Source organism: Mesobacillus boroniphilus JCM 21738 (genome assembly GCF_000517385.1).
Classification (GTDB): domain Bacteria; phylum Bacillota; class Bacilli; order Bacillales; family Cytobacillaceae; genus Mesobacillus; species Mesobacillus boroniphilus.
In genome coordinates this window covers 115344-164540 of the sequence record NZ_BAUW01000001.1, presented here as the reverse complement: position 1 = coordinate 164540, position 49197 = coordinate 115344, and the positions used below count along the sequence as shown (strand labels likewise).

At 41.7% G+C, this 49197-nt stretch carries 46 protein-coding genes, 1 other RNA gene, 11 pseudogenes and 1 other annotated feature (1 of these 59 cut by a window edge); of the genes and pseudogenes, 22 read left to right on the top strand and 36 right to left on the bottom strand.

The window, feature by feature from the left end:
- Positions 1-156: 156 nt before the first annotated feature.
- The 6 genes and pseudogenes from mntR to JCM21738_RS00870 all read right to left on the bottom strand — a co-directional run bounded on the left by mntR (position 157) and on the right by JCM21738_RS00870 (position 4331).
- Positions 157-578 (bottom strand): annotated as a pseudogene (gene mntR, locus JCM21738_RS00885) (transcriptional regulator MntR).
- Between the two features lie 70 nt (positions 579-648).
- A complete protein-coding gene (locus JCM21738_RS24970) occupies positions 649-906 on the bottom strand; it encodes a topoisomerase C-terminal repeat-containing protein (RefSeq protein ID WP_243462825.1) in 258 nt (85 codons plus the stop codon).
- Positions 900-2297, bottom strand: a pseudogene (locus tag JCM21738_RS24965) (DNA topoisomerase). The gene JCM21738_RS24970 and the pseudogene JCM21738_RS24965 overlap by 7 nt, the downstream one beginning before the upstream one ends.
- 176 nt (positions 2298-2473) lie before the next feature.
- The gene (locus JCM21738_RS24960; RefSeq protein ID WP_243462824.1) at positions 2474-2821 is read right to left on the bottom strand and encodes a toprim domain-containing protein; all 348 of its coding nucleotides are present in this window, start codon (positions 2819-2821) and stop codon (positions 2474-2476) included.
- Positions 2822-2995: 174 nt separating this feature from the next.
- Positions 2996-3283, bottom strand: coding sequence for a hypothetical protein (locus JCM21738_RS00875; RefSeq protein WP_023627630.1), 288 nt, complete (start codon positions 3281-3283; stop codon positions 2996-2998).
- 61 nt (positions 3284-3344) lie between these two features.
- Complete coding sequence (locus tag JCM21738_RS00870; protein WP_023627629.1) at positions 3345-4331, bottom strand: HD-GYP domain-containing protein; 987 nt, start codon at positions 4329-4331, stop codon at positions 3345-3347.
- Positions 4332-4683: 352 nt separating this feature from the next.
- Here JCM21738_RS00870 and cspD point away from each other — a divergent pair, with 352 nt between their 5' ends.
- Positions 4684-4884 carry a cold-shock protein CspD gene (gene cspD / locus JCM21738_RS00865; protein WP_023627628.1) on the top strand — a complete coding sequence of 67 codons (201 nt, stop codon included), beginning with the start codon at positions 4684-4686 and terminating at the stop codon, positions 4882-4884.
- A 143-nt stretch (positions 4885-5027) separates the two neighbouring features.
- On the opposite strand, the gene JCM21738_RS22910 is transcribed toward cspD, so the two are convergent.
- Together JCM21738_RS22910 and JCM21738_RS00860 are read right to left on the bottom strand one after the other, a co-directional pair.
- A complete protein-coding gene (locus JCM21738_RS22910) occupies positions 5028-5201 on the bottom strand; it encodes a zinc-finger domain-containing protein (RefSeq protein WP_023627626.1) in 174 nt (57 codons plus the stop codon).
- A 24-nt stretch (positions 5202-5225) separates the two neighbouring features.
- Positions 5226-5882, bottom strand: coding sequence for a reverse transcriptase-like protein (locus JCM21738_RS00860; RefSeq protein WP_031308465.1), 657 nt, complete (start codon positions 5880-5882; stop codon positions 5226-5228).
- A gap of 197 nt (positions 5883-6079) precedes the next feature.
- On the opposite strand from JCM21738_RS00860, the gene JCM21738_RS00855 reads away from it, so the two are divergent.
- A complete protein-coding gene (locus JCM21738_RS00855; protein WP_023627624.1) occupies positions 6080-6487 on the top strand; it encodes a reverse transcriptase-like protein in 408 nt (135 codons plus the stop codon).
- 1 nt (position 6488) lies between these two features.
- A complete protein-coding gene (locus tag JCM21738_RS00850) occupies positions 6489-7427 on the top strand; it encodes a DMT family transporter (RefSeq protein WP_023627623.1) in 939 nt (312 codons plus the stop codon).
- Positions 7428-7448: 21 nt separating this feature from the next.
- On the opposite strand, the gene JCM21738_RS00845 is transcribed toward JCM21738_RS00850, so the two are convergent.
- Both JCM21738_RS00845 and JCM21738_RS00840 read right to left on the bottom strand, forming a co-directional pair.
- The gene (locus JCM21738_RS00845) at positions 7449-7730 is read right to left on the bottom strand and encodes a DUF6123 family protein (protein ID WP_031308462.1); all 282 of its coding nucleotides are present in this window, start codon (positions 7728-7730) and stop codon (positions 7449-7451) included.
- A gap of 67 nt (positions 7731-7797) precedes the next feature.
- The gene (locus JCM21738_RS00840) at positions 7798-8244 is read right to left on the bottom strand and encodes a divergent PAP2 family protein (protein ID WP_081742001.1); all 447 of its coding nucleotides are present in this window, start codon (positions 8242-8244) and stop codon (positions 7798-7800) included.
- Positions 8245-8398: 154 nt separating this feature from the next.
- Between JCM21738_RS00840 and sspL the strand changes: the two genes are divergently transcribed.
- Positions 8399-8530, top strand: coding sequence for a small, acid-soluble spore protein L (gene sspL, locus JCM21738_RS00835; protein ID WP_023627620.1), 132 nt, complete (start codon positions 8399-8401; stop codon positions 8528-8530).
- On the opposite strand, the gene JCM21738_RS00830 is transcribed toward sspL, so the two are convergent.
- The 6 genes and pseudogenes from JCM21738_RS00830 to JCM21738_RS00800 all read right to left on the bottom strand — a co-directional run bounded on the left by JCM21738_RS00830 (position 8508) and on the right by JCM21738_RS00800 (position 17464).
- Positions 8508-9455, bottom strand: a complete 948-nt coding sequence (locus tag JCM21738_RS00830; protein WP_439645981.1) for a 5'-3' exonuclease — start codon at positions 9453-9455, stop codon at positions 8508-8510. The two genes, sspL and JCM21738_RS00830, sit on opposite strands and share 23 nt — an antisense overlap.
- 176 nt (positions 9456-9631) lie before the next feature.
- Positions 9632-10468 (bottom strand): sulfurtransferase, encoded by an 837-nt coding sequence (locus JCM21738_RS00825; protein WP_023627618.1) that lies wholly within the window; start codon positions 10466-10468, stop codon positions 9632-9634.
- Positions 10469-10675: 207 nt separating this feature from the next.
- Positions 10676-14326 carry a dynamin family protein gene (locus JCM21738_RS00815; RefSeq protein ID WP_023627616.1) on the bottom strand — a complete coding sequence of 1217 codons (3651 nt, stop codon included), beginning with the start codon at positions 14324-14326 and terminating at the stop codon, positions 10676-10678.
- Between the two features lie 387 nt (positions 14327-14713).
- Entirely contained in the window at positions 14714-15283 is a 570-nt protein-coding gene (locus tag JCM21738_RS00810; RefSeq protein ID WP_023627615.1) for an isoprenylcysteine carboxyl methyltransferase family protein, read from the bottom strand.
- 1 nt (position 15284) lies between these two features.
- On the bottom strand, positions 15285-16370 hold the full coding sequence (locus tag JCM21738_RS00805) for a type III polyketide synthase (protein ID WP_023627614.1): 1086 nt from the start codon (positions 16368-16370) through the stop codon (positions 15285-15287).
- 321 nt (positions 16371-16691) lie between these two features.
- Positions 16692-17464 (bottom strand): annotated as a pseudogene (locus tag JCM21738_RS00800) (SDR family NAD(P)-dependent oxidoreductase).
- Positions 17465-18067: 603 nt separating this feature from the next.
- On the opposite strand from JCM21738_RS00800, the gene JCM21738_RS00795 reads away from it, so the two are divergent.
- The 3 genes and pseudogenes from JCM21738_RS00795 (at position 18068) to JCM21738_RS00785 (ending at position 20359) form a co-directional block, all read left to right on the top strand.
- Entirely contained in the window at positions 18068-18202 is a 135-nt protein-coding gene (locus tag JCM21738_RS00795) for a hypothetical protein (RefSeq protein WP_035208693.1), read from the top strand.
- A 27-nt stretch (positions 18203-18229) separates the two neighbouring features.
- Positions 18230-18705: pseudogene (locus JCM21738_RS00790) on the top strand (cytochrome c oxidase subunit II).
- A pseudogene (locus JCM21738_RS00785) lies at positions 18705-20359 on the top strand (b(o/a)3-type cytochrome-c oxidase subunit 1). Before JCM21738_RS00790 ends, JCM21738_RS00785 begins: the two co-directional pseudogenes overlap by 1 nt.
- 167 nt (positions 20360-20526) lie before the next feature.
- Here the strand turns inward: JCM21738_RS00785 and asnS are convergent.
- From asnS to JCM21738_RS00765, 4 genes and pseudogenes are all read right to left on the bottom strand, one after another.
- On the bottom strand, positions 20527-21918 hold the full coding sequence (asnS, locus tag JCM21738_RS00780) for an asparagine--tRNA ligase (RefSeq protein ID WP_023627608.1): 1392 nt from the start codon (positions 21916-21918) through the stop codon (positions 20527-20529).
- Positions 21919-21972: 54 nt separating this feature from the next.
- Positions 21973-22206: a binding site (T-box leader), on the bottom strand.
- Positions 22207-22477: 271 nt separating this feature from the next.
- Positions 22478-23359, bottom strand: coding sequence for an EamA family transporter (locus JCM21738_RS00775; protein ID WP_023627607.1), 882 nt, complete (start codon positions 23357-23359; stop codon positions 22478-22480).
- 96 nt (positions 23360-23455) lie between these two features.
- Positions 23456-24963 (bottom strand): annotated as a pseudogene (locus JCM21738_RS00770) (carboxypeptidase M32).
- Positions 24964-25089: 126 nt separating this feature from the next.
- Positions 25090-25323 (bottom strand): DUF2249 domain-containing protein, encoded by a 234-nt coding sequence (locus tag JCM21738_RS00765; RefSeq protein WP_023627605.1) that lies wholly within the window; start codon positions 25321-25323, stop codon positions 25090-25092.
- A 196-nt stretch (positions 25324-25519) separates the two neighbouring features.
- Between JCM21738_RS00765 and JCM21738_RS26460 the strand changes: the two genes are divergently transcribed.
- On the top strand, positions 25520-25654 hold the full coding sequence (locus tag JCM21738_RS26460; protein ID WP_023627604.1) for a hypothetical protein: 135 nt from the start codon (positions 25520-25522) through the stop codon (positions 25652-25654).
- Positions 25655-25692: 38 nt separating this feature from the next.
- On the opposite strand, the gene JCM21738_RS00760 is transcribed toward JCM21738_RS26460, so the two are convergent.
- Entirely contained in the window at positions 25693-28056 is a 2364-nt protein-coding gene (locus tag JCM21738_RS00760) for a nitric-oxide reductase large subunit (RefSeq protein WP_023627603.1), read from the bottom strand.
- 221 nt (positions 28057-28277) lie between these two features.
- Between JCM21738_RS00760 and JCM21738_RS00755 the strand changes: the two are divergent.
- From JCM21738_RS00755 to JCM21738_RS00735, 7 genes and pseudogenes are all read left to right on the top strand, one after another.
- Positions 28278-28966, top strand: a pseudogene (locus tag JCM21738_RS00755) (Crp/Fnr family transcriptional regulator).
- Between the two features lie 124 nt (positions 28967-29090).
- Positions 29091-29330 (top strand): DUF2249 domain-containing protein, encoded by a 240-nt coding sequence (locus JCM21738_RS00750; protein WP_023627601.1) that lies wholly within the window; start codon positions 29091-29093, stop codon positions 29328-29330.
- Between the two features lies 1 nt (position 29331).
- Complete coding sequence (locus JCM21738_RS00745) at positions 29332-29547, top strand: DUF2249 domain-containing protein (RefSeq protein WP_023627600.1); 216 nt, start codon at positions 29332-29334, stop codon at positions 29545-29547.
- Positions 29548-29552: 5 nt separating this feature from the next.
- Positions 29553-29741, top strand: a complete 189-nt coding sequence (locus JCM21738_RS26955) for a hypothetical protein (protein WP_369385585.1) — start codon at positions 29553-29555, stop codon at positions 29739-29741.
- Positions 29741-30142, top strand: a complete 402-nt coding sequence (locus JCM21738_RS26950) for a hypothetical protein (protein ID WP_369385584.1) — start codon at positions 29741-29743, stop codon at positions 30140-30142. The genes JCM21738_RS26955 and JCM21738_RS26950 overlap by 1 nt, the downstream gene beginning before the upstream one ends.
- Positions 30139-30795 carry a hypothetical protein gene (locus JCM21738_RS26945; protein WP_369385583.1) on the top strand — a complete coding sequence of 219 codons (657 nt, stop codon included), beginning with the start codon at positions 30139-30141 and terminating at the stop codon, positions 30793-30795. The genes JCM21738_RS26950 and JCM21738_RS26945 overlap by 4 nt, the downstream gene beginning before the upstream one ends.
- 13 nt (positions 30796-30808) lie before the next feature.
- On the top strand, positions 30809-31114 hold the full coding sequence (locus JCM21738_RS00735) for a metal-sulfur cluster assembly factor (RefSeq protein ID WP_023627598.1): 306 nt from the start codon (positions 30809-30811) through the stop codon (positions 31112-31114).
- Between the two features lie 96 nt (positions 31115-31210).
- On the opposite strand, the gene JCM21738_RS24095 is transcribed toward JCM21738_RS00735, so the two are convergent.
- The 8 genes and pseudogenes from JCM21738_RS24095 to JCM21738_RS00710 form a co-directional block, all read right to left on the bottom strand.
- Positions 31211-31378, bottom strand: coding sequence for a hypothetical protein (locus JCM21738_RS24095; RefSeq protein WP_023627597.1), 168 nt, complete (start codon positions 31376-31378; stop codon positions 31211-31213).
- A gap of 131 nt (positions 31379-31509) precedes the next feature.
- Positions 31510-32670 carry a THUMP domain-containing class I SAM-dependent RNA methyltransferase gene (locus JCM21738_RS00730; protein ID WP_035208681.1) on the bottom strand — a complete coding sequence of 387 codons (1161 nt, stop codon included), beginning with the start codon at positions 32668-32670 and terminating at the stop codon, positions 31510-31512.
- Positions 32671-32802: 132 nt separating this feature from the next.
- An RNA gene (gene rnpB, locus JCM21738_RS22905) (RNase P RNA component class B) lies at positions 32803-33191 on the bottom strand.
- 83 nt (positions 33192-33274) lie between these two features.
- Positions 33275-33574 (bottom strand): cell division regulator GpsB, encoded by a 300-nt coding sequence (gene gpsB / locus JCM21738_RS00725; protein ID WP_023627594.1) that lies wholly within the window; start codon positions 33572-33574, stop codon positions 33275-33277.
- A gap of 114 nt (positions 33575-33688) precedes the next feature.
- On the bottom strand, positions 33689-34249 hold the full coding sequence (locus JCM21738_RS00720) for an SLOG family protein (protein WP_023627593.1): 561 nt from the start codon (positions 34247-34249) through the stop codon (positions 33689-33691).
- Between the two features lie 125 nt (positions 34250-34374).
- On the bottom strand, positions 34375-34677 hold the full coding sequence (locus JCM21738_RS22900; protein ID WP_081741998.1) for a CotD family spore coat protein: 303 nt from the start codon (positions 34675-34677) through the stop codon (positions 34375-34377).
- A 358-nt stretch (positions 34678-35035) separates the two neighbouring features.
- Positions 35036-36343, bottom strand: coding sequence for a ribonuclease H-like domain-containing protein (locus tag JCM21738_RS00715; RefSeq protein ID WP_035208679.1), 1308 nt, complete (start codon positions 36341-36343; stop codon positions 35036-35038).
- Between the two features lie 15 nt (positions 36344-36358).
- Positions 36359-38636 (bottom strand): annotated as a pseudogene (locus JCM21738_RS00710) (DEAD/DEAH box helicase).
- Positions 38637-38833: 197 nt separating this feature from the next.
- Between JCM21738_RS00710 and JCM21738_RS00705 the strand changes: the two are divergent.
- Positions 38834-39525 (top strand): annotated as a pseudogene (locus JCM21738_RS00705) (Crp/Fnr family transcriptional regulator).
- 153 nt (positions 39526-39678) lie between these two features.
- Here the strand turns inward: JCM21738_RS00705 and hcp are convergent.
- The gene (hcp, locus tag JCM21738_RS00700; RefSeq protein ID WP_023627588.1) at positions 39679-40980 is read right to left on the bottom strand and encodes a hydroxylamine reductase; all 1302 of its coding nucleotides are present in this window, start codon (positions 40978-40980) and stop codon (positions 39679-39681) included.
- 223 nt (positions 40981-41203) lie between these two features.
- Between hcp and JCM21738_RS00695 the strand changes: the two genes are divergently transcribed.
- Positions 41204-41677, top strand: coding sequence for an Hsp20/alpha crystallin family protein (locus JCM21738_RS00695; protein ID WP_023627587.1), 474 nt, complete (start codon positions 41204-41206; stop codon positions 41675-41677).
- A 314-nt stretch (positions 41678-41991) separates the two neighbouring features.
- On the opposite strand, the gene JCM21738_RS24950 is transcribed toward JCM21738_RS00695, so the two are convergent.
- Positions 41992-42372 (bottom strand): YppG family protein, encoded by a 381-nt coding sequence (locus JCM21738_RS24950; protein ID WP_052019526.1) that lies wholly within the window; start codon positions 42370-42372, stop codon positions 41992-41994.
- 388 nt (positions 42373-42760) lie between these two features.
- Between JCM21738_RS24950 and JCM21738_RS00685 the strand changes: the two genes are divergently transcribed.
- Positions 42761-42958: a YppF family protein gene (locus tag JCM21738_RS00685; RefSeq protein WP_023627585.1), complete on the top strand. Its 198-nt coding sequence runs from the start codon at positions 42761-42763 to the stop codon at positions 42956-42958.
- Between the two features lie 45 nt (positions 42959-43003).
- Here the strand turns inward: JCM21738_RS00685 and JCM21738_RS00680 are convergent, their stop codons facing one another.
- Together JCM21738_RS00680 and JCM21738_RS00675 are read right to left on the bottom strand one after the other, a co-directional pair.
- Positions 43004-43369 (bottom strand): YppE family protein, encoded by a 366-nt coding sequence (locus tag JCM21738_RS00680; RefSeq protein ID WP_031308454.1) that lies wholly within the window; start codon positions 43367-43369, stop codon positions 43004-43006.
- 114 nt (positions 43370-43483) lie between these two features.
- Positions 43484-43738, bottom strand: a complete 255-nt coding sequence (locus JCM21738_RS00675) for a hypothetical protein (RefSeq protein WP_023627583.1) — start codon at positions 43736-43738, stop codon at positions 43484-43486.
- Positions 43739-44211: 473 nt separating this feature from the next.
- Between JCM21738_RS00675 and JCM21738_RS26455 the strand changes: the two genes are divergently transcribed.
- Positions 44212-44334: a hypothetical protein gene (locus JCM21738_RS26455; protein ID WP_256360154.1), complete on the top strand. Its 123-nt coding sequence runs from the start codon at positions 44212-44214 to the stop codon at positions 44332-44334.
- 110 nt (positions 44335-44444) lie between these two features.
- Here JCM21738_RS26455 and JCM21738_RS00670 read toward each other — a convergent pair.
- Positions 44445-45313 (bottom strand): annotated as a pseudogene (locus tag JCM21738_RS00670) (DUF2515 family protein); the annotation flags it as partial.
- 117 nt (positions 45314-45430) lie between these two features.
- On the opposite strand from JCM21738_RS00670, the gene recU reads away from it, so the two are divergent.
- The 3 genes and pseudogenes from recU (at position 45431) to JCM21738_RS27825 (ending at position 48632) form a co-directional block, all read left to right on the top strand.
- Positions 45431-46048 carry a Holliday junction resolvase RecU gene (gene recU, locus JCM21738_RS00665; RefSeq protein ID WP_023627580.1) on the top strand — a complete coding sequence of 206 codons (618 nt, stop codon included), beginning with the start codon at positions 45431-45433 and terminating at the stop codon, positions 46046-46048.
- Between the two features lie 32 nt (positions 46049-46080).
- Positions 46081-48120: pseudogene (locus JCM21738_RS00660) on the top strand (penicillin-binding transpeptidase domain-containing protein); the annotation flags it as partial.
- A 95-nt stretch (positions 48121-48215) separates the two neighbouring features.
- Complete coding sequence (locus tag JCM21738_RS27825; protein WP_500778538.1) at positions 48216-48632, top strand: hypothetical protein; 417 nt, start codon at positions 48216-48218, stop codon at positions 48630-48632.
- A gap of 47 nt (positions 48633-48679) precedes the next feature.
- Here the strand turns inward: JCM21738_RS27825 and JCM21738_RS00655 are convergent, their stop codons facing one another.
- Complete coding sequence (locus JCM21738_RS00655; protein ID WP_052019525.1) at positions 48680-49060, bottom strand: YpoC family protein; 381 nt, start codon at positions 49058-49060, stop codon at positions 48680-48682.
- Positions 49057-49197, bottom strand: partial view of an endonuclease III gene (nth, locus tag JCM21738_RS00650; protein WP_023627577.1) — the final stretch only. It continues 510 nt past the right edge of the window; the window shows 141 of its 651 coding nt (coding positions 511-651); the start codon falls outside the window, past its right edge — the gene reads right to left on this strand; the stop codon is at positions 49057-49059. The genes JCM21738_RS00655 and nth overlap by 4 nt, the downstream gene beginning before the upstream one ends.

Below are 49197 nucleotides of genomic sequence, written 5' to 3'. Positions count from 1 at the left end.
AGGGGAGCCTTCTATAAGGGTACATTTCATCGGTCATAATAACATTCAGGATATATCTACTTCCGTCATTAACTCTGCCTAAAAAAGTAGACAAGCTCCGTTTTCAAAGAGCTTGTCTACAGTCTCAACAACTGACAGCATGGTCAGTTGCTTAAATTATTCTTCGTCATTCTTTTTTTGAATTGCTCTTAATTCTTGTACACGGGATTGATCTTCTTCAAAGAACTGGACAAGGTCTCCAATCCTGTCGATTGCATCCCGGCTTAAATGATGTTCGATACCTTCTACATCATTATAGATATTTTCCTCTTTTACGCCGATCACCTTGAGCAATTGCTCAAGTAATTCATGCGGTCTACCAGCCTTTTGCCAGTTTTGTATCCTTTTGGAGTCAGTACAAGCCCACGATATTTCTCGTAAACCACGAACTGGTCTTTATCAAGCTTCTGAACCATTTTAGTTACTGAGGAGGGATGCACTGATAATGCCTCTGCGATATCCACTACTCGGGCATATCCTTTTTGTTCTATTAAAATAAATATTTGTTCTATATAATCTTCCATACTAGGTGTTGGCATCCCATGACCTCCAATGCTTAAACAATAGCCATATTAAAGTTTACTACAGAAGGACAGGGGTGACAAGGCGCTATCCACCTTGATTGACTGGCTGTCCAGCTATATCAAACTTCAGCTTATTTTCTTCTCCATCCCAATATAGCTTCGCGTTGAAGGTTTTTTCCTTGCTCTGGAAGCCTTCTATCACATCCGTGCTTCCATCAGTCAGCAGCTTCTTGATATTCTTTTGCGTTACTGTCTTTCCAAGGATTTGTTTGGAGAGAGTGAAATTGCATTTTGTTTTCTGGTAGTTTGAACAGCCATAGAACGTTCCTTTGTCTATCACCATGCCATCGCACTTTTTACATTTACCAAGGTTTGTACTCCGTCTTGAACGCCCGCCCTTTTTCCCTGGCACGAAGGCGTTCGTAATTTCTTCGGAAAAAGTCCAGCCTGAAGAGCTTCGGAGGTTTCAGACACAAGATGTTTAATCATTTTTGAAGTTTGCTCGATGAACTGCTTGGGCGAAGCTTCTCCCTGCCCTATTTGGTGCAGCCTCTGCTCCCATTTGGCTGTCATTTCCGGTGATGCAAGGACTTGTCCACCAACAGCTGTGACGAGTATTTTTGCTTTGGCTGTCGCATATACGAGGTTTTTGCGGACTTCAATATATGCTCTGTCCTTGAGCATCGTAATGATGCCTGCTCTTGTCGCTTCAGTTCCAAGACCTTCAGCTTTCATCAGAACCTTTTCAAGTTCCTTGTCTTCAATATGCTTCCCTGCTGTTTTCATTAAGGTGATCAACTGACCTTCAGTCAGTCTTTTGGGCGGCTGGGTCTTGCTTTCTTTTACTTCGGACTTCAAGACTGTTCCGGTTTCACCCTGCTGGACAGCAGGAAGTTCAGATTCCTTGTCTGAGTCATTTTGTGGGAGCACCTTTTTCCAGCCTTCATCCAGCTGGACTTTACCCTTTGATATAAACTCCGCTCTTCCCTCCACGACTGTCTTGATCGTTGTATATTCCGCGATGTATGGTCCGTAATGGGCAGCAATCAATGTCCTTGCCAGCAAGTCGTATAATTTCAACTCATCTCCAGACAGCCTGCTTAGGTTTGGAACTTGCTCAGTCGGGATGATTGCGTAGTGATCTGTGACTTTTTTTTTCATTCACATAGCGTTTATTGTTTTTAATCGATGAATTGGGTAATGGAAAAGTGGCTGATAATCAGGATTAGAATGAAGTTTATTCAAAATGGCAGAAAAGCCTTCTGCTTCCCCCGGGGTTACATACCTGGAATCAGAACGCGGGTAGGATACAATTCCCCGTTGATATAATCCTTGTAAAATGTCCAGCGTCTTTTTGGGCGACATTTTAAAACGTCGATTTGCTTCTGCCTGCATTGCAGACAAATTATAAAATAACGGCGGCAGGAATTCTTTTTTCTCAGAAATAACTTCTGCGGCTTCTGCAGGTTTCCCATCGCAAAAAGCAGCAATTTTCTCGGCCATTTCCTTCGTTTTGATCCGCGAATCATCTTTTTCCCATTTGCCGCTGTACTTTTTGCCATTAATATTAAATTTTGCGAGCACTTCCCAAAATGGTTCCGATACGAAATTTTCGATTTCCAGCTCTCTTTTCACAATCAAAGCCAGAGTAGGAGTCTGTACCCTTCCGACAGAAAACACATCTGAATAGCCTTTCTTCTGAAGCAGAAGCGTGTACAGCCTGGATGCATTCATGCCGACAACCCAGTCAGCACAAGCGCGGGTATATGCTTCAAAGTACAAATTTTTTGTATCCGAATCATTCAAAAGGTTTTGAAAGCCCTCTTTAATCGCTTTAGGCGTCAGCGAGGATATCCACAGTCTCTTCATCGGCTTCATACAGTTGGCAAGGCGGAGGATGTTCCTGATGATCAGTTCACCTTCACGCCCGGCATCGCTGCATGGATTATTTCAGAGACCTGCGGATCGGTAGCAAGCTTTTTTATGATTTGGAATTGCTTTGCTTTGGATTTGACGACTTCATACTTGAAATCTTCCGGTATGATCGGCAATGTATCCAGCGACCATTTTTTCCAGCTCGGATTGTATTGCTCGGGTGCTGACAATTCTGTTAAATGGCCGATTGCCCATGAAACGTAAGCACCTTTAGGGAATATTTCATTGGGAAAGATTTCGATGAATCCATCCCTTTTTTTCATTTTAAATACGGAGGCCAGCGTTCTGCCCTGGTCAGGCTTTTCCGCAACAATCAATTTCATAAGTTCCCCCTGAAAAACTTTTATATGAGCGTACTTTTTAAACCTCGCATTCTATTTTATCTTTTTTTCGACAATAGCGTAAAGGACTTTTATTGCCGCTTCTTAAACCAATCAATATTAAGCCCCCGTAAAAAATCAAACAGGCAGCTGAATTGACCAGCTGCCTTAAAAATATTATTCCTCAAATGGCTCAACTATGTTGTTGTCATTGATGTACCAACGATTCCTGTTAACGACTGCCGAAACGGTTAAAATCAGCGAAGGAACCTTTTCGATCCGCACCACGATTGCCCCCGCCAGCTGCTGAAAAATCACGAATGACTCCCCATGGCTAAATGCTGCCCACTGGGGACCCATGGTGGCAATGGAACGGATGATTTCTTCCTTTTCTGCTTTCTCAAGAGAAAGATGTTGAGAAAAAATGATTATCCAATCCTCATCACCTATCGAAAAGCGGTACATGCCCCTCACCCTTTTAATTCATCATCATTGACTATTAAAAGATATGAACGGCGTCTGCAGATTATACCCCTACGATTGAATCATTTATGACTCTCGAAATCCTCAGTCCGCGATTCAGCCGCAAATCAACAAGTGTATCCCCTGTTTTAATTAATGCCCTTAACGGCTCGAATGGGTCAACCATCAAGATTGTCCCTTCTTCACCATCGCTAAGGAGAACACGCCTTCCCACAAGGCTGTCCATGATTCTATACAGGAAGACGAGCATGATTTTGGGATCAAACTTTCCGAAAACATCGTTTTGCATCTGGGATATGACAATATGGAAAGGCTCTGCCTGGTGATAGACCCTTGAAGAAGACATGGCATGGTATACGTCACCTATTGCGACAATTTTTGCAAGCTCGTCTATCTTTTCGCTGCGCAGGCTAAATGGATAGCCTCCGCCGTCCTCACGCTCATGGTGTTGAAGTGCAATCAGGGCGACTCTTTCATTTAGTTCCGGGATATCCTTTAACATCCGGTATCCGTATACTGTGTGACGTTTCATTTCGATGTATTCTTCCTGTGTCAGCCTGCCTGGCTTGTTCAGGATGTTGGCTGGGATACGAGCCTTCCCGATATCATGGAGTGTCGCTCCCAGAGTAAGATCATTCAATTCAGATTGATCCAAGTTAAGCCATTTTCCAATCAAGGTAGAGATGATTCCAACACAGACCGTATGCCTGTAGGTATACTCATCTTGCGCCTTCAGCTCATAAAACAAGTGATAGATATGGGGAATTTCCGCCGCATGCCTGATTACAGGCAGGATCTCATTCTTGATTTCACTAATAGGAACAACTCCTGTCTTTGCAACAATATCGAATATCTCTTCCATTTGCCTGGAAGCATCATCGATTTTCTTTGAAATATCAACAAGCTTTTCATTTACTGCTATCTGAGGTGTGTGGTCCTGAATGGCATTGCCATTCCTGATTGTATCCAATAATGCATCAATTTGATGGTCAGTTAAGGACGTAAACGCGGATGGAGTGGTCTTCTTCATTAGTACCCTCCTCTGAGCTTTAATAGACTTGCAGATTTTTATTTTTCTTCTCTATTTACGTTAAAAGAAAAAGTAAATAGAACATTTATAAGAAAATAATAACAAATTTTTCCGAAAATAGGAACAATAGAAGAATGAATTTCAATTTATTTAAAATTAACTAAATTTTAAGATTATTGAGATTGTAATACGCTTACATTCTTGACTGAGTGAATCATAATATTGTATATTTAAGACATCATTTAAAAGAATATATTTGCCATATCAAACACTGCAGGTGTATCGATTAGATGATAATATTCAACTTTGGCACAAATTTTGTGTCGCGAAAGACATGGGAGGAAAGTTTAACATGCAAAACGGTAAAGTGAAATGGTTCAACAATGAAAAAGGTTTCGGTTTCATCGAAGTAGAAGGCGGAGACGATGTATTCGTTCACTTCTCAGCAATTCAGGGCGACGGCTATAAGTCGCTAGAAGAAGGTCAAGAAGTTTCTTTTGAAATCGTCGAAGGAAACCGTGGACCACAAGCTGCTAACGTAGTAAAACTATAATTTAAAAAAGTTGAAGGCTGGCGCCTGACGCCAGCCTTTTTTAAATTTTTCTGCTTTTCTCGTAAAATTATCAATTTGATTTTGCTTTTTGGACATTTCGGCTTCACTCATCCTCCGAATTGTTCATTAAATAGCATTAACCACTAAAGTTTTTGTCCGCACTTTTTTATTTTTTCGCCAACGGTGCATTCATTGATGCAGAACCGGTGGGCAGCTCTTTTTCCATGTTCTTGCCGATGATGCTTTTTCAGGAAGCATTCATTGCAATATGTATTTAGCAATGTCTCTACCTCGGCAAGGATTTTAATACGCGTCAATCTATTCCCGCCTTTCCCTCCTGGTTATAATATTTGCATCTTACTGTTGATCATTTTACCCTGCAATGCCTGTGTGGCCAGTTTATCCGCTTCTTTATTTTCTTTTCTTCCTACTGGATTGTACTTAGGATACAAGCCAAGTTCCTTGATCTTATTCTCAATTCTGTCGAGCCAGCGGTTAAGTTTTTCTTCATAGCAAGGCCACTCCCCTTCGAGCTGCTTCAATACAACCTGGGAATCTCCTTTGATGTCACACGTCATGTTCCGGACACCCATTTCTTCAAGGATGGTAAGGGCAAAATAAAGAGCAGCATATTCTGCTTCATTATTCGTTTCAAGTTCATCGAAAACTTCATTGGCACGCAATCTGTACTTCTTTTTTCCCTGTTTGAAGTAGATTATGGTTCCAAGTCCTGCTTTATGATTATAGTTATCAAAACCACCGTCAAAATAAACGGTAAGATCGTGAGGTTCTTCTTCTACTTCTTCAAGTAGCTTGCGCATTTCCTTTAATGTCCACGAAGTTCCGATTTCATCTATGAAAGAGATTTCTCCAGCTCTACCCGATTTTTCTAGTTCTTCACCAGCCTGGAGTGCATGCTCGCCATCAAGAGAATCAGAGCTGAATAGGATGGGATCTATTCCTTTAGTTTTGTATTCCCACTCCAATTTATATTTCATGACTTCTCCCCCGCTTTCTGATCTGTTTTTCATTCCGCCAAATGGGTTATTTTTAGTTATCTTACCCATTTTACGAGCACGTTACAATGGAAAAGGGACGATGAAAATGAAATGGTCCTTGTATATTTTAATAAATTTTCACTGCTATTATGATACACTAACTATTATCTGTACAAACCAACTGGGAGTGATCATTGTTGTTTGAAGTGTATATTGATGGTGCAAGTGCTGGCAACCCTGGTCCAAGCGGTGCTGGCATTTTTATTAAAGGTGAAGGGGAAGTTTTTAGATATTCCATTCCTCTTGGTGTCATGTCCAATCATGAAGCTGAATATCATGCATTTATAAAAGCATTGGAAATCTGCGTGGATAAAGGTTTTAAAGTTGTCTCCTTCAGAACCGATTCACAGCTTATCAATGCTGCGGTTGAGAAAGAGTTTGTCAAAAATAAACTTTATGCCCCCCTTTTGGAAAAAGCATTAATGCTTGCCGGTCAATTCGACCTCTTCTTCATGAAATGGATTCCATCGAGTGAAAATAAAACTGCTGACGATCTGGCCCGAAAAGCGGTAAGGGACAACAACATGAAAGGAACCGAAAATTAACATGAAAGCATCAACCTTCGCGGATTTAAGCTTACTATTCGTAGCCCTCATCTGGGGCGCAACTTTTGTTCTTGTGCAAAATGCAATTTCTTTTCTTGAGCCACAAGCCTTCAACGCTGTTCGCTTCACCCTGGCAGCAATCCTATTAGGGCTTTGGCTTATGTTTTTTGAAAAAGATCAGCTGAAAAAGATCGATCGAAAATTAATTTTATCTGGAATATTGCTGGGCTTTTTTCTGTTCATTGGCTATGCATTCCAAACATTAGGCCTGTTGTATACAACCTCATCCAAGGCCGGCTTTATAACTGGTTTAAGTGTAGTCCTGGTACCATTGCTGATGATTGGGATCTTAAAACAGCGGCCAAGCATCAACTCTATAGCGGGTGTCTCTGCAGCAACTGCAGGTCTTTATCTTTTAACAATGTCAGATGTTTCAAGCCTTAACATCGGAGACGGCTTTGTCCTCATATGTGCAGCCGGTTTTGCTTTGCACATTGTTTTCACTGGCAAGTTCAGCAGCAGTTATCCAACACTTCTTTTGACGACAGTTCAAATCTCAACTGTTGCTGCCCTATCTGCAGTATCTTCTGTCATATTCGAGGATTGGAAAAGGGCATTCAACCCTGAGGTCATTTTTTCTGCGAATGTCATGATTGCCCTGTTGGTTACATCTATACTTGCCACTGCACTCGCCTTTTTCATCCAGACCAATTTTCAGAAACATACAACGGCTACTCGAGTTGCTTTGATTTTTGCAATGGAACCAGTTTTTGCGGCTATCACTGCCTACTTCTGGGCCGATGAACGTCTACCGTACGGTGCTCTGGTAGGCTGTGCGCTCATTTTTACCGGGATGGTTTTCGCGGAATTGCCATCTGGCAAATTCGAAAGCTTTATTCGTAAGGTCTTCCCAAAAAAAGAGGCTGATTTCAAAGCATAACGCTTTGAAACCAGCCTTTTTTTATACGGCTAAAAGCTCGATTTTTTTTACGTACTGTAATGCTGCTTTGCGGGAATAGATTTTATTAGAAGCAAAGGTTTCCAGCAACGAAATATAAAAGCTTCCATCAAAACCTTTTTGAGCTTTTAAGGTTATCTCAATAGCTGTATTGGTAAGTTCATCGGTAGAATTTGTATATTGCTGGCCAAAGTAAATAAAGCCGATGGCGTCCTCACGCAACTGGAACCCTTTGCTCTTCAAATGAAGCAGGTAATCTTCAACTGTCCGCACTGACTGAATCAATCCTCTCTTCAATCACTCTCCAGTAAAATTTTACCGCAAAATTCGTGCATTTTCTACCGTTTTTTCGTTAAAAGATATCCAGCAAAGCCAATCCCCATGCCAAAAAGGCTCCGCCAAGCACTTCTTTTGGATGATGTCCTAGCATTTCCTTTAATGGATCTGGAGACTTTTCTTCAAACTCTACTGGGTCATCCTCATGGATCTTATCAATTAATTCATCAAGATCATTAACTTTTAAAGTCAGTTCTCCTGTCTGTCTCCTTATCCCCTGTGCATCATACATGACAATTATGCCATACACGAGTGACAATGCGAAGTCAATCGAGCGTACACCTTTTGTAAGAGCAACATATGTTGTTAAGGATGACACACCAGCTGAATGGGAGCTGGGCATTCCGCCGCTGGCCAAAAATAAATCTGGTTTCCACTCCTGTGTCTTTGCGTAATGAAACGGTATTTTCAAGGCCTGAGCAAGGCCAATACTTGAAATAGCAATAACTGCGCCTTTATTCATTATCCGTCACCTCCATGTTATTTTGAAGAAAAATGATTGCTTTTATTCTTGCCCGTTCATAATAAGGATTAAGCTGTAATAAGCAGACAACCTATAAAGGTTATTTCACTTTTAAGATCATTTTTAAACAAATTTTTTGAAGGGATGGATGATTATGAGCAAAAAGGGAAACAGAGGAACAAAGGCACCCGGGGTAAATCCGCAAGGCTACGGACAGGATGCTGAATTTGCTGAAGAACCAAAGTCAAAGCTGGAAAATGCCGCTAAAAAGAAGAATACAAAGTAAGCAAAAAACGGCTGGTACAGTACCAGCCGTTTCCCTTAAGCGTATATTGAGTCATTTTCAAACAGACGGTGTAGCCCCTGAGTTCAACTTCATTGAACTTGGCGAGGAGCTTATCACGGTCAATTTTGAATAAGGCGTCGTCGATCTTGCATTCAACAGGTACATCACATTTGATTTCAGCTAGCTGTCTGCTTAAATGAAGCATTTCAAGGTCTGCCTCAATTTTTGCTCGCTGCGATTTTGTCAGTTGATGCAGATTCGCGATGACACCTTCTACATCCCCATGCTCCTGAAGCAGCTTAATCGCCGTCTTTTCACCGATCCCGCGGACACCAGGATAGTTATCACTAGGGTCTCCCATAAATGCTTTCAAATCAATCATCTGTTCAGGCCAGATCCCCTTTTCAGCATACAAGGTATTGCGGTCGTGTACCAGGTAATTGCCATAGCCCTTCTGCAGCAGGATGACAGAAACCCGGTCGTCAATCAGTTGGAGAATATCTTTATCCCCTGTAAGAATCGTAACCGAGTCTACTTCCTTAACCGTCCTGGCAATCGTCCCGATACAGTCATCAGCTTCATAGCCCCGCAGGCCAATGTTTGGTACATCTAAAGCTTCCACTACCTCTTTGACAAGGTCAAACTGTGGCAGAAGCTCAACAGGTGCCTCAGGTCTATTCGCTTTATAATTGTCGAACATTTCTGTACGGAAGGTTTTACTGCCCATATCCCAGCATACAGCAGTGTGGGTAGGCTTGAAATTTGCAACTGCAGTCGCAAAGTGTTTTATGAAACCGTGGATCGCATTTGTCGGGACCCCTTTGGAATTTATCATGAACTGTCCGGAAACAGCTGTTGCATAGAATGCTCTGAACAACAAAGCCATCCCATCAACTAGCATTAGAGAAGTTTTATTATTTTCCAAGTTGGTACCTCCATCGTTAATATGAGCCATGGCTCTATTTTAAAAGCATAATGCCTTACTTTAAAAGTCAACTTTGATATTATAACATAACTCCCGGAGTTTCCTTTTATATTCCGAAAATAACCATTCTTCAATCATTGGACTAGCTGAGTCGAAAAAAGACTTTCTCCAATGAATCATTCACCTTTGGATACGGGATTTTCATGATAAGAAACCCAATCGCTGTAGCTTCCGGCATAAAGCCTGACATTCTTGAATCCTGCTTCTTTTAGAGCGATAAAATTCGGCGTAGCTGTCACTCCAGATCCGCAGTAAACAATGATAGGCTGATTAGGATCGAGTTCTGCAAATCTCTTTTCCTGTTCAGCACCAGGCTTAAAAGAACCATTTTCATAGCCTTCCATCCAAGGCTTATTGATCGCTGTTGGAATATGGCCTGGAACACGATCGATTGGCTCCTCGATCCCCATGTACCTTTTACTTTCCCGTGAATCAATAAGGACCGCACTTCCCGTCCCTTTTAGTGCGATATCTTTCACCTCTTCATAGGAAGCCAGCATATCATGATTTTCAGCAACGGTGTATTTTGCAGTCTCATAATGCGGTACGGAATGATCAGTCGGATAGCCAGACTTCTCCCATGCATCGAAGCCTCCGTTCAGGATATAGACTTGTTCATGCCCAACGTATTTAAGAAGCCACCATAACCTTGAGGCGAATGCTCCTTCCTTTCCGTCGTATACAATAACTCTTGTTTTATTATCAATCCCGGCATCCTGCAGCCTTTCTTTGAACTGAGTTATATCCGGGAGCGGATGTCTGCCTCCATGTTCCCTGACTGTACCAGACAGGTGTTTTTCGAGATCGAAATATACCGCACCAGGAATATGACTGCGTATATATAGAAGCCTGCCCTCGTCAGGACTCCCAAGCTTGAAACGGCAATCGACAACTCTTGTATTCCCGTCTCCAAGATGGTCATTAAGCCATTCAGAATCTACATGATTTTGCAAGGAAAACACTCCTCAGATAGTTTTTTTGGACATCAGTTTTTTTACGTGTTCTTTAGGATCCCAGCAGGAAAATTTATAATCGCTCTTCGTTTCATAGCCAATCCTGCCACAATGGTAGTTCATTTTGCCGTTCACCTTTTCTGCTTGAAAATTAACACAAGTAGCTCATGCATGAAATCTATTACTGGTCATCCTTGCACTCAACCTTTATTGAAAGTTTTTAATATTTTCCAGTGCCCTTTTAACAGTATCGATAGAGAAATTATCTTCAAGTGCAGACGTAATCCCTTCAAAATACTCGGTGATCTGCTCTGAAAAATCCTCCTGGACTTTTACAAACTCACGGACCAATTCTGGCTGATAATGATCTTTCAGCCTGGCATTCTCTTCTTCAAGATACTCACCTGCGGGTCCATGTAAAAGCTTTTCAAGTTCATCCGCCATTAATTTCTTTTCATTCTTCTCAAAGAAGGATTTAGGATTCTTAAATAAACCAAGGGTTTTTCTAAACTTGGTACGGTCAATGTTATGATATGCTGTTTCAAATTCCATGCCGATAAGTGGACCATTATCTGTTGCAGAAATCGAAACCGAAGAGTTGATTTTCAATAGTTCACTTAGCAGTGCCTCCTGGAACTCTTTCAAGATCCGGATGATAAACGCTTCGGTCCTTAAAGACGTTGCTCTCATCTCCTGAGCCAGGTCATATCCAATGCTTTCAATCAACTCATCTAGCGCAGTTTCAAGGGCCTTCTTCATATTGCGTCCATCATCCTTCAATAGCGCAGGATTGAATGCCTCCCTGAAGAAGTCACCGAAACGGATGAAGACACGCTGACGAATGTAATAAGTCAATTCATCGGCCGCGAGGTTCAAGCGTTCCTCAAGTACTGCTGATTTCTTTTGTGATAAAATACTCAGCATTTCTTCCTTTTCAGATAAAAGTTTTCGTCGTTTATCAGCCCTTGCTGCCTTGTCTTCTTCTGCTGAGCTGATCATTTCCTCGATCGTACCTACAGCCTGGCGCCATTTTGCCTCAGCGGCCTCGACAGCCATATTCATCAGGTCATTGGCGATGAATGTGTAAAACGCCTTTTCAAATTGATTAAATAGCTGGTCTCCGCCAGACTCATTTTCCAGCTTTGCATTAAGGCCCTTTAAACTGGAAACAGGGAATAGATGCGGCTTCCTGATGCCGTAATGAACAAGCTGGCTTTCAACATACTCTAAAACTGCTTCCTGTTCTTCCTCGGAATTCGCTAAATCGACGGCATTGACAATGAAGAACATTTTATCAAGCTCGAAGGTGTCCTTGACCCTGCCAAGCTGAATCAGGAACTCCCTATCTGCTTTTGAAAACGCATGGTTATAGTAGGTTACGAATAATATAGCATCCGAATTCTTGATATAATCGAAGGCTACCCCAGTATGGCGGGCATTTATTGAATCAGCACCTGGTGTATCAACAAGGGTTATCCCATCTCTCGTAAGCTCACAATCATAATAAACTTCAATCCACTCAACAAAACAGGATTTCTCCTCTTCTGCAACATAGCCTCGGAATGATTCAAGATCCACAGACAGCTTTTCTCCGAAGCTGTTTTTAAAATCGCTAAACCCCTTGGCAAAAGCCTGCAGGAATGAGTAATGCGTTTTTTCTGCCACACTGTACCTGCTATCCTCAAATTGAAGAGTATTGATTTGATCGATCGCTCGCTCGAAATCAGATGTGTGCTTGCCGAATAATCCTAGAGATCGTTCCAGTTCTTTCAGCAATTCGTCAGCACTTTTGATTTTGACTATTACCGTCCCATGAGGATGCTCAGTTGTGACCGGTTTAATTTTATTAATGGCAGCAGTTGTCGGATTTGGTGATACCGGCAAAATCCGTTCCCCTACCAGAGCGTTCGCGAATGAGGATTTACCTGCACTGAATGCTCCAAACAAGGCTACAGTGAATTCTCTTTCTTTTAACCGTGCAGCTTTATCCCTCAATTCACGGGCGATTTTCTTCAAGCCGGGTATACCTTCAATCTGTTCAGATGTAAAATACATTTTCCCGACCAGCTGCTGTTGTTTTTCGTGAAATCGTTCTATACCATTCCCGTTTTGCTCGACAGGAGCTTCTACTGATGGAACGGCCTTTTCTCTAGTGGTGCTTGCGGAAGTAAAGTCATTCTTTAAAATCACTTCCGGCTCGTCTTCGGCAGCTTTAAAAATAAGGAAGTCTTCCTCTTTATATTCTGCCGGTTCGCCATAGAGAATTTCTGATACATGTCTTCGTTGCTGGGCAAGGTTTTCCTGAATCGAACTCAATGCTTTCCACGATGATAAAAGCTCCCCGAGGTTTTTTTCTTTTTTGAGAAGTTCATCTAGCTCTTCATCATCCTGGCCTTTCACATAGTCGATGAACAGTTCCTTAATTGGCTCTAGCTTTCTTCTTGCAAGATTTTTCAATGCCTCAGCGACATCATTTGTATAATTAAGGACATAGTCCCCTGATAGTCTCGCACCAGGTTTAATGGCTTCTGGGAGCAGTTCTTTTTGGAACTCAATCTTGAAACCATTTGCTGCTGCCTGCAGCTCGGTCTGGGAAAGATTATGCTTCTTGAAAAGCTTTGATAAAAAGTCCTTGATATGCCAATCGAGCTGGGATTGTACTTTATCCTCCAGATCTCGATAGAAATTGTCCAACCTAGCTGAGCGTTCCTGTTCGGTTTTTTGTTTTGAGAATAACAAGCCCACTTTAAAGTCTGGCTGCCTTGACTGCAGATAAGCCTCTGCCAACTCCCTGGTCTGGAAAGGCATTAAATAGGCGTTCTTTAAGATATCATTGAGTCCAGCACGAAACTCCTGTTCAGGGTCTCGCTCAATCTGATTTTTTTCAATATGCTTTCTTATGTTATCAAGTTCAACTGAAAGATGTTGACGCTCACTGTCAGAGATTCCTTCCAGGATTGTCTCAAATTCCTCTATTTCTTCAGAAACATCCTGATGAAGACTCGCCAAATGATCCTCCGACAGCTTTTCCAATGACTTAAAAATTGAAACTGGCAGTATTTCTTTTCTATTGCCCTTTCGATCCATGATAAATGAACGAAGCTCTTGAAACTGATTATGTGGTGATTCAGGGTATTTCAACGATGTATAAAAAATCCCTGCATGCTTTACTCCCCAGCCAGCAAAAGAATCTTCAACACTTTCCTTAAATTGATTAAAGGACAATTCTGCATCCTGATGTTTATCGACCTGGTTGATAATCAAGTAAAGTTCTTTTCCGGCGTCCGTTAATTCCTTTGTAAAAAGGAAATTCAGTTCAGATTGAACATGGTTATAATCCATCATATAAAAGACGATGTCTGACAGATGGAGCGCAGATTCAGTCGCGATGCGGTGGGCATCATCTGTAGAATCAATTCCCGGTGTATCCATGATGACTTCCTGTTCAAGGAACTCAGCACCATTATGGCTGATTTCAATAGCCTGGATTTGTTCGCCATCCTTGCAGTACGTCTTGACGGTATCATAATCATACGGAGCTGGATACAAGCGTGAACCGCCGTCCTTGAAGATGACCTTTGCATATTCTGAACCTGATTTAATCCGCACCAAATTCGCACTGGTTGGAATCGGGCTTGACGGCAGGATGTTGTCGCCTATCAGCTTGTTGATCATACTCGACTTACCCGCTGAAAAATGGCCGCAAAAAGCGATTGAAAATTCTTCTTCAACTGCTTTCCTACCCAATTCCTTAACTTTTCCAGCTGTATCTTCATCGTGATTTGTATTCATTAAGTTATATAGTGATAAAATCTTTCCAAGAAGCTTTTGATCTTGCTGTGCAATAGTCTGGCCCATTCCTCTAACCCCTTGTGACAAAATTGTGAATAACTTTATTTTATATGATTTTTCGGTCTTTTCCTATAATTTCATTTTCGTCCCTTAGAAAAAGTAAAGCATAACTACCTTAATCGGTCCAGAAAGGCACAGAAGATGGACAAAAAGAAAAAGCCCGGACATCGTAAGTCCGAGCTTTAATTCTAAATGAGAATATCATTTATTAATGGGGTTTTAGTACATTGCTCAATACATATTTCATAAGTAAGGAATAAGCAGCTACGGTCGAAACAACTAACATGGAAACCATTGGTACCACACCATCCTTAAGGTTCTTTTTTAACTGAGAATAATTTTCATCTTAAGAAAAGTGTAGCACTATTGATTATCATTTTCAATGGAATGAGATTAATTGTCACACTTATTTAACAAATTTGGGACGAAACGACCCTGGTTGGTAAATTCAGTTTCATACTTTGTCAGCTCACTCAATGCCTTCTCCTCTGCAGGAATCCTGATTGATAAAATGAGGATATTCAACAAAGTAAAGACCGCCATTGTGATATAGGCATTGAACATCAATGGAATCACAATCAACTCTATCGCAACAATTAAATAGTTTGGATGCTTGATGATTTTATAGGGACCTTTCTTTACCACATTAGCCCCGGGAAGAATGATGATCTTTGTATTCCAGAACCTGCCCAATGAAGTTAGTGCCCAAACTCTCATTGCCTGTGTAAAAATAAACAGAGCAAGCAAGACCGGCCAATAATCTGAAAGGTTTTTACCCAATAGAATCACTTCCAGGATGAAAGATATGAAAAAAGCTGTATGGATCGATACCATCGCAGGATAATGGCCCTGACCGAATTCTATTGCTCCTTGATCTTTCATCCAGACCTCATTTTTTCTCGCGATGACTAGTTCTGTTATCCGCTGAAAGATTATTAAACCTACAAATACGAGGAATACCATGTTATTCCCACCTCATCAATAACAATTCCGAGCTAAAACCTGGGCCGAGTGCAGCACCAAGTCCTAGATCGCCTGCCTCCGCAGTCTCCATGAACCTTTTTAATACATATAGTATGGTCGCTGAAGACATATTCCCATATTCTTTTAAGACGTTCAGGGAAGTCTCGGTCATTTTTCCAGGGAATTTCATAGCTGAAACGTAGGCTTCCAATACTTTCTTACCTCCTGGATGCGCAATAAAATGATCAAGATCTGTAACGTCAAGACCATTGGTATTTAAAAACCTTAAGACATTTGGCTGAAGCCAGTTTTCAATTATCGTCGGTATATCCTTCGAAAACACAACATACAGTCCCTCATTTTTCACTTCCCATCCCATAACATCTTCAGAGTCAGGCATCGTGGTGGACTGTGTGCCGATAATATTAGGTGCAGAATCTTTTTTCATTATATTTCCATAGCCAGAATCATCACCACAGACCAGGGCGCAGGCAACCCCGTCCGCAAACAATGAAGTTCCAATCAGATTGCTTTTTGATCGATCGTTCCGCTGGAAGGTTAAACTGCATAATTCGATTGATAGTACAAGAACTTTTGCCTGCGGGTAGGCCAGGCAGTACTCATATGCACGTGAGAGCCCTGAAGCACCACCTGCACAACCGAGGCCCCAAATGGGAATCCTTTTAGTATATTGAGATGATGGCAGGATATTCATAATTCTCGCATCAATGCTAGGAGTCGACACACCTGTGCTGCTGATAGTAAAAATAGCATCGATCTCTTCAAGATGGACTTCGTCTTTTAAAAATACATCACTCTTAAGGCAATTCAAGATCGCTTTTGACCCAAGATCCACAGCTGCCTCGATATAGGCATTGTTCTTCTCTTCAAAAGTATGGTCCTTTACGAACCAATCAAGGTCTTTTGCAAAATGGCGTTTCTCGATTTGGCCGTTCTGGAAAACGGTGAGCAGCCTGTTTATATCCTTGAAGGATTCCTTGAATAACTTTTCTGCGAAATCCATTACCTTTTCTTGTTCTATTTTAAATGGCGGCAATGCTTCTGCAATGGATATGACTCTTGGCATGTTATACTCTCCTCACATCTATGTACGGTTACTTTTTCCATTTACCCAGAGAGTATACAGTCAAACTCTCTTAGACTAAAACAAAAAAAAGCTTTCCCCAGAGCAGGGGAAAGCCTAACGTTTTGAAGGAGTTGCTGTGCAAGTTCATTATACAATGCTCTCTTGCCTTATACATTATAAAATCTTTACCAGTTGACTATCGATTGGTCTTCGACAGATTCATGTCAGTGACCTTTTTCGGGGGTAAAAGCAGCATCCTTCCCTTATACCGTCTAATTAAGAGCCTCCTTTTCAATTGCGAAAAATTCTACCTTCTCTTAATCAGAATCCGTGAATCGTCATGCCTCCGTCGACGAATAAAGTTTGGCCAGTCACATAGTTTCCTGCGTCAGAACTTAGGAAGACAACTGGTCCTATGAGCTCAGGCAATTCTCCAATTCTCTTTAACGGCGTTACTGCAAGGATGTCTTCTACATACGCTTCATCTGCCAGTAGCTTTTCAGTCATGGGTGTTTTGAAATACCACGGACCAATTGAATTCACGTTGATACCGTATTGTCCCCATTCCATCGCTAGCACTTTTGTCATCTGCATTAAGGCTGCCTTAGTTGTTGCATAGACAACACCGGTCCTGAGGGCTACTTGCCCTGCTACAGATGCGATATTGATGATTTTGCCTCCTGATTGCTGTTCCTTCATGACTTTTCCGGCTTCCTGGGACATCATGAAGCTGATTTTAAATTGGTATCCATGATTGTTTGCCATTCTTCATCCGTCGCCTCTAATGCCTTTGAACGGATGTTCATGCCCGCATTGTTTACCAGGATATCGATCTTTCCCCATTCAGTGCGTACTGCTGAAATTGATTTATGTACTTGATCCCTATTTGTTACATCTGTTGGGAGCACGAGAGTCTTATGCCCTAATTTTTCAATTACCGATGAAGTTTCCTTAAGATCTTCCTCCGTTCGTGCAAGTAAGGCAACATCTGCTCCAGCCTCAGCAAACCCGATTGCAATCGCCCTGCCAATCCCTCTTCCCGCACCCGTCACTACCGCTGTTTTACCCTTCAAATCAAAAGATGGCAAAAACATTCACATCATCCTCCTGCTCTAAAGTGACTTAATTTTAACATAATACGCAGGAAAATCAGGTTTACTCGCCTGGTAAAAGAAAAAGCACCAAACCAGGTGCTATTTTTCATTGGACTGCTTTTGTACCTCAATCCAAATTTGTTTTTCCGCCGCTCGGCCACATTTTTTACATAAGCGCATTTCATCATAAATGAGACGGCAATGTTCACAATAATACTTTTGCATATATACCACTTCCTGAAAGATCCATTTTTTATTAGTTTATTAGCTCCATGCTGAATGGTGATTCCTGTTTTTTTATTACTTTTTTAAAAATGTCAAGTCGATCTATCACATCCCAATCTGTTAGCTTGTGATTTTGCTCACTGTTTCACATGTTTGTTTTCACAGATTATTCACAATTACCCCTCGTTCCATGTGACTTAAATCACTGTATTGACGCGTTTTCACCATTAACATAGTAAATATATCAGGTATGAACAATTTGTGAACTGTTTGAAACCGTATTTACGTTTCCAAATTGTTTTGTATTATGAGAATGTACTTATCATTTATAAACGAACATTTTATACGAAGGGAGTGGACCGGAATGGCTCAGCTGGAATCGGGAAGAAAACACATACGAAGGTGGAAGACCAATCTTCCTTGAAAGGAACACTTGCATCCGTTTTCTTGTTAGGATTCTTTTTAATTGTCACTTGGGTAGGCGTTTATTTCTTATTTGTAGATCGTTTTTAAGAGAGACTAAAAGGGGAGAAAGATGTTATGCACATTCATAAATTTGAAAAAATCTGGCTAATATTCGGAATTACGACCTTGATCGTATTCCTAAGTGTAATTGGAGTCAGTGCCTTTTATTTAGGCAACCAGCTCCAAGCTGTCTCGCAACAATCAATCCTGAAAAAGTAGACACTACTGCACCGTTCAACGAGCCGGGACTGAAGAAGGTTGAAGGAAAAGAGTGGGATTACGAACTCGTTTTCGTAGCATCAGCATTTGCCTACAACCCTGGACAGGTAGAAGTTCCATTAGGAGCTAAAGTGAAAGTGATCGCGACTACGAAGGATGTCATTCACGGCTTTCAGGTTGCGGGCACTAATATTAACATGATGCTTGAGCCTGGCTACATCAGTGAGTATGTCACAACGTTTGATAAAGCTGGCGATTACCTGATTGTTTGTAATGAGTATTGTGGTGTCGGCCACCACATGATGTCGTCTAAAATCGAGGTGGTAGAATAATGGATACAAAATCAGTAAAAACAGTTGTTGACCGCCGAGACGGCAAATTGGCAATGGCCCACTTTTATGTCGCTTTCATCGCTCTTGCAATCGGCGGTCTTGCAGGTTTGCTCCAGACACTTGTCCGTTCAGGAAAATTCGAATTGCCTTCATGGACTGGATATTACCAGATCCTTACGATCCATGGTGTCGTACTTGGACTGGTTCTAACAACATTTTTCATTATGGGATTCCAGCTCTCTCTAGTGAGCAAAACATCCGGAACATTAACTGATAAACAGCGTAAGACTGGCTGGATTGGTTTCTGGACGATGACGATCGGTACTGTAATGGCTGCTGTCATGATCCTGACGAACCAAGCTTCTGTCCTTTATACATTCTACGCACCATTGCAGGCACACGCACTCTTTTACTTAGGACTTACGCTTGTTATCGTCGGAAGCTGGATTGACGGAGCCGCAATCATCATGGCTTACTCTTCATGGAGAAAAGCTAATCCTGGAAAGCCTAGCCCGCTGCTGACTTTCATGTCACTTGTCAATACGCTTATGTGGATTGTAGCGACGATTGGTGTCGCTGCTACAGTATTATTCCAGCTGCTTCCTTGGTCACTTGGCCTTGTAGAGCGTGTAGATGTGTTGGTCAGCCGTACATTATTCTGGTATTTCGGCCACCCTCTTGTGTATTTCTGGCTATTGCCAGCATATATGGCCTGGTACGCAATCGTGCCAAAAATCATTGGCGGAAAGATATTCTCTGATTCATTAGCAAGGATGTCGTTCATCCTGTTCCTGTTGTTCTCGATTCCAGTAGGTTTCCACCACCAGTTGATGGAACCAGGTATTGACCCAGCTTGGAAATTCCTTCAGGTTATTTTAACATTCCTTGTTGTTATCCCATCATTGATGACCGCATTCTCATTGTTTGCGACATTTGAAATGTTTGGACGTTCAAAAGGATCTACCGGCTTATTTGGATGGGTGAAAAAGCTTCCTTGGGGAGATGCCCGTTTCGCAGTGCCGTTCATCGGAATGCTTGCATTCATCCCTGCTGGTGCTGGCGGACTTATCAACGCTTCCCACCAGTTGAACCAGGTAGTACACAACACAATCTGGGTTACAGGACATTTCCATTTGACTCTTGCGACTTCTGTTATCCTGACTTTCTTCGGGATTTCTTATTGGCTTGTCCCTCACCTGACTGGAAGGGTACTTACAAAAGCCATGAATAAACTTGCGATTATCCAGGGTATTGTTTGGGCAATCGGTATGACATTCATGTCTGGCGCAATGCACGCAGCCGGCCTGCTTGGAGCCCCACGCCGTTCTTCATTCTCAACATACGGCGGTTCAGAGCAAGCTGCTGAGTGGATCCCATATCAGGTTGCACAGGCAGTTGGCGGATCGATCCTTTTCCTTGGAATCATCCTGATGCTTTACATTTTCATCAACCTTGCTTTCTTCGCACCTAAAGGGGAAGAAGAATTCCCTGTTGGAGAAGTTGCTGATGCAGCCGAGAAAACTCCAATGGTATTCGAAAACTGGAAGCTATGGCTCGGTATCACGGTTCTTTTGATTCTATTCGCTTACACGATACCATTCATCGATATGATCGAAAATGCACCGATTGGTCGAAGGGATATAAATTCTTCTAAAAAATCACTAACAGGTCCTCTTTTGAGTATAAAAGCAAAAAATTAACCAAAACAGGGTATGAAGTTACAAAAAACTTCATACCCTGTTTTTTAGTGTTATAACAGCATTTACAAAAAAAATAGAATGCATCAGCATCCTATTCTTCTTATTTTTTACAATTATTTAATTAAAATTCTGCATTACCTGGTGTACGAGGGAATGGGATGACATCGCGAATGTTCTTCATTCCGGTTAGATACATAACAAGTCGTTCGAATCCAATTCCATAGCCAGAATGCTTTGTGCTGCCGTATTTTCTAAGCTCGAGATACCACCAGTAATCTTCTTCCGACATACCAAGTTCTTTAATTCGATTAGCAAGGACTTCTTCTCTTTCCTCACGCTGGCTTCCGCCGATTAACTCGCCAATTCCGGGAACCAAAAGGTCGGTCGCGGCAACTGTCTTGCCATCCTCATTCGCTCTCATATAAAATGCCTTGATTTCTTTCGGATAGTCTGTTACGAAGACAGGACGTTTGTAAATTTCCTCACTAAGATAACGTTCATGTTCGGTTTGCAAATCCGTACCCCATTCAACAGGGTATTCAAATTCCTTACCTGAATTCTTCAATAATTCAACTGCTTCGCTATAAGTAACCCTTCCGAAATCGGATTCCAATGCATTCTGCAGTCTTTCAATAAGCGTCTTATCAATAAAGCTGTTAAAGAAAGCCATTTCTTCTGGTGCATGTTCAAAAACATAATCAATGACATACTTGACCATTTCTTCTCCAAGGTCCATGATATCTGGTAATTCTGCGAAGGCAACCTCCGGCTCGATCATCCAGAATTCTGAGGCATGTCTTGATGTATTTGAATTTTCTGCTCTGAAGGTCGGTCCAAAAGTATACACATTACGGAAAGCAAGAGCAAAGCTTTCAACGTTTAATTGACCGCTAACGGTTAAGTTGGTTTCTTTCCCGAAGAAATCTGCACTGTCATCCACTTTTCCATCTTCTGTTTTCGGAAGCTTGTTCAGGTCCATTGATGTCACACGGAACATCTCCCCGGCTCCTTCTGTATCGCTTCCGGTAATGATCGGTGTATGTACATAAACAAACCCTTTGTCCTGAAAGAATTTGTGAAGGGCATAGGATGCAAGAGATCTTACTCTGAAAACCGCTGAGAAGGCGTTGGCTCTCGGGCGTAAATGAGCGATTGTTCTCAAATATTCAAGGGTATGTCTCTTTTTTTGTATAGGATAATCTGTATCCGACAATCCCTCGACGACAATTTTTGTCGCTTTAATTTCAAATGGCTGTTTCATTTCAGGGGTAGGAACAAATTCACCTTCTACTAAAACTGAAGAGCTGATAGGCAACTTCGTAATTTCTTTGAAGTTATCAAGGGTATCCTCGAAAACAACTTGTACACTCTTAAAGAATGTTCCATCGTTCAACTCCATAAATCCAATGGTTTTGGAATCACGAAGAGTACGGATCCATCCTGTAATTTGAACAGTTTGGTCCTTAAAATCTTCTTGATTTCTGTATAAATCTTTTACTACAGTCTTAATCATAAAGAGCCTCCTCATGGTAATTTTTCGCAATAAAAAAAGCCTTCTATCCCTAAAAAAAGGGACGAAAGGCTGAACTTCCGCGGTACCACCCAAATTGTCATAAAATGACCAACTTTACTATTGCATAACCCAGTCTATAACGTGCTGGTAACGTCTAATCCTACTAAGTAATCCCTTTTCGGTTAGAACTCAAAGGTGTTCTTCATTTATGCTTCATCACCAGGCTTCCACCGCCCCCGGCTCGCTATCGAATATAGCAAAAACTACTTTCCTTTTCATCGATTTAAAAATATGTAGTTTTAAAAAGGATTTTCACTGTAATAATTTATCACAAAACATAATCTTTTGTCTAGTTGCCCCCTGATTTATCTGCTTTTTTCCCTAAAAATCATTTTTAAACAAGGTGTACATTCTACAGAGGAACAATTTACAAAACTACAAAATGCTTTAGTTTGGACAGTAAAAAGGAGCTTGGGTTTGAATTAGGCTCCTTTCTCTGTTAATTGGTACGTTTACTATTCGCTATTTTTTTTCAATCTCCACGTCAAAAGGGATTGAATCACACTGTGAAGTTCTTTTTTTGCTTCCTCATGGGAATTGAGATATTGATAGATATTACAGATATGATAATCAACGCGGATCCGAGTATCTGAAGACCGCCAAGCCTGTCACCATACACCAATATTCCCAGCATGGTGGCAATGACGGGTTCCAGCGTTGCAACTACTGCAGCAGTACTGCTTTCCGTCCTTTCAAGGCCCCAGGAGTATGCAAAATATGCAACCACAGTCGGAAAAATCCCTAACCCTATTGCATAAAGCCACACATCTCCAGAAAAAAGGACAACCGCCTTGCTGACTATACCAGTTGTCGGAACCAGGGCAGCCGAAGCCACAAGGAATGTATACAAAGTTACCGTAAAAGGATGGTACCGTCTTAATGCAATCTTGCCAAAAATACTGTAAAGAGCGTACCCGAACCCTGCCCCTAGGCCAATAAGGATACTTGAGACAGAAAAGGACGTTCCACCATGTCCTGTAATGCCTGCGGCAAGTGTACAGCCGATGACTGTCATGACAATCGCCAACAGCTTCCTCCTGTTAATGGTTTCTTTCAGGAAAAGAAATGATAAAACCGCAACAAAAGCAGGAGAAGTATACAGTAAAGCTACAGCAATCGGGATGTTCATCAGGTTGATTGCCGTGAAATAAGACCAATTAAAAAACACAATGCTTAAAATCCCTGTCCCCACAAAAAGATACAAGTCTTTCAACCTGATTTTCAAATGACTTCGGTAAAAAGCAATGCCCACCAAAATCAAAATAATGGCTGCGGTCGACACACGTATGGCCACAATCTCCATGGCACTGAACCCGGCATTATTCAGGCCTTTAACAAAAAAGCCAATCAGCCCCCACATTGCGGCCGCAAATGCAATCATTATATAAGGCAATTTCCTGGACAATAGGTTTCACCACACAGAAAAGATGGCAGAAATACTGCATCTTATTTTACTAAGCCCTTAAAAATATTTATCTTAGACTAATTGATATACCTTATTGTATTTTTCGTATAAGTAATCTACCAGGTATTGGGCGTTGAGTCCCTCACCTGTTACATCTGTCAAAATCTCAAGGGGTTTTTTCATTTTTCCATGTTTATGGACGTTCTCCGTCATCCATTCTTTAACCGGCTGAAGATTTCCTTGTTCTAACAATTCCTCATAATTCGGTAGATCTTTCAGCATTGCATGCTTGAACTGTGCGGCATACATGTAGCCTAAAGCATATGAAGGGAAATAGCCGAAGCTGCCTCCTGCCCAGTGGACATCCTGCAGGACTCCCTCTGCATCATTTCCAGGCCTGATTCCTAGATACTGCTCATATTTATCATTCCAGATCTGCGGAAGATCCTTTACTTCTATTTCATCATTGAACAAGCCTTTTTCAATCTCATATCGCACCATTACATGCAAAGGATAGGTTAGCTCATCTGCCTCAATCCGGATCAAGCTTGGTTTGGACTCATTGACTGCACGATAGAAATCCTCTACTTCCACTCCGGAAAACTGACCATCTGAATGCTCCTGCAGCAAGCTGTAGTTGTGCTTCCAGAAAGAGTAATTGCGCCCAACAAAGTCTCATAGAAGAGCGACTGTGATTCATGGATTCCCATGGAAGTGCCTGAACTCAAAGGAGTCCCGACTAGCTCTTCAGAAATGTTTTGTTCATAAAGAGCGTGTCCGCCTTCATGAATTGTACCGAAAACAGCTGTCCGGAAATCTAATTCATCATATTTCGTTGTAACCCTTACATCTCCAGGGTTAAGTCCCATAGCAAAAGGATGGACCGTTTCATCAAGACGTCCAGCATCAAAGTCATATCCCATTTGTTTCAGGATTTCGAGGCTGAATCCACGCTGCTTGTCTTTTGGAAAGTGCTTGAACAAGAATCCTGTTTCAGGCTTAGCTGTTGAACTGGAGATTTGCTGTACGAGCGGGACAATTTTTTCACGAAGGTCCCCAAATACCTGGTCCAGGACCTCGACAGTGACACCGGGCTCATACATATCTAGCAGAGTATTATATTTATTGCCCTCATATCCCCAGTAACCAATGAATCTCTTAGTAGTCTTCACTAGTTTTTCAAGGTATGGTCTGAACATATCAAAATCGGACTCAGCCTTGGCTTCTTCCCAAACCGTTTCTGCCTTTGATTGAAGAATCACAAAATCACGATATTCATCTGCAGGAATTTTTTTATTACGGTCATAATCCTTCCTGCACTCATCCAGCGTTTTACGGATAATTTCAGATAAACTTTGTTCATTTGATAGTCGTGCTATGTATGATGCCATTTCTTCTGAAGTTGACATGTTAAACAGCTCGGAAGAAAGTACACCGATCACTTCAGAACGCTGCTCTGCTCCTTTTTTCGGAGCACCTGTCCTTAAATCCCAATAAATTAATGAAAGCGCCTCACCATAGGCAGCCATTTTTTTGACATAATCCAAAAATTTCTTTTCCGTCTGCTTTACATCACTCATCAATTTCACCCCATATTTTTCATTCTAATTTATCTTATCATACTTTTCTGAAATTTAGGTTTGCGAAAAATAAAAAACAACAGGCGAACCTGTTGTTTCAGAATCAGAGGATGTTTTTTATATATGTTACTTCGTTTTACCTATTGCCACTCGCCATGTTTCTGGGCCTTCTTCAAGATACTCCCATGAAAATGCTTCTGGACGCTCCATCATGAATTGGTACTGCAGCGGTCTAGGGTCATGATCATTGACGATTTGCATAAATTCTCCCTTTTTCAGAGAATCAAAGTTTTGGAATATTGTAGGGTGTTTTTCCCGTGGTGCATAGTCAGGTACATTGATAATTACGTTGAAAGTCATTATCCTCTCTCCTTTATTTCCTGATTTTCTTTACATTTTCATTATAAAACTACGATTTTTCCTTTGTAGTGAGCGCGGTCACAGTTTGACTATGACTTCTTTCATTCATGAGGATATGTATATTTAAGTATTCATCAGTTTAAAAAGAGGAACTTATATAATTAGATAGAACTCTAAAATGAGGGAGGGAATTATTATGAAAGAGTTAGTAGGCAGCTGCGATCGTTGTGGAAAAGAGATTTTTTGCCTGGATGGTTTTTTGAATGGTGTACATAAAAATGGTAAAGTGCTTTGTTTTGAGTGTGAAAAAGAAGAGGAAAACAAAGCATAATTAAAACCGCAAAGCGATGGCGCTTTGCGGTTTTCCTATTAATCTTCATCTACAGCCAAATCATTTACTGGCAGCTGTTCTTCTTCTTTATGTGTCACTTTACGGAGGTTGAATAGTGCTTTTACGCTAAAAATCGCCAGCGCAGCCACACCAATCAAGAAGATTGTATCAGGGATCGCTCTCAGCGTCAGCAGCATTTCAACACTTTCCTGCTGTAAGAACTGAGATGAACGTGAAGCTGCATAACCGTTGAAGTATGCCTCTTTTAACTGCAGGTACCCCACTGGCAGCAAGGACAGGAATACCATGCCAGCCAAGCCTACGTTCAGCATGATGACGATGAATTTCACCCACCTGTCGCTCCACTTTTCAGGCTTCACGATATTGCGTAATGAGTATATCAATACTGCACCTGCGAACATGCCATACACACCCATCATCGCCGCGTGGCCGTGGGCCGGTGTCAGGAATTGACCGTGTTCAAGGAAGCTTACTGCAGGCAGGTTGATGAGGAACCCCAGTACCCCAGCACCTACCAGGTTCCAGATTGCTACAGAAATCAAGAACCAGAAAGTACCTTTGTAAGGGAAATCAACTCCTCCATCTCTCATCATTTTGTATTGCTCATATGCTTCCAAGATGAGCAAGGTCAATGGAATGACTTCAAGAGCAGAGAATACTGAACCGAGTGCAATCCAAACTTCGGAAGAACCATTGTAGTAATAATGGTGGCCGATACCGATAACACCTGCTCCCATCAGCAGGATCAACTGGAAGTATAACGCCTTTATTGTTGATTTTTTCGTGACAAGCTTCATCTGGACCATCAAGAAACCAATAACTACGACTGCAAAAACCTCGAAAATACCTTCAACCCAGAGATGGATGATCCACCAGCGCCAGTAGTCAGCAAAGGTATAATGTGTCCCTGGATTGATCATGAAAGCAAAGAAGTAAAATGCGGGAACAGCGATTGCTGAGTAGAACAATAGGTGAATCAGACCGCCTTTGTCGGATTCCCTCTTCAAACCACTCTTGATGCCACGGAATACGATGAACAGCCAGATCAGCATTCCGCTCGCAAGAATGAACTGCCATATGCGTCCTAACTCAAGGTATTCCCAGCCCTGGTGGCCCAGCAGGAACCAATTGTTTCCAAGGTAACCGTTAGCGCCGAGCCATTGGCCAATCATGCTGCCAGCTACAAGCACAACCAATGCCCAGAAAAGGATATCAACTAGTAACCCCTGGCGCTTTGGTTCATGCCCGCCAACCAGCGGTGCGATAAAGATGCCCATCCCTAGCCATGCTGTCGCAATCCAGAAAATTGCAAGCTGCAAGTGGAAGCCTTTTGTAATGTTGAACGGCAGGATATCATGGACCCATTTCATTCCAAAGAAACTGTCAGGCTCGATATAATAGTGCGCAAGCAGCGCTCCGAACATTGCCTGGACAAAGAACAGCACAGATACAACAGCGAAATATTTACCTGTCTTCAATTGTGAAGAAGTAAGCGGAAGATTCCTCAAATCGATCTTAGGGAAGTTCCCAGCTGTATAAGCCTCTTGCATTCCCAGGTGATAGCGATAAAAGACAAACAGGATCAAGCCTACAAACAAGATCAATATAGTCACGCTCGCCCCGCTCCACCAGATTGCCGAAAATGACATCGTGTTTCCTGCGTCCTCATAATATGGCCAGTTATTTGTATAAGTGATATCATCGTTGGGCCTTTCTGTACTTGATAGCCAAGCTGTCCAGAAAAAGAAATCAGCGATTTGTTTAATCTGATCACCCTTCGAAACCCAGGCGCGCTCACCGTCCGGCATATGCTTTTCCTGAATTAAGCCTGGTTTAAGACCCCACTGGTCACCTTCAGTAAAAATAGTATGATAGAATTCCCTTACCTTTTCGTGTCCATATATTTGTGCATCTGTCAGCACCAGCTTATCAGTATCGGGCACATAACGGTTTTCACGCATTTCCTTCATGACATTGTCACGGATGATTGTTTGTTCATCTCCGGATAGCTCTTTGAAATCTTTACTATATTTTTCTTGTGCCTTGAAGTCATGCATTCCATCAGTATAAATCTTCAGTGCCTCTGCCGTATAATCAGGCCCCATATAGGAACCATGCCCTAATACAGTTCCATAATCCATCAAACCATATTTCTGGAAGACAGCCTGCCCTCCCATGATACTCTCTTTTGTTAAGATGACCTCTCCCTTTTCGCCTGTGACTTCAAACGGTCTCGGAGCCATATCTTTAAAGATCCAGTAACCTCCTGTCAGGAGTACTGTAAAGCTAAGTAATAATGTAATGATGAGTACGGATTTCAACAGTGAGTTTCTATTTTTCTTGACCACTGCCTTTGTGGATGTCCCATGCTGGATTTCCATCGACCATACATCCCCTTCCTTGTTTGATTTACAACCTAAGCATAAAGGGAAGCAGATGTTGAGTTTGTGAAGTTCCTCATTTGTTGGGTGTGATATTTCACACAGTGTTGATAATTATTTTCATAAAAACGTCAAAATATGATTCAGGTCACTTAGCCCTCCTGGATAGCTTGGTAAAATTCATGGTAGATTATAAATCCTGTATAGAGGAGCAGATTGATATGCATATATCCCAGATCAGGCAGCAATTAAAAGAGGTTCCTATTTTCAAAGAATTATCACCAGAAGAGCTGGATCCGATTGTTGAAATCGTCCAGCCAAGATTCTTCAAAAATAAAATGTATGCTTTCATGCAGGGAGATCCGCTTGACCGGGTTTTCTTCATATATTCGGGCAAGGTGAAAATTTATAAAACAGATTCATCAGGCAGGGAACAAATCGTTTCCGTCCTTGAGACTGGTGAAATGTTTCCTCACGCTGGTTTCTTCAGGAAAGGGCAATATCCTGCTCACGCCGAAATAATGGAAGACACACAGATGATCATCGTACCGATCTCAAAATTTGAAGAAATCCTGGTTGCCTACCCCGAACTTTCTATTAAGTTAATCCGGTACTTGGCGAGAAAATCGTCGACCTGCAAGCAAGACTCGAGGAGCAGATTCTTCATAATACGTACGAACAGATCATCATGCTGCTGCTACGTCTTTGCAAGACTAATGGAGAAAAAAGAGAACATGGATTTAAACTAACGACCCATTTTACCAACAAAGAATTCGCCAACATGATCGGTACCTCCAGAGAATCCGTCAGCAGAACCATCAACCATTTAAAAAAGAAAGATTACTTAAGCTTGGATCCTGAGGGCTTCTATTTGATAGACCATGAAAAATTGCATCAGGAATTGTTTTAACAGGAAGCCACAGGTTCTTGAAGAAAACTTTTTTTTGCTCTTAAGTGATGCGTATCACGGAAGAAATGAATGAAAATGATTATCATTTAATCATACCAACTATAGTGTCGAGGAGCTGAATGATATGGAACACAGAACGATTGAATTGGATGTGCGTGAGGATATCAATAACAAGCTGGAGCCTTTCCAAAAAATCATGGAAGCCATTAGTGATTTGGGATTGAATGACAAGCTGGTTCTCCATGCTCCTTTCAAGCCAGTCCCCTTGTATGGCGTTTTAAAAGCAAAGGGATTTGAATACGAAGTCGAAAAAATCGAGGCAAAACATTATAAAATCACTTTTACCAAAAAGGGAGGGAAATAAGATGATACTGGACAATAGAGGTCTAGAACCGCCACAGCCAATGATGAGGACGCTGGCAAAGCTTGAAAATCTTGAGGCAGGACAGACGCTTATCATCATCAATGACCGCCGGCCGATGTTTCTGTTCGAGCAGCTGGATGAACTTGGGTTTTTATATTTGACCGAACAGCAAGAAGATGGCAGCTATCGCGTGACTATTTCCCGAAAAGCGGGGTGATTCAATTGTTTCAGCAAAGAAGTGGTAACGAAACAAACATAAAGCTTCCTTTTTCATTCATCGGCTTCAGCATGGTGGCATTAATCCTTTCACAGCTGCTGATCCTGCTGAACGGTGACCTTCTTGTTTCCGGCGTGTTCCGATTGCCGGCAATCTGGTCCGCTGCACACCTTTTCGTGCTCGGCTGGGCCTGATGGTCGCTATGGGTGCGATGTACCAGCTGGTGCCTGTCGCTTTCCTGACACCGATTTGGAACGAGAAATTTGGCTTTTGGCAATTGGCGGTAACGGCTGCAGGCATCGTAACTTTCGCTGCGGCACTGTACCTTCGCCCACAGGATGCCTTGGTTCCAGGGATCCTGACATTGCTCGGAATTTTGATGTTCATTTTTCAGATGTTCATGACGCTTAACAGCCAGGCAAAACCAAATATCCTAACTTTGTTCGTCGGTACTGCACTTGTTTCTCTCCTGGCTACAATTACACTCGGTATCACACTGGTCCTGAGTATGAAGACAGGATTTGCTTCGGAATATTATCAATCCATTTTTAAAACCCATATCCTGCTGGGTACGGTGGCTGGTTTTCATTCTTGATCTTTGGCTTTTCATATAAGATGGTTCCGATGTTCTCACTTTCACATGGTTATTCCATGAAACCTGCACCTTATGTATTCGGTGTTTATGTTGTTGGGATTATCATTTTGATTTCTTCTTTCTTAACGGGCAGCCATCTGTTCGAAGTGTGGGGAACTCTCATGCTATTTGCCGGGTTCATGATTTTCACCTGGCATGTGAAAATGATCATTGATAAGCGTGTGAAGAAGAAGCTTGACCGGCCATTCATGTTCGCCTTATTTGCGATTGGCTGCGGGGCTTTAATCCACTTTGCCGCTTTTGCTGGAAGTGCCGCGAATTTTCTTTCAAAAATGGCAGGGCCGATTATTTTATTATATTTAGTCGCCTGGATTGCATTCAGTATCATTGGTTATCTATATAAGATCGTTCCATTCCTCTGGTGGACTCATAAATACAGCAAGGAGATCGGTAAAAAGAAGGTACCTGCGTTAAAAGACATGATGGATGAGAAGCTGGCACTGCCGCTTTTCATCATGTTCACTGCCGGCACGATCCTTCTAATACTTTCATTCATTGTCAAGCTTATGCCGGTCTTTTATGTCGGCCAGGGCTTGATTGTTATCGGAGCTGTCCTGTTCAGCTATATTATCGCCAAAGTGATAACTATTTAAGGAGGAGTTAGAAATGACTGAATTAAAGGGAAAAATCAGGGAAAATTTAAAAACTGTGATAGACCCAGAATTGAATATTAATGTTGTAGATTTAGGATTGATATATGAAATAGACGTCCCAGAACCTCGAACTGCAAGAATTCTAATGACACTTACGACTCCAGGCTGCCCTCTTCATGACAGCATCGCCAGCGGCATTAAATATTGCGTACAAGGCATGGAAGAAATTGACCATGCAGACGTGCAATTAGTGTGGGAGCCAGCTTGGACTCCAGACCTGATGACCGAAGATGGAAAAAGACTGCTTCAGGGATTTTAATGTGAACACCCACCTGCAGTAAAATATGAAGTATTCATATACAATGGCAAAATAAAAAGAAACGCTTGAGATTCAAGCGTTTCTTTGCATGATTGTTTATTTAGCATTTGAAAGGCCAAATGACAATGCCTGACGAAAGTTGTTTTCTGCTTCCTGCAATTCTGCCAGCTGGAGTTCATCTGCCTGGAATTCATTACGCAAAGCCTCATTACTAGTTGAAAGAGCTTTTGAGATTCGTTGGAAGTCGATAAAAGAATAATTCATTGCCATCCCTCCAATCCATAAAAAATGGAAGTATAAATGTATTTTATTCCCCTGCATCCTTATTTATTCCAGGAAAATAATTGGTCGTTATTTTTCAAACATGTGCCTAAAAACAACCAAAAGCCCCCTGTTCAACAGGAGGCTTTGTCTTTATTTATCAACTCTTGGAGGCGTTTGCCCCAATACTGGTAGTAATCTGTGCGGATGAAGCCATTGAACAGCTTTCGTTTCTTTGTTGCCGGTTTTCCGTATACTTGTTCAAAGTCCTCATTGGATGTCAGGATATAGATGGACCAAGTGTCAAGTGGAGCAAAGGCTTCGCCCATCTGGCTGTACATTTCTTCAACAGCTTTCTTTTCACCCAATCTCTCGCCGTATGGAGGGTTTCCTACAATGACGCCATACTCTTTTTTTGTCGTAAAGTCCTGGACTCGCATTTGCTTGAAGGAAATCAAATCACCAAGTCCTGCTTCAAATGCATTCTCTTCTGCGATTTTCACCATCCGGTGGTCAATATCCATCCCGCTTATATCTAACGGCTGATCATAATTTGCAAGGTCCTCTGCTTCCATTCTCACCTCGTCCCAAACTGAATCGGGAAAAATGGGCCAGGCTTCTGAAACAAATTCTCTGTTAAAACCTGGTGCGATATTTTGTCCGATTAACGCAGCTTCGATCGGGATTGTTCCAGAACCGCAAAACGGATCAACGAATGGTTTGTCCGGATGCCAATTTGTCAGCTTGATCAGGGCAGCTGCAAGTGTCTCCTTCAAAGGAGCCTCCCCCTGGCCGGATCTGTATCCACGCTTATGCAGGCCGCTTCCACTGGTGTCGATTGTCAAAGTCACGACATCCTTTAGAAGGGCAACCTCTATTTTGAACAATGGCCCGTTCTCTTCAAACCATGTAGTCTTTTTATAAGACTTTCTCATTCGTTCAACAATTGCTTTCTTGACGATTGCCTGGCAGTCAGATACACTGAAAAGCTTGGATTTTACTGACTTGCCCGAAACAGGAAATTCAGCATTTTCCGGTAAAAATTCTTCCCATGGGAGGGCTTTCGTTTTTTCGAATAATTCGTCAAATGTATAGGATTTGAATTCGCCAATCTTGATTTTGATTCTGTCTGCCGTACGGAGCCACATATTGCTTCTGGCTACAGCCCTGACATCACCTTTATAAGTGATCTTTCCATTTTCTACTTGGCATTCATATCCAAGGTCACGGACTTCCTTTGCGACGATTGCTTCAAGACCCATCGCAGAGGTCGCGATTATATCAAAATTCTTCATCGTTTCACCCTTTATATCCAATATCTTATGTATTTCATATTAAGTTGCCCAATAACACTTAATATATATAAAAAAAGCTCTCCTGGCAAAAGGAGAGCTTTAGTAAACACTCATACAAATCCATTAATAACGTTCTGTAAGCCATGTTTTGTACCTTTGTACTGCAAACGACCAAAAGTCTCGTACTCAGGCGGTAATCATCTATCTACAGATGAAAACTCATCTGTCCTTCCCTTTGTTCAATTCCTCCAGGAAGATGCCCCTACCATCGTTTGGGTTTCTCGCTCGTGGGGTTTACCTCGTTCCACCCTTCCGATTTCTCGAAAGGCTCCGTCACTGTGGCACTTTTATAGGTATTCATGCCATATCGTTGCCGACTTAGGCATTTTCCCGGCCGTCAGCCGAGCGTGAGCCCGACTGCCCTGGCTTATGAATTGGCCAGGCACGAACACTACAGGCATCTCAGCCTGTGCGAGCATGGACTTTCCTCTGCAGCAAAACTGCAGCGATTACCCGAACGTTATTAACAGCTACAAGAAACATTATATGAAATATAGGTTTGAAAAGCAATGGTAATACATTTCAAAAACTAGCAGGTAATGGATTAATCGTAAAGTTTATCCCCAAAAACATGCTTTTCCAGATTAGACAGCCTCTTAAGGATATCGAAATTCGTTGTACCAGCTGCCTGTGTGCTTGGCCGGCGCGAAGCTTCATCGAGCTGCTTTTTAAGACGAAGATTGTCCTGTTGAAGCTCTTCAATCTCCTGCTGCATCACTTCATAATCCTTGATAATCATATCAAGGAATTTATCAACATCTTCTGGTTTGTAACCACGCATTGCTGTTTTGAATTCTTTTTCCAAAATATCTTTTGCAGTTAACTGTATTTTATCGGATAGCATTCCATTCACCTCAATATACGCCAATCGTCACATTTATTTTTTCAAAAACAAGGCGATTTGTCAATTTTTCTTTTATTAAGCTTGTTTATGTGCACCTGCAGGCATTATCCATGGTTAAAAACCCTGCTGTTTCAATTGTTCCTCTTCCACAGCCATCTGTAAATCGTACAATGTAATTAATCTTATATCATAATCGTTAGCTTCTTGATACTTTTTTGCTGTTTCATATATAAATTTTGGGCTGCCTTCTTTTTCAGGATCATAAAGCAGGACCAACAGGTCGCTTTTCTCTATAAAAAATTGGTTCTTCAACCTGAATTGCCACGGTTTTTCATAAGGCTTTTTAGTGATGGAATCAACATGGTCAGCTCCAGCAAGCACTGATTCATACCACTCCTTATTGGCATCTTTCCAAGTTTCCTCCTGATTCAGAAAAGGAGTGAATACTGAAAGTTTAAGTTCGGGATATTCTTCCTGCAGTTCGAACACCGCCTCACCAGCCCATAATTCAACACCTAGCTGTCCGCTTATCATTACCCATTCCAGGCCTTCCTCAATTAAAGGAATCAAGCTTTTTTTTATCGCAATCTTTATGTATTCTGCTGACGGATGATTATGCTGGAACACGCCAAGTTCAAAAGGTTTATAACCAGATATCGCAGCTACTTTTACCATATAATCTCCTTTGAATCTTTTATTTATCAGAACTACATATTGAAGGTATTCCCTATATTCAGTTTTTATTACCCCATAAAATCTTAAAAAAACAAGGGCTGCAGGAGCCCTTGTTTAAAGTCATTTTATCGACCAAATCCTGGACCTCCAAATCCTGGACCGCCAAATCCCGGGCGCGGTCTCGGGCCAATTGGAGCCACTCCGCCTGGTACCGGACCAGGTCCGCCATAATGATTCTGGTGTGTCACCTGATTAACCGTGGACTGTGTCTGCGGGAAATAATGGACATGATCGTAATTGATGTGGTTTACGTTTGTAGTGTGTGTTGGATGAACATGCGGAACCACATTGTTTATAAAGTTATGGTTTGTACAGCACTTTGTAGGATGAACTACAGTTGGCAATACATGTGTCGGTTTGCAGTGCATAGTGCATAACTCCTTTCACTTAGACTTATTGTTTACATTATCAGCCTATGAAGAAGTGATGCGTCTTGTACTAATGAAAACACCTATTTTTCAAGAGAAATTGCAGTGCAACCGCTTGGTGAAATTCTTAGAGGAATGTGTAAAAGTTGTCCTTCAATCCGCTGAAAATAACAGCGATGAGGGTAATCACAACAAAATAGAGAACTAAAACCGCTTTATACATCAAACCAGCCCCGTAAAATTATATTGTATTTAAAACACTATACAATTTTACATTTTACAACGTCTAAACTATACATACAACAGGATATTACAGGTTTTAAGGGATAAATGTTAAAATTTTGTTACAATACAAAATTTATTGACGAAATCTAGCATAAAACCAGTTTATTTTAGCGAATTTTGCGCTTGCCCGGGAAATTCTTTTCGTGAAATCCTGTGAATTCTTTTTTCGAGCTCCTGGATAAAAATCATGTCTTTTTTTGTTGCACTTTTTTTCTTCCTGATGAAGTTCTTGAGCAAGCTGACAATACTTCAGAGCCAATTCAAGCTTTTTTTCACGATGTTCGAAATGTTTGGCCAGCTCGATACATGCTTCTTTACGCTGCGTTTTTGTCCCTTTGGCTGCACTTTCTTCCCACAGGGCAACCGCCTTATGCCATTCTTTATTCTTTTTATGCTCAAAAGCTAGTGCATGCTTAGCTGAAACCGCTTCTTCATTTCGACCTTCCAGCAGTCCAGTGAATGCTTCCTTCGCTTTGTCTGACTCACCAAGGTAGGAAAACCAGCGTCCCACTTCGTAAGTTTCCCGCGATGTTTGGGTCTTGTTCCTACCGAGAATCTGGAAGGTTAAATGTGTATATAGAGTCAATAAAGAAAGGATATCCGTTTCATTATGCTTAATGACCCCCAGCAATCCCTCAGGGTTCTTCCTCTCCAGGAAGTCAAAATAAATCATTGGTGCCAAAAAGCCAGGAATGTCATCCTTCCTTTCAAGACCCAAGATCTCCTGTTCCACTATGCTTAATTTCATCCGCTCAATCTTATGCTTCCATAATCTTCTCGCTGCATGGTACAAATCAAAGTGGCCAAAGGAAGGCAGCTTCGGCACATGGTCTCGGACAAGGGTGTGCCTCGTTTTGACTTGCGGCCAATCGAAAGCCTTCCCATTGTAGGTAACCAATGTCGTGTAATCGGCATTCATCAAAAAACTCTGGTAAAGAGCCACTTCTGCTCCGGGATTTGGCAGGATATGCTGTTTCAGCCTAACCGAATCACTCGATATGGATGCATGGCCAAGCAGGAAGATGGTGTTGCCTGTCCCTCCCCCTAGTCCGGTTGTTTCGGTATCAAAAAACACCAGGTCTGCAGGACTGTGGCCGACTGCAGATAGCGGATGGTTGGTTTGTTCGTTGTTCCAGAGTGAAACAGCCTCGAGCAAATCGCCGAATTTATAATGCCCATGCTGGTGATCAAGCGGATAACTCACTTCCCTGACTAGACAATATTGTCCATCAAAATAGAAGGGGGAAACCTGTTCCTGCTCCCAAACGTCAAGAAACGGGATTTCTGGTGTTTGTTCAGCTTTGACCGGTTCGGCCTTTGGCTTATCAATCCCGCTTTTTATATGGGGTTTCAGCCTGTTCAGTTTATTCTTGAGACTCATATTCCCCCTCCTTTCCTAAACAGCGGCTTTAAGAAATAAATCCAGTAATTTTACAACATCATTTTTAGAATGGATGGATGCAGTATCCGTTCCGATGCAAGACGGGCACCCATCGGAACACTGGCAATTCTTGACCATTTGTTTTGTTTGCTTCAGTATTTCTTCTATTCCAGAGTATATTTTCTCGCTGAGTCCTATTCCTCCAGGATAGCGATCATAAAAGAAAATGGTTGGCTTTTCATTGTGGGCAGCCTTGACATGAGGGACTACATAAACGTCAGAAGGGTCACACATAACAAATAAAGGCGCAATATGCTTCAATGCCTGAGATGTCCCAATCAACCCTTCCTCAAGACGGTCATGACCAAATTCTGACAACTCTTTGTTCAATGATATCCATGCTGAACTTGTGTGAAGCTCCTCTTCCGGAAGATAAATCGGTCCAGAACCGATATTCTCATGTGTTTCAAACCTGATCTTCTTGAAAATCGTTGCCATTGCTCGTACGCTGACATCTCCATAGCCGATTTCTGTTTCATCATTACCCCTTACCTTATCTTCCTCAAGAACGCTCAACTGAACAGCGAGATTGGCATCGGTAAAATAATCAACATCGACTTCACGAACATACGCCTTTTTTTTCCTCCCAATCAAGCTCTTCCACCTGGAATTGGATTCCCTGATGCAGATAAATCGCTTCTTCGTGCAGCAGCGTCATGGCTGAAAAAGTATCCATTTCACCAATCACCCTGACATTGGCTACATCTGACTGGTCGATGATCACCACGTTTTCCTGTGATGCTGAACGGAGGCTGATATTGTGCGCCGGGAATGCATCATTCATCCAGAACCATTTGTCTCCGTTTTGGTGCAGGATACGCTCTTCCGTCAAATATTCAAGTATCTCTTCAATTTCTGCAACACCAAAAGTGTCGCCCTTTTTAAATGGCAATTCATAGGAAGCACATTTGATATGGTCAATCAGAATAATCAAATTATCCGGATTGATCCTTGCCGTTTCCGGACTGCGGTTGAAGAAGTAATCAGGATTCTGGATCACGTACTGATCCAGCGGACTGGAGCTGGCCACCATGATGACAACTGACTCCCCATGGCGGCGTCCTGCCCGGCCTGCCTGCTGCCAGGCACTTGCAATCGTTCCCGGGTAACCGTTCATGATACATACCTGAAGCTGTCCGATATCGACACCAAGTTCAAGCGCATTCGTGCTGACAACCCCGTATATATCACCTGAGCGGAGTCCCTTTTCGATTTCGCGCCTTTCTGTCGGAAGGTAACCGCCCCGGTATCCCCTGATCGCCTTTGGGCCAAGATTGTGTTTGACCAACTCCTGTAGATAAGTAAGCAGTATCTCGACCCGGACTCTGCTTCTGGCAAACACAATTGTCTGGATCCTATTTTTCAAAAATTCACCTGCGAGCCTTCTGGTTTCAAGCGTTGCACTTCTGCGTACATTTAGCGGGATATTGACAACTGGAGGATTATAAAATAAAAAGTGCTTCCTCCCTGAAGGAGCTCCATTATTATCAATCAGTACCATATCCTTTTCAGTCAGCCCCTCAGCCAATTCCAAAGGGTTCGCAATCGTTGCTGAAGTACAGATGAAAACAGGATTGCTGCCGTAATAATTGCAAATCCTCTTCAGTCTTCTGATGACATTTGCCACATGGCTGCCGAAGACTCCCCTGTAAATATGCAATTCGTCAATGACGACATACTTCAGATTCTCAAACAGGGAAACCCATTTTGTATGGTGCGGCAGGATCGCAGAATGGAGCATGTCCGGATTTGTAATAACGATATGCCCTGCCCTCCTGACCTTCTGACGGATATTGGAAGGAGTGTCCCCGTCATATGTATAGCTATTGATCGCCAGCTCCGCCTCCTGGATCAGCTCGTTAATTTCACTCTTTTGGTCCTGGGCCAGTGCTTTTGTAGGGAACATATACAGAGCTCTGGCATTCGGATCATTTATGATAGATTGAAGCACTGGCAGGTTATAGCATAGTGTCTTTCCCGAAGCAGTCGGCGTGACGGCCACAATGCTCTGCCCCTTCATGATTTGATCATATGAAGACTTTTGATGTGTATACAAGCGAGAAATTCCGCGTCTTTCTAATGCTATTTTCAGAATTTCGCTTAATTCCTCTGGCATTTCTTCAGTTAGGGCTTCTTTCTCTTCAATCGTATGCCAGTGGACAATATTACTCTTTACCGATTCACTAACCTTTAATTCTTGCAAAACCTCTTGCATGCTTTTCCGGATCTTCATAGCGTTCACCTCGTTGTTCTTATTTTAGCGAATAAACGTTCGTTGCAAAAGATAAAAGTTCAATAAATCAAATTGCTATTTTTTGGCATTCAACTTTAAAATTCGCATTTCTATCACTCTCGGATCAATCAGTTATGTCATTTAATACAACCTTTTGCTAAAATAGAAAGGACAGACAGCTAATTGAGGTGTTTCTTTTGGATAAAAATGAAATCAAAAGTGTCCTGGCCCGATTTTCTTTGTTCAGGGACCTTGATGACCAGGAACTTGAAAAGATTATAGATATATCAATTTCACGAGAATGGAAGAAAAACAGCCATATTTTCATGCAGGGCGATCCGCTTGAAAATGTGTATTTCATTCATGAAGGAAAAGTGAAGATCTATAAAAGTGATGCCAATGGCCGGGAACAAATAGTGGCTATTCTGAAAAAAGGAGAAATGTTCCGCACGTGGGGTTTTTCAGAAAAGGCGGATATCCAGGCTATTCCGAAGTATTGGAGCGGGCAAGTCTTGTTGTCGTACCGATATCACAATTCGAGAAAGTTTTGGTTGATAACCCTCATTTAAGCATCAAGGTATTCAAGGTACTTGGAGAAAAAATCGTTGACCTTCAAGAAAGGCTTGAGGCACAAATCCTGAACAACACATACGAACAAATCATAAAGCTTTTGATCAGGCTGGGTGAACTTCATGGAGAAAAACAGGAAGATGGCACAGTTTTGTTAAAGGCTGATTTCACAAACAAAGACTTGGCCAATATGATTGGAACGACTAGGGAAACGGTTAGCAGAACGCTGACCAAAATGAAAAAGGACGAATTGATCACTACTGATTCTAATGGGAACATGATATTAGTCCCAGACGTATTGATGGATGAGCTTGTTTAATTTTCGTAGACTCTGTAATTAACTCAGACAATTATCAGGTAATCTCGGCAAAAGCCCTAAAGACTATGAAAACCAGATTTTATCAAACAATAATCAATTCGAAAACAACCATAATAAAACCCCCGGAGCATAATGCTTCGGGCGTTCATAATATTATTCAGTTTTGCTTAATCCCATCATTGTTTCCAAATCTTCCTGAGCGGTTGTGATCAACTTCAGGTTGAATGTTTCCTGAAGAACTTCCATCACTCCATCAGAAATGAATTCTGGCGGCTTAGGCCCAATGCGAATATCCTGGATTCCAAGACTGAACAATCCAAGCAGGATCGCTACAGCCTTTTGCTCGAACCAAGAAAGAACGATACTTACAGGCAGCTCATTAACATCACAATCAAACGCATCAGCTAATGCCTTCGCGATTTTTACAGTGGATACAGAGTTATTGCACTGTCCAAGATCCAAATATCGAGGGATGTTCGTTCCAGGAACCACACCATAATCCACATCATTGAAACGGAATTTCCCACATGAAGTTGTCAGGATAACAGCTTCTGGAGGAAGCGATGTTGCAAGCTCCCGGTAGTATTCTCCGCCTTTGCCAGGTGCGTCACAGCCAGCAATAACGAAGAAGCGCTTGATTTTACCAGATTTCACTGCATCGATAACCTCTGGCGCAAGGCCGATCACTGTTTCATGGTGGAAGCCTGTCACTAATGTTTCTTCAGATTCCATATTTGCTTCAGGAAGCTCCAACGCTTTTTCAATTAGCATTGAGAAATCATCATTTTCTATTTTCTTTACATTCTCAAGGCCTGTAACCTCATAAGTGAACATACGGTCTGCATATGAACCTTTGATTGGCATTACACAGTTTGTCGTAGCCAGGATTGCCCCTGGGAAGTTTTCAAACAGGCGGCGCTGGTCGAACCAGGCTTTTCCGATATTCCCTTTAAGGTGAGGGTACTTTTTCAATGCCGGATAGCCATGGGCAGGAAGCATCTCTGAATGAGTGTAAATGTTGATGCCTTTTCCTTCTGTTTGTTTAAGCAATTCTTCAAGCGCGAACAGATTATGTCCTGTAACGACGATGCATTTTCCTTCAATCTTATTTTGGCTGACCTTTACCGGCTGAGGGATACCAAGGCGGCTCGTATGCGCTTCATCCAGAAGCTCCATCACGCGAACTGCTGATTGGCCAACCTTCATAGCCATATCGATATGTTCTTGTACATTAAAGTTTGAGTTAGTTAATGTCATATATAATGCTTCGTGGGTTGTTGCGTCAACAAATGGATCAGTAAAACCAAGCTGGTTGGCATGCGTTCTATATGCGGCGATCCCCTTTAAAGCAAAAATCATTGTGTCCTGCAGACTTGCGATTGTTTCATCTTTTCCGCATACACCAACAACTGTGCATCCTCCTGTTGGCGTTTGTTCACATTGGTAACAAAACATATGTGTATTCCCCTCTTCTGCGTTATTTACTGTATCAGCATACCGAGGAAGAAAATCTCTTTATGTGACCTAAATCACACTAAAGGCATTTTTCACAAAGTGTTCAAAAAGGTAAGGCGAAGTAATGAAGTCTCACCAAGGTAAAAGTATCTCAATCTTGAACAGGGACATTCTTCTCTACATAACCTATTATAAGAAATTCTGCAGAGGAGGATGTGTATCGATGGCAACCAACCATCCTGATCGCCCGAAAAAACATGAAGCCCTTGAACAATGGTTTAAATCCATGAATCAGCTAATGCAGGAGAAGCCGGTAAAAGGCATACTGCAAAGCATTGATGATTTTTTCAGACACCCATTTCCCCATGCACCCTTCAATGTTGGGGTGCATGAAACAGAACAGGAATATATTGTGACAGCAGAATTGCCAGGGGTTAAAAGAGACCAGATATCCATAAATATAATTAATAACTCCCTGACAATATTAGTCAATCAGACGGATGTCACTTCGGAGATCAATGATGTCGCCAAGACGGAGAAGCACATGGCTTCTGCGCGGCGTTTGAGCAGGACGATTCCCTTTTCTGTTCCTGTCAATGAAAGGAAGACCCGAGCTTCCTATCGTGACGGGCTGCTAGAGGTCAAGATTGCGAAAAAACCAGGCAAGAAGATTGATATTTTAGATCAGGAAGAATGAAATGAAAAACATCGTATCCTTATAGCAGACGGAGCCCTCGCATAAGGATACGATTACACCTTTATCGTACCCTTATAGCAGACGGAACCCTCGCATAAGGATACGATTACACCTTTATCGTACCCTTATAGCAAGAGCGGAACCTCGCATAAGGATACGATTACACCTTTATCGTACCCTTATAGCAAAGCGGAACCTCGCATAAGGACATTCAATCAGAAAACAAGCAGGCCAATGACCTGCTTGTTTTTTGTTCCTATAGCTTTCGATTCTCATGATAGCATTTCGGGAAATCAAAGCGCTCCCCATCCCACCTAAACTTTGAACATCCCGCCAAGACCTTTAACCAGCGAAGAAACCTGGGTCACGGCATTCATCATCTGTCCTGCAGTATCTACCATTTTGTTGACATCCAAATTGCCATCCTGGCTTTTGAAAGAGTTCATGATAGACTGCAGGCCAGAGGGCTGCTTAGGCATGAACGCATATTGTGGATATGGATTGAAGTTCTGATAATCTGCCTGGGGGTTATAGTACCCGTAGATCGGGTCACCCTCAGGTTCAAGCGGGTTTTGAAAAAGCATCTTAGAGTAGTCATTCTTGCTGCCAACCATCGGATTAGGCTGATTCCAATAAGGATTCCCTTGTTGCATATATGGATTCATCGGGTTGCCCTGCTGCATATATGGATTCACGGGATTCTCCTGCTGTATATATTGATTTTGCCAATTTACTGGCATCGCATTCCAATATGGAGTGTTATACTGTTGAGGGAGCGGTTGCTGCCGGTTCAAACCTTGGTTATTCCCATAAAAAAATTCTGATCGTGATTATATTGATATTCCCACCATTGTGGATGATTGGTATTGGTCTTATTTCTGCGGCCAAACATCGCGAACATCCTCCTCCAAGTTTTCATTGCGATATTATATGTCATTGCCGCCCAGTTGGTGATAAGGCTGGAAGGTACTTCCGATTTTGTCTAATGATGAAATATGTTGTCGGAAGTTTCAATTTTTGAAAAATAGATGACAATTCGATTTTCATGATACGATTATTTCAAATGATGGAGGAGGATGAAATATGAACGTTCACGAACTAAAAAATCTATTTGCCGAGACAAAAGAATACACTCCGGAACATGTAAATGAGTTGCTCGATTTTACTAAAAAATCGTACATTCAGAAAGAAATTACCATTGTAGAATACCGGAACCTGGTTCGTGAACTGGAATTGCAAGGAGCTTTCATTCCCGAGGATCAGAAAGAAATATCCATATAAAAAGATGGAAGCACCAAAGTCGCGCCCTCTGGTGCTTCTTTATATTCACTGCCTTGCTTTCTCGACGGCAATGATCATGCTGTTCAATATGAATTCAACTGATTGAATCTGATCCAGGAATCTTTTCTTGCTTGTTTCAGGAAAAAAAGCCTGGACAGAAATGACTTCCAAATAGTCGGCCGCTGTTTCAATTTGATTAGCATGAAGATTCTTCGGATTATTCTCCCTAATCCATTGGCCTGCAGATTTTCTCCATGCATCTGCAGAAAGTTTAACTTCATCAGCAAAAGGCTTTACTTCAGAATGAAAGTCACCCCTTGCTCCCTCTTCCTTTGAATGTTGAAATCGTTTATGAGCCGTCTCCAAATCAACCAGCAGTTTTTTGGATAATATAAGAATGTTATTCTCCATTTCCACTTTAATCACACTTTCTTTAAACATATTTTAATGTTTTTACTATACAAAAAAAGCAGCCTTCTGTTAAGAAAGCTACTTAAAGATGATATGATTCCATTCTAATATAAATTAAAAACTTAATTCAAGTTTTAGAGAGGAATGCTCTGACTTTGCTTGTAATTCAGATTTTATAAACTTAGGCAGCTTGCCTTCCATTCCATCTAAAAAAATGCCTGTTTCTGATAACTGTGATGAATGTTTCAGGCACATCGTTTCCCGTATTTCCATTAAAGATTCATGCAGGTTGATATCCGTCTCTTCAAGATTATGGGCCATATCAGTCAACATCCCTAAAATCTCTTCTTTCTCAATTCCTGGTCTCATCGATCAATCTCTCCCAACTAAAGTTATTTTAAGGTCTGGCAGTATGCACCCTGCTGAACGATAACGAATCCTTTATTATGAAATATAGGAACTTAACTTGTAAATTCTACTTCTTGCTTAAACATCCTTCACGGTTGACAAAACTAGAAGCAATTCGCCAAACAAAGTGCTTTTCAGCGTCAATTTTTACAGCCTTCGACAATCAATTACCGAATGAAAAAACAGCAAATGAACAAACTAATCTCGGGAGGTGTTCACATGAATAAAAAACAACAGAAAACTGCGCAGCAGCCTAATAAAACGGCTGAGAAGAAAACAGGATATGGCGACAAAAAGCTTGAAGGTACAAACCGTCCAGCAGAGTGAACCATAAAGCGGAAGCGACTCGATCAGCCCGACTTGCGCTGCCCGCCTAAAACGCCACATCGTGTGGCTGTCGGGTTTGCACGTCGTGTGCCTTAGAGGGCCGACCGGTGAAGTCGGTGTTTGACTTCATTGGGCGGACCGAAGCGACTCGAGGGGCTAGGCGCTGGAGCTGGATTAAGACAAAAAGCAAGGAGCTCCCTTGCTTTTTTGTTTGTATCAATTTGAAGTGAATAATTCCTTTACCGATATCATGGCATGTAATTGTTTTTGCTTTTTTTTTGTACCATTCCGTTAAGTGAACAGGATGTCTGTGGTTGAGTTCCTGGCTAAACCACTTTTTGTGAAATTTCCTTTCCTTATACCAGTCACCTTGTTGGTGAAAATGATGCTGAATGATTGGATAGGTACAGCGAAGAAATGGCGTATCTCTTTTTTTATCATAAGGAAAGTACTGTTCATAATCATGTCTTGAAGCTGTATGTTCTGTTTGGAGCGCGAATTCCAGAAATAACGGATAATACCTGCTGTCAAATAAAATTGACGCAAGCCGCTTCCCAAGATTTATTCTTTTGCTCACGGATTTGAATCCATTCACACTTGCCCCGTAGAGTTCTCCCTCACACGTTGGAAAAAGGACCGTACTGAAATGCAGATAATCTTCAAAGGAAAACATCATTGTGTTAAATACTCTCTTTTTATATACCGGATGTCTAATAACAGGATTATGGATCACATTTTGTTCATTGATGATCAAAGCAGTCATTAGCCTTTTTTATCTCCACGATCCCAAAATACCTGCCATTCTTTTTCCATAAAACTTGAAACATCCAGGTATTTCAGCAAGTGAAACATTGGTGAGCTTTTTTTCGTCGAATAAGAGTATAAAAGGAGCTGCGAAAAGGCATCACGGAAAATCAGCCAGTTGGCTCTTTCATATGTGAGAAACAACCGCTGGCGTATAGGAGGAGCCAGCATTTTTGGGTACCAGTCTCCCTCAAGGTCGCACATATTATAGCCGCCATTCCTTGAAACCATGCTGGCCAGGAATGCCCAAATCATTTCGGGATACTCCAGATAAAAATCAAGATACGCTCTAGTTCTTGAGATATTGTCCAAATTTAGGTCATCAGTTTCCAGCCTTATCTTTTGTATGATCTCCGCTTCATGGTCAGGCAGCTGATGAAATTGAGGATTTTGGGTTATTGACACACCTTTTCTCTTCCTTTTCTATAGGTTCTTTATAGGGTGATGTGAAATGAGGCTTTTTATTCAACCAAATACCGTTGATATTTGGTATGATATAGAGTAGTCTGCGAGGTGGTCAGCTTGATATTCAATTATCCAAATGGTAAGAAATATTCACCAAATACAAATAAAGAGCCGGCAAAAAAAGCCAGAGTGCAAAAAAATGCAGCCTATAGCAATAGAGGAATGACATTGGAGGAGGACTTGAATGAAACAAACTCCTACTATGTTGACCGGGGCATAGCAGTCATCCATAAGAAACCGACACCCGTTCAAATCGTTAATGTGGATTATCCGCGCAGGAGTGCAGCTGTTATAAAAGAGGCATACTTTAAACAAGCTTCTACTACAGACTATAATGGAGTTTACAAGGGAAGGTACATTGATTTTGAAGCCAAAGAGACTAAGTTTTCAACATCGTTTCCATTGAAAAACTTCCATGAACATCAGATTGTCCATATGAAAGCTGTGCTTGAGCAAGGAGGTATATGTTTTGTCATCCTTCGTTTCTCCTCGGAAGAAGAGATATACATGCTGGAAGCGAGCCATTTGCTGACTTTCTGGAAAAGAATGAAAAATGGCGGCAGGAAGTCAATCACAAAGGAAGAAGTCTTTGAATTCGGCCATCAAATACCCCTTGGCCTTCACCCAAGGATTGACTATATAAAAGTTATCGATTATCTTTATAAACTTAGTTAGTGTTTTTATTGCGAGAAAGGAATGATCTATAAATGGCACAAAAACCTCAAACTAGAGAGGAGCGCCGAAGACAACAGGCAGCCAAGACTAAGAAAACAAAAGGCAAGAAAGCGAATAAAGGAATGTTCAAGAAAATTTTCCTCACGCTGATTGCCCTGGGCATCATCGGCATGTTGACCGGAATCGCTACCTTCGCTTTCATGATACAGGATACACCAAAACTTGATGAGTCCTTGCTCAAAGACCCTATATCTTCTAAGATCTATGATAAAGATAAAAAGCTTGTAACAGAAGTAGGCTCGCAGAACCGGGATTATGTAGCATATGAGGATATACCAAAACTAGTGGAAAACGCCTTTTTAGCGACAGAGGATGTAAGATTCTATAAACATAATGGTATCGACATCATCCGCCTTGGAGGAGCCGTTATAGCAAATATAACTGACGGCTTTGGATCCGAAGGGGCTTCCACCATTACGCAGCAAGTTGTCAAAAACTACTTCCTTGGCTTTGAAAAAACGATCTCAAGGAAAGCACAAGAAGCATGGCTAGCTTACCAGCTCGAACAAAAGTATACAAAACAGCAAATCTTTGAAATGTATGTAAATAAAATCTATATGTCAGAAAATATGCACGGTGTCCTGACTGCATCAAAGACATACTTTGGAAAAGATGATTTAAGTGAGCTTGAGCTTCATGAAGCCGCCCTGCTTGCTGGTATGCCTCAGAGTCCTAATAATTACAATCCTTTTACCAACCCTGAAAAGGCGGAGAAACGAAGGAACACTGTATTATATCTGATGCAACATCATGGCTTCATTTCACAGGAACAGAAAGAAAATGCACAAAAGATCCCTGTTGAATCCAGCCTCGTGAAGGAAGAAAACAGAAAGAATAAGAACGAAGAACCATTCGATGCATTTGTTGACATGGTAATCGAGGAAGTAACAGAAAAAACCGATTTTGATATTTTTTCCGATGGACTTGAAATTTATACAACACTAGATCAAAATGCACAGAAACATGTAGAGACCATCCTTAATACAGATGCTGCTGTACAATTCCCTAACAATGAAATGCAAGCTGGCATTACGCTGCTTGATACGAAAACCGGTGAAATCCGCGCAATAGGCGGCGGCAGGAATCAGCAGGTCAAACGCGGTTTGAATTATGCGATTGATGTAAAAAGACAGCCCGGATCAACCATCAAGCCAATCCTTGACTATGGACCGGTGATTGAGCATTTACGCTGGGGTACCTATCATATGCTTGAAGATAAGCCTATGACCTATTCTAACGGCGAACCGATAGGTAACTGGAATGACAAATACAATGGCATCATGACAATGAGATCAGCCTTGCTAAATCAATCAACATCCCTGCCCTGCAGGCCTTCCAGGCAGTAGGTGACGAAAAGGCAAGGGAGTTCGGAGTTAAGCTTGGTTTAACACTAAATGATCCAATTTTTGAATCTGCTTCTATTGGGGCTCATGAAATTGCTCCGATTGAAATGGCTGGTGCATATGCAGCCTTTGGTAACAATGGTTTCTTTACAGAGCCATACTCAGTCAAAAAGGTTGTACTTCGTGACAAGACAGAAATTGATTTGACACCGGAAACTGAAGTGGTTATGAAAGATTACACTGCATTCATGATTTCCGATATGCTTAAGACGGCGATCAAGCAAGGTACAGGAGCAACTTACGCAAACATCCCAAACCTTCATGTTGCCGGAAAAACAGGAACAACAAACTACACGCCGGAAGATATCAAAAAATGGGGAATTAAAAATGACGGTGTCCCTGATTCCTGGTTTGTAGGCTATACAACAAGGTATACGGCATCCGTCTGGACCGGTTATAGCGACAGAAAGACGGCACTGTACGGTAACGAACAAAAAATATCACAGACTCTCTTCAAGAATCTGATGACCTATGTATCTAAAGACGTAGATACACCTGATTTCACTGTTCCAAAGAGTGTGGAAAGAGTTAAAATCGAAAAAGGTACAATGCCTGCAAAGCTTGCAAGTGATTATACTCCAAAGGATGAAATCCTTTACGAGTGGGCTGTAACGGGCAATGTTCCTAAGGAAACATCCAAGAAGTTTGAAAAGCTTGAAACTCCTTCAAAACTTGAAGCAAAATACGATGAAACAAAAAATGAGATCATCCTGAGCTGGGAATTCAATCAGGAGAATAAAGAAGATATCAAATTCGAGGTTACCGCATCCCTTGATGAAGGTCCTGAGCAACCACTGACCACTACAGCTGAGACAGGCTTGAAAATCGCCAATGTAGTTCCAGGCGGAATTTATTCATTCAAAGTCACAGCGCTACGTGGTGAACAGCGGTCTGACCCTGCCACTCTAAAAGTCGAAGTTCCAGAACCACTACTGCCAGAACCAGAAGATGGCGAGAATGAAAATGAAGAAAATGAAAACGATGAAGGAAATGAAAATGGCCAAGGGAACGGAAACGGAAACGGAAATAACAATGACAATGACAATGACAATGACAATGGTGAAAGTGTAGGCGATGGAAATAATGATGGTAACTCCAATGGTGATGGGGATGAAGATTGATCACCCTTCCAAAACTCAATAAAACGACAAAAAACAAACGTCCTGAGTCAATCAGGACGTTTGTTTTTTGATCTATTTAAAATCGTTTGTTTGGCAAACAGCTTTTCCTGTTCATTGAACAATTCAGCAAGTTGTTTATAAGAATGAAAAAGTGTGGGTCTCGATACGATAAAATCAAGCCTTTCTTCTACATTCACCGGCTTAATTTTACAATCTTTGATACAATACTTATCTGGACTCAGGCTATTTGAACTTATAAGGAACTGTTCAAATAAATCTATTGCCCTCTTCATAAATGGCAGTGCCTTATCGCTATCCCTGTTCTGGAAGTGAATATCTAGTTCATCCTTGGAATGCCTCCATTCACTGAGGACCCTCTCCACTGCTTGTACAAAATCCTGGGAGGAAATATCTGTTCTTTCCATCATGCTTTGGCTCTCATTCTTTTTTTGCCCTCTCTGCATACCTCCAATAAAGGACATGTTTCACACTTGGGATTCTGTGCTTTGCAGTGGTATCGTCCAAAAAAAATCATTCTGTGATGCGTAATGGACCATTCTTCCTC

Coding starts and splice junctions, on each gene's coding strand:
- JCM21738_RS00815 (WP_023627616.1), bottom strand. CDS start 14,326: ATGGGCCAGACTATTGCACAGCAAGATCAAAAGCTTCTTGGAAAGATT.
- JCM21738_RS00685 (WP_023627585.1), top strand. CDS start 42,761: ATGAACGTTCACGAACTAAAAAATCTATTTGCCGAGACAAAAGAATAC.
- JCM21738_RS00775 (WP_023627607.1), bottom strand. CDS start 23,359: ATGATTGCATTTGCGGCCGCAATGTGGGGGCTGATTGGCTTTTTTGTT.
- JCM21738_RS00745 (WP_023627600.1), top strand. CDS start 29,332: ATGATACTGGACAATAGAGGTCTAGAACCGCCACAGCCAATGATGAGG.
- JCM21738_RS00840 (WP_081742001.1), bottom strand. CDS start 8,244: ATGAATAAAGGCGCAGTTATTGCTATTTCAAGTATTGGCCTTGCTCAG.
- JCM21738_RS00715 (WP_035208679.1), bottom strand. CDS start 36,343: ATGAGTCTCAAGAATAAACTGAACAGGCTGAAACCCCATATAAAAAGC.
- JCM21738_RS00765 (WP_023627605.1), bottom strand. CDS start 25,323: ATGACTTTCAACGTAATTATCAATGTACCTGACTATGCACCACGGGAA.
- asnS (WP_023627608.1), bottom strand. CDS start 21,918: ATGATTAAGACTGTAGTAAAAGATTTATACAGAAATCAAGAAGATTTT.
- JCM21738_RS26460 (WP_023627604.1), top strand. CDS start 25,520: ATGAAAGAGTTAGTAGGCAGCTGCGATCGTTGTGGAAAAGAGATTTTT.
- JCM21738_RS00850 (WP_023627623.1), top strand. CDS start 6,489: ATGAAAGCATCAACCTTCGCGGATTTAAGCTTACTATTCGTAGCCCTC.
- JCM21738_RS00735 (WP_023627598.1), top strand. CDS start 30,809: ATGACTGAATTAAAGGGAAAAATCAGGGAAAATTTAAAAACTGTGATA.
- JCM21738_RS24095 (WP_023627597.1), bottom strand. CDS start 31,378: ATGAATTATTCTTTTATCGACTTCCAACGAATCTCAAAAGCTCTTTCA.
- JCM21738_RS26950 (WP_369385584.1), top strand. CDS start 29,741: ATGGTCGCTATGGGTGCGATGTACCAGCTGGTGCCTGTCGCTTTCCTG.
- JCM21738_RS00875 (WP_023627630.1), bottom strand. CDS start 3,283: ATGTACCGCTTTTCGATAGGTGATGAGGATTGGATAATCATTTTTTCT.
- JCM21738_RS24970 (WP_243462825.1), bottom strand. CDS start 906: ATGGTGATAGACAAAGGAACGTTCTATGGCTGTTCAAACTACCAGAAA.
- JCM21738_RS22900 (WP_081741998.1), bottom strand. CDS start 34,677: ATGCACTGCAAACCGACACATGTATTGCCAACTGTAGTTCATCCTACA.
- sspL (WP_023627620.1), top strand. CDS start 8,399: ATGAGCAAAAAGGGAAACAGAGGAACAAAGGCACCCGGGGTAAATCCG.
- JCM21738_RS00675 (WP_023627583.1), bottom strand. CDS start 43,738: ATGAGACCAGGAATTGAGAAAGAAGAGATTTTAGGGATGTTGACTGAT.
- JCM21738_RS00760 (WP_023627603.1), bottom strand. CDS start 28,056: ATGGAAATCCAGCATGGGACATCCACAAAGGCAGTGGTCAAGAAAAAT.
- JCM21738_RS24960 (WP_243462824.1), bottom strand. CDS start 2,821: ATGAAATTGATTGTTGCGGAAAAGCCTGACCAGGGCAGAACGCTGGCC.
- JCM21738_RS00870 (WP_023627629.1), bottom strand. CDS start 4,331: ATGAAGAAGACCACTCCATCCGCGTTTACGTCCTTAACTGACCATCAA.
- JCM21738_RS00805 (WP_023627614.1), bottom strand. CDS start 16,370: ATGCCAAGAGTCATATCCATTGCAGAAGCATTGCCGCCATTTAAAATA.
- JCM21738_RS00860 (WP_031308465.1), bottom strand. CDS start 5,882: ATGAAATATAAATTGGAGTGGGAATACAAAACTAAAGGAATAGATCCC.
- JCM21738_RS00680 (WP_031308454.1), bottom strand. CDS start 43,369: ATGGAGAATAACATTCTTATATTATCCAAAAAACTGCTGGTTGATTTG.
- JCM21738_RS00720 (WP_023627593.1), bottom strand. CDS start 34,249: ATGGTAAAAGTAGCTGCGATATCTGGTTATAAACCTTTTGAACTTGGC.
- hcp (WP_023627588.1), bottom strand. CDS start 40,980: ATGTTTTGTTACCAATGTGAACAAACGCCAACAGGAGGATGCACAGTT.
- JCM21738_RS00695 (WP_023627587.1), top strand. CDS start 41,204: ATGGCAACCAACCATCCTGATCGCCCGAAAAAACATGAAGCCCTTGAA.
- gpsB (WP_023627594.1), bottom strand. CDS start 33,574: ATGCTATCCGATAAAATACAGTTAACTGCAAAAGATATTTTGGAAAAA.
- cspD (WP_023627628.1), top strand. CDS start 4,684: ATGCAAAACGGTAAAGTGAAATGGTTCAACAATGAAAAAGGTTTCGGT.
- JCM21738_RS00810 (WP_023627615.1), bottom strand. CDS start 15,283: ATGGTATTCCTCGTATTTGTAGGTTTAATAATCTTTCAGCGGATAACA.
- JCM21738_RS00750 (WP_023627601.1), top strand. CDS start 29,091: ATGGAACACAGAACGATTGAATTGGATGTGCGTGAGGATATCAATAAC.
- JCM21738_RS00730 (WP_035208681.1), bottom strand. CDS start 32,670: ATGAAGAATTTTGATATAATCGCGACCTCTGCGATGGGTCTTGAAGCA.
- JCM21738_RS00655 (WP_052019525.1), bottom strand. CDS start 49,060: ATGATGGAAAGAACAGATATTTCCTCCCAGGATTTTGTACAAGCAGTG.